This window comes from Mucilaginibacter sp. NFX135, from assembly GCF_048565145.1.
Classification (GTDB): domain Bacteria; phylum Bacteroidota; class Bacteroidia; order Sphingobacteriales; family Sphingobacteriaceae; genus Mucilaginibacter.
The window spans coordinates 2,651,094-2,708,764 of record NZ_CP183412.1; the positions used below are offsets into that span (position 1 = coordinate 2,651,094).

At 41.5% G+C, this 57,671-nt stretch carries 54 protein-coding genes (2 of these 54 cut by a window edge); 28 read left to right on the plus strand and 26 right to left on the minus strand.

The window, feature by feature from the left end; all coding sequences use genetic code 11:
* Both ACNURT_RS11410 and ACNURT_RS11415 read left to right on the plus strand, forming a co-directional pair.
* Positions 1-242, plus strand: the 3' portion of a protein-coding gene (locus tag ACNURT_RS11410; protein WP_419701847.1) for an ABC transporter ATP-binding protein. The gene continues 1,597 nt to the left of window position 1, outside the view; 242 of the gene's 1,839 nt are visible here — the last part of the coding sequence; the start codon falls outside the window, past its left edge; the stop codon is at positions 240-242.
* A 265-nt stretch (positions 243-507) separates the two neighbouring features.
* Entirely contained in the window at positions 508-831 is a 324-nt protein-coding gene (locus ACNURT_RS11415; protein ID WP_419701848.1) for a hypothetical protein, read from the plus strand.
* Between the two features lie 134 nt (positions 832-965).
* Here the strand turns inward: ACNURT_RS11415 and ACNURT_RS11420 are convergent, their stop codons facing one another.
* The 3 genes from ACNURT_RS11420 to ACNURT_RS11430 form a co-directional block, all read right to left on the minus strand.
* Entirely contained in the window at positions 966-1,121 is a 156-nt protein-coding gene (locus ACNURT_RS11420; protein ID WP_419701849.1) for a hypothetical protein, read from the minus strand.
* 133 nt (positions 1,122-1,254) lie between these two features.
* A complete protein-coding gene (locus ACNURT_RS11425; RefSeq protein WP_419701850.1) occupies positions 1,255-1,662 on the minus strand; it encodes a DUF983 domain-containing protein in 408 nt (135 codons plus the stop codon).
* A complete protein-coding gene (locus tag ACNURT_RS11430; protein ID WP_419701851.1) occupies positions 1,652-2,536 on the minus strand; it encodes an AraC family transcriptional regulator in 885 nt (294 codons plus the stop codon). The genes ACNURT_RS11425 and ACNURT_RS11430 overlap by 11 nt, the downstream gene beginning before the upstream one ends.
* 319 nt (positions 2,537-2,855) lie before the next feature.
* Here ACNURT_RS11430 and ACNURT_RS11435 point away from each other — a divergent pair, with 319 nt between their 5' ends.
* From ACNURT_RS11435 to ACNURT_RS11465, 7 genes are all read left to right on the plus strand, one after another.
* Positions 2,856-3,332 carry a hypothetical protein gene (locus ACNURT_RS11435; protein ID WP_419701852.1) on the plus strand — a complete coding sequence of 159 codons (477 nt, stop codon included), beginning with the start codon at positions 2,856-2,858 and terminating at the stop codon, positions 3,330-3,332.
* Between the two features lie 215 nt (positions 3,333-3,547).
* Positions 3,548-6,442, plus strand: coding sequence for a ligand-binding sensor domain-containing protein (locus tag ACNURT_RS11440; RefSeq protein WP_419701853.1), 2,895 nt, complete (start codon positions 3,548-3,550; stop codon positions 6,440-6,442).
* 12 nt (positions 6,443-6,454) lie between these two features.
* Positions 6,455-7,081, plus strand: a complete 627-nt coding sequence (locus ACNURT_RS11445; RefSeq protein WP_419701854.1) for a response regulator — start codon at positions 6,455-6,457, stop codon at positions 7,079-7,081.
* A gap of 249 nt (positions 7,082-7,330) precedes the next feature.
* Positions 7,331-7,687 carry a VOC family protein gene (locus ACNURT_RS11450; protein WP_419701855.1) on the plus strand — a complete coding sequence of 119 codons (357 nt, stop codon included), beginning with the start codon at positions 7,331-7,333 and terminating at the stop codon, positions 7,685-7,687.
* Between the two features lie 8 nt (positions 7,688-7,695).
* A complete protein-coding gene (locus tag ACNURT_RS11455; RefSeq protein ID WP_419701856.1) occupies positions 7,696-8,565 on the plus strand; it encodes a helix-turn-helix domain-containing protein in 870 nt (289 codons plus the stop codon).
* 613 nt (positions 8,566-9,178) lie between these two features.
* On the plus strand, positions 9,179-12,301 hold the full coding sequence (locus ACNURT_RS11460) for a SusC/RagA family TonB-linked outer membrane protein (RefSeq protein WP_419701857.1): 3,123 nt from the start codon (positions 9,179-9,181) through the stop codon (positions 12,299-12,301).
* Between the two features lie 18 nt (positions 12,302-12,319).
* Complete coding sequence (locus tag ACNURT_RS11465; RefSeq protein ID WP_419701858.1) at positions 12,320-13,777, plus strand: SusD/RagB family nutrient-binding outer membrane lipoprotein; 1,458 nt, start codon at positions 12,320-12,322, stop codon at positions 13,775-13,777.
* Between the two features lie 654 nt (positions 13,778-14,431).
* Here ACNURT_RS11465 and ACNURT_RS11470 read toward each other — a convergent pair.
* Positions 14,432-16,579, minus strand: coding sequence for an FUSC family membrane protein (locus ACNURT_RS11470; protein WP_419701859.1), 2,148 nt, complete (start codon positions 16,577-16,579; stop codon positions 14,432-14,434).
* 293 nt (positions 16,580-16,872) lie between these two features.
* On the opposite strand from ACNURT_RS11470, the gene ACNURT_RS11475 reads away from it, so the two are divergent.
* On the plus strand, positions 16,873-19,446 hold the full coding sequence (locus tag ACNURT_RS11475; RefSeq protein ID WP_419701860.1) for a phosphoenolpyruvate carboxylase: 2,574 nt from the start codon (positions 16,873-16,875) through the stop codon (positions 19,444-19,446).
* A 283-nt stretch (positions 19,447-19,729) separates the two neighbouring features.
* Here ACNURT_RS11475 and ACNURT_RS11480 read toward each other — a convergent pair whose 3' ends face one another.
* The 3 genes from ACNURT_RS11480 to ACNURT_RS11490 all read right to left on the minus strand — a co-directional run bounded on the left by ACNURT_RS11480 (position 19,730) and on the right by ACNURT_RS11490 (position 22,371).
* The gene (locus ACNURT_RS11480) at positions 19,730-20,389 is read right to left on the minus strand and encodes a YdeI/OmpD-associated family protein (RefSeq protein ID WP_419701861.1); all 660 of its coding nucleotides are present in this window, start codon (positions 20,387-20,389) and stop codon (positions 19,730-19,732) included.
* A gap of 115 nt (positions 20,390-20,504) precedes the next feature.
* Positions 20,505-21,035 carry an RNA methyltransferase gene (locus ACNURT_RS11485; protein WP_419701862.1) on the minus strand — a complete coding sequence of 177 codons (531 nt, stop codon included), beginning with the start codon at positions 21,033-21,035 and terminating at the stop codon, positions 20,505-20,507.
* A gap of 169 nt (positions 21,036-21,204) precedes the next feature.
* Entirely contained in the window at positions 21,205-22,371 is a 1,167-nt protein-coding gene (locus ACNURT_RS11490; RefSeq protein ID WP_419701863.1) for a galactokinase, read from the minus strand.
* A 246-nt stretch (positions 22,372-22,617) separates the two neighbouring features.
* On the opposite strand from ACNURT_RS11490, the gene ACNURT_RS11495 reads away from it, so the two are divergent.
* Positions 22,618-22,908 (plus strand): YciI family protein, encoded by a 291-nt coding sequence (locus ACNURT_RS11495; RefSeq protein WP_370994275.1) that lies wholly within the window; start codon positions 22,618-22,620, stop codon positions 22,906-22,908.
* Positions 22,909-22,943: 35 nt separating this feature from the next.
* Here the strand turns inward: ACNURT_RS11495 and ACNURT_RS11500 are convergent, their stop codons facing one another.
* Both ACNURT_RS11500 and ACNURT_RS11505 read right to left on the minus strand, forming a co-directional pair.
* Positions 22,944-23,357, minus strand: a complete 414-nt coding sequence (locus tag ACNURT_RS11500) for a hypothetical protein (protein ID WP_419701864.1) — start codon at positions 23,355-23,357, stop codon at positions 22,944-22,946.
* A 77-nt stretch (positions 23,358-23,434) separates the two neighbouring features.
* Positions 23,435-24,292, minus strand: coding sequence for an aldo/keto reductase (locus ACNURT_RS11505; RefSeq protein WP_419701865.1), 858 nt, complete (start codon positions 24,290-24,292; stop codon positions 23,435-23,437).
* 150 nt (positions 24,293-24,442) lie between these two features.
* On the opposite strand from ACNURT_RS11505, the gene ACNURT_RS11510 reads away from it, so the two are divergent.
* Positions 24,443-24,874, plus strand: a complete 432-nt coding sequence (locus ACNURT_RS11510; protein ID WP_419701866.1) for a DUF6526 family protein — start codon at positions 24,443-24,445, stop codon at positions 24,872-24,874.
* A gap of 44 nt (positions 24,875-24,918) precedes the next feature.
* Here ACNURT_RS11510 and ACNURT_RS11515 read toward each other — a convergent pair whose 3' ends face one another.
* From ACNURT_RS11515 to ACNURT_RS11525, 3 genes are all read right to left on the minus strand, one after another.
* Positions 24,919-25,323 carry a DUF1761 domain-containing protein gene (locus ACNURT_RS11515; RefSeq protein ID WP_419701867.1) on the minus strand — a complete coding sequence of 135 codons (405 nt, stop codon included), beginning with the start codon at positions 25,321-25,323 and terminating at the stop codon, positions 24,919-24,921.
* Between the two features lie 204 nt (positions 25,324-25,527).
* On the minus strand, positions 25,528-28,248 hold the full coding sequence (locus ACNURT_RS11520; protein ID WP_419701868.1) for a carboxypeptidase regulatory-like domain-containing protein: 2,721 nt from the start codon (positions 28,246-28,248) through the stop codon (positions 25,528-25,530).
* Positions 28,249-28,642: 394 nt separating this feature from the next.
* Positions 28,643-29,227 (minus strand): outer membrane beta-barrel protein, encoded by a 585-nt coding sequence (locus ACNURT_RS11525; protein WP_419701869.1) that lies wholly within the window; start codon positions 29,225-29,227, stop codon positions 28,643-28,645.
* Positions 29,228-29,462: 235 nt separating this feature from the next.
* Here ACNURT_RS11525 and ACNURT_RS11530 point away from each other — a divergent pair, with 235 nt between their 5' ends.
* The 5 genes from ACNURT_RS11530 to ACNURT_RS11550 all read left to right on the plus strand — a co-directional run bounded on the left by ACNURT_RS11530 (position 29,463) and on the right by ACNURT_RS11550 (position 32,985).
* Positions 29,463-30,260 (plus strand): DUF6597 domain-containing transcriptional factor, encoded by a 798-nt coding sequence (locus tag ACNURT_RS11530; protein ID WP_419701870.1) that lies wholly within the window; start codon positions 29,463-29,465, stop codon positions 30,258-30,260.
* A gap of 76 nt (positions 30,261-30,336) precedes the next feature.
* A complete protein-coding gene (locus ACNURT_RS11535) occupies positions 30,337-31,278 on the plus strand; it encodes a nitrilase family protein (protein WP_419701871.1) in 942 nt (313 codons plus the stop codon).
* Between the two features lie 74 nt (positions 31,279-31,352).
* Positions 31,353-31,760 (plus strand): hypothetical protein, encoded by a 408-nt coding sequence (locus ACNURT_RS11540; protein ID WP_419701872.1) that lies wholly within the window; start codon positions 31,353-31,355, stop codon positions 31,758-31,760.
* 110 nt (positions 31,761-31,870) lie between these two features.
* The gene (locus ACNURT_RS11545; RefSeq protein WP_419701873.1) at positions 31,871-32,455 is read left to right on the plus strand and encodes an O-methyltransferase; all 585 of its coding nucleotides are present in this window, start codon (positions 31,871-31,873) and stop codon (positions 32,453-32,455) included.
* 56 nt (positions 32,456-32,511) lie between these two features.
* On the plus strand, positions 32,512-32,985 hold the full coding sequence (locus ACNURT_RS11550; protein WP_419701874.1) for a CYTH domain-containing protein: 474 nt from the start codon (positions 32,512-32,514) through the stop codon (positions 32,983-32,985).
* Between the two features lie 15 nt (positions 32,986-33,000).
* On the opposite strand, the gene ACNURT_RS11555 is transcribed toward ACNURT_RS11550, so the two are convergent.
* The 5 genes from ACNURT_RS11555 to ACNURT_RS11575 all read right to left on the minus strand — a co-directional run bounded on the left by ACNURT_RS11555 (position 33,001) and on the right by ACNURT_RS11575 (position 37,149).
* Positions 33,001-33,294 carry a hypothetical protein gene (locus ACNURT_RS11555; protein WP_370994262.1) on the minus strand — a complete coding sequence of 98 codons (294 nt, stop codon included), beginning with the start codon at positions 33,292-33,294 and terminating at the stop codon, positions 33,001-33,003.
* 273 nt (positions 33,295-33,567) lie between these two features.
* Positions 33,568-33,783 (minus strand): hypothetical protein, encoded by a 216-nt coding sequence (locus ACNURT_RS11560; RefSeq protein ID WP_370994261.1) that lies wholly within the window; start codon positions 33,781-33,783, stop codon positions 33,568-33,570.
* Positions 33,784-33,926: 143 nt separating this feature from the next.
* Complete coding sequence (locus ACNURT_RS11565; RefSeq protein WP_419701875.1) at positions 33,927-34,478, minus strand: GNAT family N-acetyltransferase; 552 nt, start codon at positions 34,476-34,478, stop codon at positions 33,927-33,929.
* Positions 34,479-34,581: 103 nt separating this feature from the next.
* Positions 34,582-35,754 carry a M28 family metallopeptidase gene (locus ACNURT_RS11570; protein WP_419701876.1) on the minus strand — a complete coding sequence of 391 codons (1,173 nt, stop codon included), beginning with the start codon at positions 35,752-35,754 and terminating at the stop codon, positions 34,582-34,584.
* A 468-nt stretch (positions 35,755-36,222) separates the two neighbouring features.
* Complete coding sequence (locus ACNURT_RS11575; RefSeq protein WP_419701877.1) at positions 36,223-37,149, minus strand: hydroxypyruvate isomerase family protein; 927 nt, start codon at positions 37,147-37,149, stop codon at positions 36,223-36,225.
* A gap of 356 nt (positions 37,150-37,505) precedes the next feature.
* On the opposite strand from ACNURT_RS11575, the gene ACNURT_RS11580 reads away from it, so the two are divergent.
* The 4 genes from ACNURT_RS11580 (at position 37,506) to ACNURT_RS11595 (ending at position 39,992) form a co-directional block, all read left to right on the plus strand.
* Entirely contained in the window at positions 37,506-37,694 is a 189-nt protein-coding gene (locus tag ACNURT_RS11580) for a hypothetical protein (protein ID WP_419701878.1), read from the plus strand.
* Between the two features lie 222 nt (positions 37,695-37,916).
* Positions 37,917-38,411, plus strand: a complete 495-nt coding sequence (locus tag ACNURT_RS11585; protein WP_419701879.1) for a hypothetical protein — start codon at positions 37,917-37,919, stop codon at positions 38,409-38,411.
* Between the two features lie 30 nt (positions 38,412-38,441).
* Positions 38,442-38,639: a hypothetical protein gene (locus ACNURT_RS11590; protein WP_370994255.1), complete on the plus strand. Its 198-nt coding sequence runs from the start codon at positions 38,442-38,444 to the stop codon at positions 38,637-38,639.
* Between the two features lie 330 nt (positions 38,640-38,969).
* Positions 38,970-39,992 carry a hypothetical protein gene (locus ACNURT_RS11595; protein WP_419701880.1) on the plus strand — a complete coding sequence of 341 codons (1,023 nt, stop codon included), beginning with the start codon at positions 38,970-38,972 and terminating at the stop codon, positions 39,990-39,992.
* An 84-nt stretch (positions 39,993-40,076) separates the two neighbouring features.
* On the opposite strand, the gene ACNURT_RS11600 is transcribed toward ACNURT_RS11595, so the two are convergent.
* Both ACNURT_RS11600 and ACNURT_RS11605 read right to left on the minus strand, forming a co-directional pair.
* Positions 40,077-40,406: a YbjQ family protein gene (locus ACNURT_RS11600; protein WP_172336782.1), complete on the minus strand. Its 330-nt coding sequence runs from the start codon at positions 40,404-40,406 to the stop codon at positions 40,077-40,079.
* A 146-nt stretch (positions 40,407-40,552) separates the two neighbouring features.
* A complete protein-coding gene (locus ACNURT_RS11605; protein WP_419701881.1) occupies positions 40,553-40,834 on the minus strand; it encodes a pyrimidine/purine nucleoside phosphorylase in 282 nt (93 codons plus the stop codon).
* 165 nt (positions 40,835-40,999) lie between these two features.
* On the opposite strand from ACNURT_RS11605, the gene ACNURT_RS11610 reads away from it, so the two are divergent.
* Positions 41,000-41,551, plus strand: coding sequence for a hypothetical protein (locus ACNURT_RS11610; RefSeq protein WP_370994252.1), 552 nt, complete (start codon positions 41,000-41,002; stop codon positions 41,549-41,551).
* Positions 41,552-41,700: 149 nt separating this feature from the next.
* Here the strand turns inward: ACNURT_RS11610 and ACNURT_RS11615 are convergent, their stop codons facing one another.
* Positions 41,701-42,105, minus strand: coding sequence for a hypothetical protein (locus ACNURT_RS11615; protein WP_419701882.1), 405 nt, complete (start codon positions 42,103-42,105; stop codon positions 41,701-41,703).
* Between the two features lie 199 nt (positions 42,106-42,304).
* Between ACNURT_RS11615 and ACNURT_RS11620 the strand changes: the two genes are divergently transcribed.
* From ACNURT_RS11620 to ACNURT_RS11635, 4 genes are all read left to right on the plus strand, one after another.
* Positions 42,305-43,240: a cation diffusion facilitator family transporter gene (locus ACNURT_RS11620; RefSeq protein ID WP_419701883.1), complete on the plus strand. Its 936-nt coding sequence runs from the start codon at positions 42,305-42,307 to the stop codon at positions 43,238-43,240.
* A gap of 71 nt (positions 43,241-43,311) precedes the next feature.
* Entirely contained in the window at positions 43,312-43,800 is a 489-nt protein-coding gene (locus tag ACNURT_RS11625; protein WP_419701884.1) for a hypothetical protein, read from the plus strand.
* Positions 43,801-43,951: 151 nt separating this feature from the next.
* On the plus strand, positions 43,952-45,748 hold the full coding sequence (locus ACNURT_RS11630) for an alpha-L-fucosidase (protein WP_419701885.1): 1,797 nt from the start codon (positions 43,952-43,954) through the stop codon (positions 45,746-45,748).
* Between the two features lie 667 nt (positions 45,749-46,415).
* Positions 46,416-48,350 (plus strand): LTA synthase family protein, encoded by a 1,935-nt coding sequence (locus ACNURT_RS11635; protein ID WP_419701886.1) that lies wholly within the window; start codon positions 46,416-46,418, stop codon positions 48,348-48,350.
* A gap of 10 nt (positions 48,351-48,360) precedes the next feature.
* On the opposite strand, the gene ACNURT_RS11640 is transcribed toward ACNURT_RS11635, so the two are convergent.
* The 4 genes from ACNURT_RS11640 to ACNURT_RS11655 all read right to left on the minus strand — a co-directional run bounded on the left by ACNURT_RS11640 (position 48,361) and on the right by ACNURT_RS11655 (position 50,970).
* Positions 48,361-48,606: a hypothetical protein gene (locus tag ACNURT_RS11640; RefSeq protein WP_419701887.1), complete on the minus strand. Its 246-nt coding sequence runs from the start codon at positions 48,604-48,606 to the stop codon at positions 48,361-48,363.
* Between the two features lie 296 nt (positions 48,607-48,902).
* Positions 48,903-49,766 (minus strand): DUF817 domain-containing protein, encoded by an 864-nt coding sequence (locus ACNURT_RS11645; protein ID WP_419701888.1) that lies wholly within the window; start codon positions 49,764-49,766, stop codon positions 48,903-48,905.
* Positions 49,767-49,807: 41 nt separating this feature from the next.
* Positions 49,808-50,563, minus strand: coding sequence for an oxygenase MpaB family protein (locus ACNURT_RS11650; protein WP_419701889.1), 756 nt, complete (start codon positions 50,561-50,563; stop codon positions 49,808-49,810).
* Positions 50,564-50,565: 2 nt separating this feature from the next.
* Entirely contained in the window at positions 50,566-50,970 is a 405-nt protein-coding gene (locus tag ACNURT_RS11655) for a DUF2809 domain-containing protein (protein WP_419701890.1), read from the minus strand.
* 718 nt (positions 50,971-51,688) lie between these two features.
* On the opposite strand from ACNURT_RS11655, the gene ACNURT_RS11660 reads away from it, so the two are divergent.
* Together ACNURT_RS11660 and mutS are read left to right on the plus strand one after the other, a co-directional pair.
* Positions 51,689-52,168, plus strand: coding sequence for a hypothetical protein (locus ACNURT_RS11660; protein WP_419701891.1), 480 nt, complete (start codon positions 51,689-51,691; stop codon positions 52,166-52,168).
* Positions 52,169-52,349: 181 nt separating this feature from the next.
* Positions 52,350-54,959 carry a DNA mismatch repair protein MutS gene (gene mutS, locus ACNURT_RS11665; protein ID WP_419701892.1) on the plus strand — a complete coding sequence of 870 codons (2,610 nt, stop codon included), beginning with the start codon at positions 52,350-52,352 and terminating at the stop codon, positions 54,957-54,959.
* 162 nt (positions 54,960-55,121) lie between these two features.
* On the opposite strand, the gene ACNURT_RS11670 is transcribed toward mutS, so the two are convergent.
* Both ACNURT_RS11670 and yidC read right to left on the minus strand, forming a co-directional pair.
* Positions 55,122-56,486 (minus strand): exonuclease domain-containing protein, encoded by a 1,365-nt coding sequence (locus ACNURT_RS11670; RefSeq protein ID WP_419701893.1) that lies wholly within the window; start codon positions 56,484-56,486, stop codon positions 55,122-55,124.
* A gap of 182 nt (positions 56,487-56,668) precedes the next feature.
* On the minus strand, positions 56,669-57,671 hold the 3' portion of the coding sequence (gene yidC / locus ACNURT_RS11675) for a membrane protein insertase YidC (protein ID WP_419701894.1). 824 nt of this gene lie beyond the right edge of the window; 1,003 of the gene's 1,827 nt are visible here — the last part of the coding sequence; its start codon lies beyond the right edge, outside the window; the stop codon is at positions 56,669-56,671.

Consider the following 57,671-nt stretch of genomic DNA (forward strand, 5'->3'; position numbering starts at 1 on the left):
ATGAGCCTACATCAGCCCTTGATGCGCGGGCCGAATACAATGTTTTTGAGCGCTTTGCCGAATTAACTAAAGGGAAATCGGCGGTATTGATCTCGCACCGTTTTAGTACCGTTCGTATGGCCGACCGTATTCTGGTATTGGAAAAAGGCGAACTGGTAGAAATAGGCAGCCACGCCGAGTTATTGCTTAAAGGAGGCCGTTATGCAGAGTTGTTTGATTTGCAGGCTGCAGGATACCGGTAAATTTAATCAGTAGTTAATGCCATATCGATATCTTCCGATATTTAAGTGATAATCGTATATCTTCGTTGTTGTTTATTTATAATAGGTTAATTGTTGTAATTATAGTGAATTATCAATAAATCAATAGTTTATTTAAGGATATTCAAAAATGCGTAGAAATACGTAGGCTATACCGTATTATCACCCTGTTATTTGTGGTATGGTAAGATTAATTTTGAATTAATGTTTAACGGTAATTGATCAAACATTAACCAACCTATTTACTATGAAACTTTTTTACCATTTTTTAATTTTCGTTTTTGTTTCCCTTGCACTCGTGGCTTGCGCCAAAATATTTACTTCAGATAGTGAAATAAAAACATTCAATAACCTGCCATCTGAAATAAAGTATCAGGATAACAATCAGCCTGATAGCGTAGCGCAAACAGATCTTAAAAAGAATTTTTCTATGATCTCAAGCTTTAGTTATAAAAGCCTTTTAAAAACAAAAAGGTGGGCAGATAATCAATATAATTATAACAGTGTTTTTTATATTAAAAATGTACAAATGGTTATTAACCGTTTAGGCCAATACACACAACAATATTAATGATCGTTTAGTTTAGTTAGTTTAATTAGGGAAACAGTTGACAAACAGTCGTTACAGCAATATAACGGCTGTTTTGTTTTTAACCTGGCTGCAGGTATACCATCTGCAACCAGGTTAGATAATACAAATTTGCCTCACTTATAACTTGGGAAGTGTCCAAAGGTAAAAAGTAAAGCAAAAAAGGGAATGGCGAGTAAAATATAGATCCTTGCTAATTGCTGTTCATCGGCATTGCCCATTATAAATACATTATATAAGTCTTTTTTTATGATGTTTAATTTCGCTTTCATGGTTCAAAAAATATGGATGTGATACAATTTTGACCCAAAGCCAATCACATAGTTTAATAGTAGCGAAATTATTTGATCATAAAAAAGCGCCGGCAAGTAAAACCAGCCGACGCTTATCATCATCATCAAAAGATCAGTTTATTTTGTCGCGGCTCATTTCAGGGTGATAGTGCAGGCCTGGTGTAAGCCAGTACAATAGCATAACCCTTGAATACCTGAAGTTAAAAGGCGAAAGTATAACCGCAATAGCCAATATAATAGTAACATATAACCATGGATTGTGGCTTCCGGTTAATACGCTTATGGCCACTGCCGCTGTTACCATTTCGGCAACATTAAAAGCGTAACTTACAAACATAGCCACATAAAAATAGCCGGGCTCTCTTTCATAAGTTAAACCACAGTGTGGGCAGGTTTTGTGCATTTGCTGACCCTGAAAGCCATACATGGGGGTAGCAAACATATCGCCACGTCTGCAACGCGGGCATTTGGCATGTACAAAAGCTGGCCATACCGGTAATTTATAATTGTTATTTTCCATGGTCGTTTAATAGTTTTTTTCTGAATTCTTCGGGTGTAATATTTTCCAGTTTTTTAAAAAATTTGGTAAAATAGGAGTTATCACTAAAGTTTAATTTCAATGATATTTCGTTAATGCTAAGCTGTGGATTAGTCAGCATACGCTTAGCTTCCAGCATGATCCGGTTACGGATCATCTCGCCGGCCGATATACCCATCATGTCTTTGCAAACGGCGTTAAGGTGGTTGGGGGTTATATACAGCATAGCGGCGTAATCCTTGGGAAGCTTGATGTCGGTATAATGATGTTCAATTAAATTTTTAAAATTTTTGAGCAGGGTTTGGTTGTAAGATGAATTATTGTTTACTGTAGGCGTTGTGGTAACCCTGTTAACCCTGATAAATATTTGAAGCATCAGCAGCCTGATCATATCCGCAGCTGATGCACCCGGATTTGCGGCTTCGGCTAATATAGTTTCAAAAAGTGGCCTGATAACTTCATAAGTTTCAAGAGGTAAATTAATCACTGCGTCGGCCAGGTTACCGCTGAAAAACGAAAAATTATCCAGGTAGCCATGTTGCAACACGAATGATTGGATGAACGATGCCGAGAAATTGATAATATAACCGTCTGTAAAGCCCTCAAAACCCCAGGAATGAACCTGTCCGGGTATCATAAAATAAATTTGTCTGGGTTTAACCTCAAAGTTTTCAAAATCTATGGAGTGTGTACCAGATCCTTCTGTAAATAATACCAGGTGATAAAAGGAGTGACGATGGGTAGTAAACAGGTTTTTATGGGTATCCAGGTATGGCGCAAAACGGCTTATCAGTATATCGTCCTGATTGATATCGGATAGCGAACAGATGTCATATAATGGTATGTTTTGTAACATGAACAAAATTACACATCAAATTGCCATTTATAATGGTACTATTTTTATTTTAAATGGTACTATTCAACGATAATTGAAAAATACCACTAATCAAAAATCTTATTTTGAACATCGATAATGAGCCTCCGATATTAAATAACGAAGGAAGAAATCGATGCTAGGCATTAAAAATTCATTATTCGATATTATTTCTTCTCTTTTAATTAATGCCATCGGTGTTATACGCATATTTTTTGGGTGCTCTACGCATATTTTTATGGTGTTCTGCACACATTTTTATTTTGCGGTCGTAGTGAAATTTGATAAAAAAAACATCACAATGAAAATCAAATTTTTAGTGGCTTGCTTAATAAGTCTATTATCAGTCACATCAATCTATGCTTACACAGGTCCAAAAACTGAGGACGCCGGTTATGCTTCAGTGATCCGCGACTTTATCGATAGCCATATGAATGGAAATTATAAAGAGCTTAATAAGATACTGGATGAAAATTATACCCTAAAGATCCCTCGCGGCAATAAAGTAATTCAGCAAAATAAATCGAGTTTAGTTGATGCTATGAAAAAAGAAGCAGGCACCCAGCAAAACTGTCAGTCAAATTATGAGGTGCTGGCCAAAAGTGATGCGTTGGTAATAGCCAGGGTTGATTTTAGTTACCATGACAGTATACAACATAATTATCTCATACTTGAAAAGGATGATGCTCAGAAATGGAAAATTACCCAGGTTTGTAAAATGTTTGAGGACCTGGAAACCCCGGCAGGTAATAATGGAGCTGTAACCGCCAAAAATTGAGTTTTTTAACTGATCTTAATAAAGCATTATAGGGGATTTTGACCAATTTGCCCTGTAGAAAGTGAATCACCCCAAAAGGGTGATTTTTTTTGTTTTATTTAGCTTTATTTTGAGTTTAATTACAGTAATACTGTAAACTATTAATTTGTGTGTAAGTGAACAGGTATTTTTTATATGCGGTGCGGGTGTTTTGGTGTGTTGTATTTATTTGTTTAATGCAGATATTTCCGGCTTTGGGGCAAAAATATACGTTCGCGCATTATGATATTGATGATGGGCTGATCCAATCGCAGGTAAACAAGTTTACTATGGATAACGATCACCGTTTGTGGGTAGCCACGTTTGGCGGAGCATGCCGTTTTGATGGAAAGGAATTTTTAGGATACTCCAGGCAAAACGGATTACCCAACAACTATGTAAGCACCATTTTTTCTGACCGTGCCGGCCATGTATGGTTTGGAACCCTCGACGGACTGGCTATGCTTTCTAACGGTAAGATCAGGAATTACAAACCCGCGACCTCTCAAAAACACAATATTGTAACTGATATAATTCAGGATGGAAATGGCACCATTTGGGCCGTAATGAGCTATGGTTTATTTAAAATTGCCGGTAATAAGATGGAGCCGGTATCATTTGATGACAACAGTAAGGTAACCACTATAACCGTTGATAAAAATGGCAAACTTTATGCCGCCGTTTACGGAAAAGGTATATATGCCTTAACCCGTAGCGGATGGGAGTATTCGACCCGCTTTAACGATAAATATGAACAACTGGCCGTAAGAAAAATATTGTTCGACAAGTTTGATACGCAAAAGGCTTACCTGCTAACCTGGAAAGGCTTGTTTTATATCAATGATAATCAGGTAATGCCCTATGCTCCGGCCCAAATGGCTAACGTAAAAGGCCAACTGCTATGTATTGAACAGGATGAGTATAAGAATATTTGGTTAGGTACCGATAATGGAGCCTATTGTTTAATAGATGGCGAGGTTATTCATTACGATTCATCAAACGGGCTTACTGATATTTCCATAGCAGATATATATGTAGATAAGGATAATAATTTATGGCTCGGGTGCCTGGGCAATGGTTTATATCGTTGCGAAGGCAGCAAGTATGTAACTTTTGATGGCACACAAGGCTTGCCTGAGTCGAAAATAATTATGGCTATTACTAAAGATTGGAATGATCATATTGTGTTAGGCGCTGATGGTGGTGGATTAATAAGATTTAATGGTAAAAAACTCAGTAACATAACAACACCGCCTAATTCTAAATATTTAGCCGGTATACAATGCCTGTATACCGATAAAAATAAAACTATTTGGATAGGTACAAGCCAGGCAGGATTGTGGCAATATGATCAAAAAGGTTTCAGACAGATAAAAGGAAGTGACGAAATAGCCTACCATGCCATTACGGCCGATGGCAGCGGGGTTATCTGGCTGGCAACATCACTGGGATGCTATTATTACGAAAATGGCTTGCTTAAGCAATTGGATGGTGTGCCTGAATACTCATCATCATTAGTCGCGGCCGGCCGCGATTCTGTGTTTATAGGCACACAAAATGGTATCGTTTTACTGGTTAATAAAAAAGTAGTTCAAACTTATAATCAAGACCATCTCAAAAACTCCGCTATCCTTACCATGATCAAGTATCATAATCTGATTTTAATAGGTACGGACGACCGGGGTTTATTTGCTTGGAACCTGGAAAATGATCGTTTCCAAAGTTACACTGTAAATGATGGTCTTAAAGCAAATGCCATATATAGTCTGATAACCGATGATGCAGACCATGTTTGGATAGGTACGGGTAAGGGAGTTAACCAAATGAAGTTTGACCCCGCTGCCGGTAGGTTTGTGGTTATTGACAATTCCGGTTCAAAAGAACCCGTTTTTGAAACCAATCAAAACGCCATATTGTATAAAGATCATCAGATTTGGGTAGGAACCACAAAATCTGTAATGGTATATAACACCCGTGCGCAAGTACGATCTTCGCCGCCACCACATATCATTATAGAAAATGTAAAGTTAATGCCGCAGATAAGCAGGAGTAAGGATACCGCTTTTTCTTATTTAACAAACGGGGCCACTTTAACTTATGATCAAAATCATCTTGCTATTTCTTTTTTAGGTATCTATTTAAAAAACCCTTCCGGTGTATCATATCGGTATAAATTAGTTGGTTTAGACAGCACCTTCTGTTCGCCTGTAAAAAACAATGTTGTAGAATACCCTATGTTGCCCCCGGGTAAATACACTTTCAGGGTAAAAGCGATTAGTCCGGATGGAAAAGTTTCGCCAGATACGGCTAACTTTAGTTTTGAAATTGTACCACCTTTTTATAAAACACTTACTTTTCAGATATCGGCGGTACTGTTTTTTGTATTAATAGGTTTTGGTTTGCAAAATATCTGGCATCATAGTAAAATACAGCGGCAGCAGGCCATTGAGGCTATTAAGCAGGAAGAAAAAATAAAGATCAGGCAACAAACAGCTGAAGATTTTCATGATGACCTGGGTAATAAACTTACCCGTATTTCCATATTGTCAGAAATTTTAAATGCCAAAATTGATCAAACCAAGACCGATCAACATGGGCTCGTTGATCAGATCAAACAAAACGCGGCAGCTCTTTATAATGGCACCAAAGATATTTTATGGGCCCTTGACCCTAAAAGTGATAATTTATATGAAACTTTGGTGCACATTAAAGAAATCGGCATAGAGCTTTTTCAGGATGTACCGGTTGATTTTGAGTTTAACAAAATTGATGACTACCTGAAACAGATTAAGCTGCCCATGGAGTATGGCCGCAATATTACCATGATATACAAAGAATTGCTAAATAACGCGCTTAAACACGCCGAAGCCGAAAAGGTTATAATGCACTGGACCTATGCAGATAAAGATGAGATCAGTTTGCGGCTTACCGACAATGGCAAAGGCTTTAGCAATACCATCATATCAAAGGGGCATGGCATGCATAACATAAAGGCACGGGCTAAACGTATTAATGCTGAACTGATTATTGTTTCGGAAGAAGGCAAAGGAACTTCGGTGGAATTAAAGTTCAGGAAAAATGTTGTCGCTTAATTTTTAAAAGAGATGAACCGTACTATAAAAATAACAATTATTGAAGATGATGAGACCATTAGAAATGGTTATGCTTACTTAATTGGCGCTACCGAAGGATATGAAGTGGTGAGCTCTTATAGTTCCTATGACGAGGCAGCCAAGAAAATAATCATTGATCGCCCTGATGTTGTACTGTTGGATATTGAATTGCCCGGCACCAATGGGGTAGACGCCATCCCTAAGTTAAAAAAGCTGTTACCCCAATGTTATGTTTTGATATTAACGGTTTACGAATCAGAAAAATTAATATTCAACGCGCTGGCCAATGGAGCATCAGGATATCTTACTAAAAACACGCCGTCGGCTAAAATAATTGAATCCATTAAGGAGGTTAAGGATGGTGGCGGCCCAATGAGTATTAATATTGCCAAGCTGGTTATACGCTCATTTCAAAAAAATCAGGAGTCACCACTCTCCAGGCGCGAAACTCAAATCCTGGAATTGATAGGCGATGGAAAAAGCCGCAGTCAAATTGCCAAAGAACTTTTTATCGACCTTGAAACCGTGCGCAGCCACATCAAAAACATATACGTGAAATTGGATGTCAACTCCCGCGCCGACGCTATAAAAATGGCTAAACAAAACAAGCTTATCTGATCTGGATGATGCTTTTTTCCGTAACATGGTAATCTTCAATACATTATTTATTGTATTTATTATTATTTGATAATAAATAAATCCCCCTATTTGGGGGATACGTTGCCTCAGCCACCGGCTTATCTTTGGTATGTGCAGTAGTTTTAACTGATCGGCTATTGTAACCCACACCAAAATCATCACCCTTAACTACTTGTTATTGATATTGGGTTGATTTCCATTGAAGTCTTTTATAAGAGTTATTGCAACATGAAATTGAAATATATCCCGGTTTTTGCAGAGGATGCCGACGTGCAGATAAATTTTTATACGCAAAAGTTAGGCTTTAACCCGATCAGTAATATGTCATTTGCCGAAGGCGAAGAATATACCGTATTGCAGGCCGACAACCTGGATGTGGCACTTGTTGTTGGCGGCAGCGCATTCAAAAGCTGTGTTATTTTAAATACGGACGACTGCCTGAAAGATTATCATTTATACAAAACCGCGGGTGTGTTTTTTTCTGCAGTTCCGCGTTACCTGCCCACCGGCCTTGCGGCCGAATTCCTGGACCCTTCAGGTAACCGGTTTATTTTATTGGAAGAAAGAAATTATACAGAAATATAAATTTTTATATGATGGATTACTCAAAAACCTTACGCAACAATAATAAAATATATAGCCGTACCAATGGTCAGAAGCAAAATCAGCAATACAGCTCAGATTTTAGCCTGAGGTTTGTTTTTGCAGGCAACGAACGCTATGATATAGGTAATCGGCATTTATCCATTTATCCCGACTCTTTTTTAATATTGAACAGGGGTACACAATATTCTACCGATACCGATTCGGATATCCCGGTACAATCCTTCAGTATAACCTTTGATCAGCAATTTTTACAGGATTTTAAAGAATGCTGGGTATTGGGTGAGAACCGTTTGTTAGGAAAAAATGGGTATAAAGGAAAACAATTCCTGGAGTTTGATGAAACCATTTATCCGTTTACAGGAGATATTATGCATAATGTATATCATCTTAAACGATACCTTGATAATGGCCAGCATGATGAATTGCTGATCAATGAATATCTGCACCATTGTCTTATCAATTATTTCAGCATTTATAATGAGGAGATATTTAAAAAGGCGGATAAACTTCACTTTTTAAACGCGAGTACCAAAATAGAGATCTTACGCAGGCTTAACCGCGCTAAAGAATATTTATATAGTAACTATAACCAGAATATAAGCCTGGAAGACCTGGCCGAGCATTCATGCCTTTCAGTAAATCATTTATTACGGACTTTTAAACAGGCTTTTAACTTAACACCGCACCAGTTTTTAATACAGCTGCGTTTAAAAAGAGCGCAATTGCTGTTAAAAAGTACAGCTTACCCGATCAACGAGGTAGTAAACCTTATTGGCTTTGAATGCCCCAGCTCGTTTATCAGGTTATTTAAAACACATTATAAGATTACACCGTTAAAATACAGGCAAACCGCCTGATAGTTTTGCATTTAGATTAAATAATAATATAATAATAAGTTTACGCTTAGATGATAAACTTATATGCGAGAATGACCAAAATGGTGATTATCGCACATCCAATAATGTTTTCATATAGTATTATTGTGTTTGTATTAGCTGTATAAGCTTTAATAGGCTTATGTATAATTAACTATTAAACACATGTCTTTATGATAATAGCACCTACTTAAATAATTACTGTTTTATTTACTGTTATACCAGGGGTATCACCAAAATCCCCCATAAACCAGTCACAGGTTCCAATTGATTGTCTCAGCTGGTACCATTCATAAATCGTAAAAGGGCTCTTTAGTTTTTGTTATGTTGATTTGGCTTGATCAAATTAACTCGTTGTAAGATAAATTAAGTTGCCTTTTTGTTCTTTATAATCAAAGTGGTATTTCTTTCGAAATACTAAACTTTCTATGTATTCAGAATTATAAGTTACTCAAATTCCTGTAATCAAATCTATAAGTATGAAAAAGTAAACAAGTACAACCCGATACGTAATCCGTTCGGTCATTAAACTTTAATTAAAGTTAAAACGTGGAAAAATTAAAAAAGTACATTCTAATAATTAATAAAAAAAAGCATGAAGCACAAATTACTTAAAATTTTCATGGTTTGTTTTTTTTGCACAGCGTCAATGGCCTTTGCACAAAATAAAACCGTAACCGGTATTGTTACCTCCAAGGATGATGGCCTGCCTATTCCGGGGGTAACAGTAAAAATAAAAGGAACCACAACAGGTGCCCAAACCAACGCAAATGGTAAATACAGCCTGAGCGCACCAACTGGCGCAACACTTGTTTTTTCTTTTATCGGGTATACCAGTATCGAAAAGCCTGTTGCAGATGTAGTTAACGTTGTTTTGGTGCCCGCAAACAATCAGCTTACCGAGGTGGTTGTAACGGCATTAAACATTTCAAGAGAAGCAAAAACCATTGGTTATAGTTCATCTACCCTTAAATCAGCAGATCTAACTAAGGCAAGGGATGCGAATGTTCTTAACTCTATGGCCGGTAAAATTGCCGGTGTGCGTATCAATGCACAATCGGGAACTTTAGGCGGATCAACAAAGATCGTTATACGCGGTGTAAATTCATTTAACGGCAACTCTCCATTATTTGTTATCGACGGGTTAACTGTAAGTGATAACACTTCGGCTGGTGGAACAATAGCTAACAACGTTGACTTTGGTAACCGTGTTGGTGATTTGAGTCCTGACGATATCGAATCAATGACTGTGTTAAAAGGAGCTGCTGCAACCGCTTTATACGGTTCACGTGCCCTTGATGGAGCAGTTATTATCACCACTAAAAAAGGAAAAAAAGGAACCTTCTCAGTTGATATCAATTCATCGGTACGTTTTGATAACCCGCTTATACTTCCTAAGTTCCAAAATGATTATGCACAGGGTAACCAAGGGGTATTTGCCAATACGCAGTTAAATGGCTGGGGACCAAAAATAACAGGGCAATTAGTGAATCAGTTTCCTAATTTTACTACCGGATCACCTCAATCTGCCTTAAAGGCATATCCAGATAACGTGAAAGATTTCTTTCAGACAGGCGTTTCAGCTATCAACAACATTTCATTTGGTGGCGGCGACGATAAATCTGATTACAGAGTGAGTTTTTCAAGCGCAAATGAAAAAGGTATCATTCCTGAATCATCTTTGGACAGGTATACCTTAGCGGTAAATACAGGTCGCAATTTCAGTGATAAATTGTCATCACGATTTTCGGGTTCTTATACCAATATCGCTGCTGATGGTCGCCCGTCACAAAGTTCCAATAACCAAAGCGCTATCATAAGTTCAATTTATGGCTTGCCAAGAACAGTTGATATCAACGCGTTAAAAAATAATGTTGTTGATCCGATTACAGGTGCTCAGCAATTTTTAGCGCCAGGTCGCTTGGGTAATAACCCTTACTGGATCATGAATTACAATAAAAACAGCAACACTGTTGACCGTTTTACAGGTACCTATAACTTAACTTATAAACCAGTTACCTGGCTTAATTTAAGCAATACATTTGGTGCGGATATCTACACCGAAAAAAGATCCTTGATCTTAAGAAAAGGAACAGCCGGATTTTTACCAGGTCAGTTTACCAAGTTTGATCTGTTGAGCAAACAGGTCAATGATGATTTCATTGCCACAATTACCCAGGATAACTTAGTTAAGGACTTTAAATTTAAATTAGTATTAGGTGGTAACATCAACCAGCGTTTTAACCAAACCAATCAGGTTGATGCGAATAATTTAACTATTGACCAATTGTACACATACAGTAATGCTGCAAGTACAACAGCTACATTAGGTTATCAAAAAAGAAGGCTTCTAGGTGTATATGGTGATCTAAGTATCGGCTACAAAGATTTCCTTTATTTAGATGTAACAGGAAGAAATGACTGGACATCAACTTTGCCGGTAGAAAGCAGATCTTATTTCTACCCGTCAGTTAGCGGTTCATTCGTATTTTCTGAAGTGTTAAAGGATAAAGGATTGGATTGGCTGTCTTTTGGTAAATTAAGAGCCAGCTGGGCTTCGGTAGGTAGCGACTTAGCACCTTACCAGCTTGATTACCAGTATACGCCAACTTCAACCGTGTTCTTGCAATATGTAAATGCCAACGCTATCGTTTTCCCTGCCGGACCAATAGCTACTGCATTCACTTCGCCAAGGGCATTGCCAAACACCAACCTGAAACCGCAAAAAGAAAACTCATATGAGTTTGGTGCAGAGTTGAAATTCCTGAATAACCGTATCGGGTTAGACTTCACTTACTACCATTCAAATATTAAAAACCAATTAATATCTATCACTGTGCCCCCATCTACCGGCTATTTTGCCAAAGTGGTAAATGCTGGTGTTATTCAAAACTCAGGTATCGAGGCTACATTGAATTTAGTGCCTCTTAAATATAAAGATTTTGAATGGAACATTGATGTGAACTTTGCCAAAAACAGCCAAAAGGTAAAAGAACTGCTGCCAGGTTTAAATTTATATAACGTTGCAAGTGGCTACAGTGGGTTACAAATACAGGCTGCTGTTGGGCAAAGTTTAGGACTTTATGGTGGACAATTCTCCAAATCTCCTGATGGTCAGTATATTATAGATCCAACAAGCGGTTTAAGAATAGTTACACAGGGTAAAAGATTGGGAAATATCTATGCCGATTGGACAGGAGGTTTAAATAACACTTTCCGGTATAAAGGATTTACCCTGAGCTCATTGATTGATATTCGTAAAGGTGGTGTGTTTTTCTCAGGAACAGTATCAAACTTGAGAACATCAGGTTTAGCAGCTGAAACCGGTGGCGACAGATCTCAAATGATTGTTGATAAAGGTGTTAACCTGGTGAACGGTGCATATGTACCCAATACCAAAGCTATAAACGCGCAAAACTATTGGAGCTGGATAGCAAGTACCACCAATACCGAAGGAAACGTTTTTGATGCCGGTTTTATTAAATTAAGAGAGGTTCAGTTTGCTTACCAACTTCCATCTAAATTGTTTAAGTCTTCGTTTGTAAAAGGTATACAAATAGGTGTAGAAGGTAGGAACCTGTGGCTGATCAAGAGTCATGTGCCACATGTTGATCCAGAGCTTAACTTCTTTGGTTCTGGCAGTATTGGTGAGGGTGTTGAGTTTAACAGCATCCCATCTACCAGAACCTTTGGTATGAATTTACGTGTGTCGTTGTAAAAACTAAAAAATATTGTTATGAAATTTAAAAACAAAATACTGTCCTCTGTATTCCTGCTTGTAGCGATTTCAGGTGTGTCATGTAAAAAATATCTGGATATCAATACCAATCCCTTAGCCTCAACAAAGGTTGACCCTAAATTACTTTTTGGGTATGCAGTTACCGCCTGGGATGTGAGTAAAAATAGTGGTGACGAGTATATGGCTGTGGGTTTTATGTCACAGGCACTTTCAACAGGTGGTGATTTCTCACAAAATTGGGGGGCATCAAACTTATATAACCTGAGTCCTAACTTTTTGGGTAATACCTGGAAAACCTATTTTAGCAACGGTGGCAACAACTTGCAACAAGCTATAGCTATTGCCCAGGCCTCCAATCCTGTTAATAATAATGCTGCTGCCCAATGTAAAATTGTATTGGCTCAGTTAATATATGAAGCAACCACGCTTTACGGAGATGTTCCGTATTCACAAGCCTGGCAGCCAGACAAATTTCCTTACCCTAAATATGATTCTCAAAAAGATGTATTAGAAAGCCTATTGAAATTGCTGGACGAGGCTATTGCCCAGATAGACCCAACCAGTGCACTTAAAATAGCCGATTATGATATTTACTATGCTGGTGATATGGCTAAATGGAAAAGGCTGGCAAACTCTATCAAATTTAAGATATTAATGGTAATGGTTGATAAGGATCCTACCAAAGCTGCGGCTATCGGTACGCTGTTAAGCTCCGATGGAACTATGCTGGCCTCAACTGCTGAAACCTGGTTAACCAAATACTCTGGTGCTTCTAACAACGAGAACCCTAAATACCGGTTGTTTTTAGGTGAGAATCCGTTTACTTATGGTGCGAAAGTAACTGTTGATCTGATGAATGCGACAAATGATCCAAGGCTACCTCAATATTTTGATCTACCAGACGGACAAACTACCTATATAGGTGTTCCTGCCAACGTGGATGCTGATGAGAAAACCGCTATAATCAGTAATTATTTGTATAGAAAAGATGCTCCTTCGGTTATCATATCATATCAGGAGCTGGAGTTGTTACGTGCAGAGGCTTATGCCAGAGGCTTAGGTGTTCCTGTAAACATGGCAAAAGCAGAAGAACTGTTTAAGCAAGGTGTTAAAGATGCGATGACTTTTTATCAGGCCGATGCTACCGCTGTTGCAACTTATGTAAGCGACCCGACTAAATTGCCTGATTTGACTAAGATTTCGGCAACCGAAGCTGTAAGGCAAATTCATCTTCAGCAATGGATAGATCTGATGGACAGGCCATTGGAAGCATTTGTTCAATGGAGAAGATCTGGACCTGACGGAAGCGAAGTTCCAACATTAACATTACCAAAAGATGCTACTCCTGGCCCGCTGATCAGACGATATACTTTATCGCCTGATGAAACAGCTGCTAACCCGAACATTCCAAATCCGCAACCACGTTATTTCGATAAAGTTTGGTTTGATTTGTAAGTGATCAAATATTTATAAAAAGAAAAGCGACGATCCTTGAAAGATAGTCGCTTTTCTTTTATGCTTATACCGGTATAGCTTTTTTTAAATCTATACGTATAACAATAGAACAAATTGTAGAGTGCTCATTTTTAACGATATATCAAGTTTTTAACAATCTGCAATTTATGCACATACCCTATTATGGGTGATTTTCACATATCTTATTTTTGATTTACGTACTATGTTTGTAACAGCCAAGTAGTTTTCGTTAAGATATTTGGTCAGTTAATAGTTAATTAAAAAAGTCAGTAACGCGAGGTCACTGACTTTTTTTGTATATAGCTTTCAGGAGGTAAACAACTATTATATAATATATTAATTGTTTATGGGTGCGCTAAAATCACTTTTTTTTAAATTTATTGTAACGTTTTGATATTTACTTTCGTCATATAAGCATCCAAACTCCTAAACATGAAAACTTTAATCTTATTAGCAATTACCGGCGGCTTGTTTTTTACTTCCCCCGGTTTAGATTCCAAGCATACAAAAAGCAACAAAACGTGCGCAAAAAACTATGTAAAGCACTGTGTGAAAAAAAATTGCAATCATACCAAAAAAGCTAAGTAGCCCGGTTAACTACACAAATCATTAAGAGGCATCTTTAGCGTCATTCTACTGCAGGATATTGTCGGTTATTTTGGCAATATCGTAGCTGATCTTGTTGATAAAACCTAACTGTTCTTTCAGCAAAGTATCTTCTGCCGATAGCTCGGCCTTTTCGGCTTCATTAACGGTTGTTGTTTTTCCGATGTTAAATTCAATAGGCTCCCCCTGAAGTTTTTTGTTGCTTTCATTTAGTACCGATATACTTTTCTTAACCAGTTTAAGCGCTTCGGCATGTGGTAGCTGTGATTCCTTTTTTACCAGCCCAGATGCTATATTGGCGATGTACGATGACAGGATGTGGTTTAAAACCACAAATTTATGCACATCTTTTACTTTACGTTGTTTGCTTTTGGGTTCCGACGTCATGCGCTCAAAGGCTGCCGATAAGTTGGCCGATTTTACGTACACATCCTTACGGGCCAGTTTGTACATGGTGGTGCCGGTTATTTTACCCGATAAACTTTCGGCAATGGTTATCAGATAGTTAATATTAGCTACCACTACATCGCGCAGGGTTTCCTGTATCTGGTCAAACTCCCAGGTGGGGAATATCAGGTAACTGGCTATAAATGCTATAGACGAACCGATGAAGGTATCTAATATCCGTTCCTGAGCCACGTTCAATAAGCCTACGCCCAAAAACTTGAACAGGATAAGTACAAAGGGCGTCATAAAAATTACTGATACTACATAGTTTAATCTTGAAAAACTATAGGTGCCGATCATAAACACTATTAAAAAAATAAATTGTACAGTGTTATCAGGTATAAAGCTTAATATGAGTATGCCGATAGCTCCACCGCAGATAGTACCGATGAGCCGCTGATAATTACGCTGTTTGGATAGGCTAAAACCTGGTTTCAGGATCACGATGATAGTGAGCAGTACCCAATAGCTATGATGCCCCTGGGCCACTGTTTTGGCCGTAATAAAGCCTGCCAGGCAAACCAGCGACACCCGCAGCGCATGTTTAAAAGCACCCGAATCAAGCGTGAAGTTGTCAAAGAAAATATGCGGGGCATAGTCCTGGTGAGTAACAAACTGGGAGTACTCCACATCGCCGCGTACCTCGGTTGATTTGGGTGCGACTTTAGAATTGTAATAATTATATACATTATTAATGCTTTCGCTCAGATCGCGCAGGTTGATGAGGATCTTTTTAAGCACCAGGTTACTGGTTTCCTGGTTGTTTTTACCGATGTTGTCTATCTTTAATTTTAGTTTTTCCAGCTCGATGTTAAAATCAGTAATATGACGGTTCCTGGCGTTGGATAGCACCATATAGGCTATTTCATCCAATTCATCGGCCATGTGCTGCAGTATACGGGAAATTTCATTCAGGATACCGGTATCTTTAAAGCGTTCGCGTATCTCGTTGTAATCATAATGGGTAGCCATGATCTGCTCAAACATATCCACCAGATCAACAAAGGTCAGTACCAATACTCTGCTGGCCCCGGTTGATTCCTTAACCAATACTCTGCTTTTAAACAGCAATTCGCGCACGGCGTCCTGGTGTTGGCTAACCTGTATCTGCTGCGATACCAGTTTGCGGTAATTATCGTCAATATCTTTTTCAGGTAAGTAGAAGTCGGCTTTGATCCTTAAAAATTTAGCGATATCGGCTACATTTTCGCCCAAAGCCTGCTGTGCCGCACGGTAGGGCCTGATGCCAAAGAATATCAAACTGAAAGCCATATACCATAAACCACCCACCAGGATAGTGGCGCTGTACCACAATACATTGCCTGGCGGTTGTGCCTTATCCATCATAAATATCATGATGAGCAGCGAACAAGTGCCCACGGATGCTGCCCGGTTACCGTAAACCGTAAACATAGAAAACAGGAACGAGAATAAAGTGATCTCCAACCCCAGCGTATATAAATTCAACCGGGCAAAACCAGTAATGGCTGCTACCAGAAAAAGACATAAATTGCCAATAGCCATGGAGTTGCGTTTGTGCGTTACCGGGCCTGGATTATCAATAACACAAATACAAAGAGCGCCCAGACTAAGGGTGAGTCCCAAATCAAACTGGTTAAACTCCAGCAATACCAGTGAGGGCAGCAGTATGCCTGCTGTTATACGTAAACCATCAGAAAAATACTGGCTGTAAAAAAAGCTTTTTATTTCCCTGGTATTAATATTCATCAAAGTAGTGTTTATTTTTGGCGGTGGCCGGGCTATACACAGGCAAGTTATAAAAATCTTTGTTTACAGCTAAACGGCATAATTTCTTTAATATCATTTTAATTTAAAATCTGGTTGTAAATTTACAATAATTAAATTTTTTTACCTTGTTTTAGTAAATTTGATATCAAATTCATAATAATATTATTAAATTTATTACTTTTAGCTGAAATTTAATTTTAGATAATTAAATTCACCCCCGGTTTTGCGCTATAGCCTGTACCAATCAATTTTTACCAATTATATTTTGAGCTATGTCATTAACTTTAAAACTCAGTCAACGGGAAGCAGCTTTTAACAACGAGGTGGTTACCAGGTTTGAGTTGTATAACAGCTTATTTCAAACATTACCGTTTTATCAGGTAAAGGATACCGGTATTTTACTGCCGTTTTTTAGTTCACATTGCGAAAAAGGCGCCGGTAAGCAAGCGTCACCAACAGATATTATTGAGTCGTTCTTTAAAAAATATGTGCCGGATATCGATCATCGCGAGCAGATCAATCGCATGTTTCGCTTTATTCAGTACATTGAGCGCCAGGTGGTTTTGTTTGATGCCATTGAAGATTCGTCCTTTAATAAGCTGGGTAAGTTTGATGATTCGGGTAACCTGCAAAGCTTGCTGGCACAAGCCACCAACAGCGAGGAAACACGCGCTAAGATTAGCGAGAAACTAAAAGATTTTTCATTACGCCTGGTATTAACCGCGCATCCGACCCAATTTTACCCGGGTACGGTACTGGGTATCATGACCGACCTGATCGAGGCCGTAAAAAACAACGATATCAATAATATCGATGTGCTGCTGCAGCAATTGGGCAAAACGCCTTTCTTTAATAAAACATCACCAACCCCGGTTGACGAGGCCATCAGCCTGTCATGGTTTTTGGAGAATATATTTTATCATGCCGTATCGGGCATACAATCCAAACTCGAAGAGGAGTTTGATATTGACGCAGCCAGCAGCCGTGTACTGGAACTGGGCTTTTGGCCTGGCGGCGACAGGGATGGCAATCCCAACGTAACCACACAAACTACCAAGGAGGTGGCCAGCTTTTTAAGGCAGCGCCTGTTCCGTTGTTACTACCGCGATTTTAGGGTACTTAAACGCCGCATTACTTTCCGCGGGGTTGAAAAGGCTATGGCCAAGTTGGAAAAACTGCTGTATAAAAACGCCAATGAACACCCCGATTCCAAAAATCTGCAGGGCGAATTGCTGAGCCTGCTGCAATCTATCAAACAAACTATTATTACCGATCACGACAGTTTGTTTGTGGATATTGTAGAGAACATGATCCAGAAGGTACGTCTGTTTGGCTGCTACTTTGCCACACTGGATATCCGCCAGGATAGCCGCGTTTTACGCAGCGTGTTTGATTATGGCGTAAAAAATATCAAAACAGGTATTGTTAAAGGCTACGCTGACCTGGATGAGGAAGAAAAACTAAAACAGATCAGCTTTAACGAGGCCGATTTTCATTGCCCTTCTGATGCTGATGCCATGACGCAGGATACGCTGAACACTATTCGCCTGATGCAGGAAATCCAGCAAACCAACGGCGAAAAAGCCTGTCAGCGTTTTATTATCAGCAACTGCCAGCGGGCATCTGATATTTTACAGCTTATCGACCTATTTTTATGGAGCGGTTGGGAGAAAGACCGCCTGAGCGTGGACTTTATGCCATTGTTCGAGACCGTAAACGACTTGTCGCGTGCGGCCGAGATCATGGAGCAATTATATACGCATCCGTATTATGCCGAGCATCTGAAAAAGCGCGGTAACAGGCAAACCATTATGCTTGGTTTTTCTGACAGTACGAAGGATGGCGGCTACCTGATGGCTAACTGGTCCATATATAAGGCTAAGGTGGAACTGACCGCTATGGCCCGCAAATATGATATCAGCCTGGCATTTTTTGATGGCAGGGGAGGCCCACCGGCTCGTGGCGGCGGTAAAACGCATCGTTTTTACGCATCTATGGGTAACGAGATCGCTAACGATCATATCCAACTGACCATTCAGGGACAAACCGTGAGCTCGCAATACGGTTCGGTAGAGACTGCCCGTTTCAATATGGAGCAGTTGATCAACGCGGGCATCATATCGGCGCTGCATCCTAACCATAATGATCTGCTGGATGAAAGACACAAAGCCCTGATATCGGATATGGCCGGCGAAAGCTATGAGTTGTTCATGGCCCTGCGCGCGCATCCTTTATTTGTGGAGTACCTGGAGAAATTTAGTCCGCTTAAATTATTGTCGCGCATTAATATCAGCAGCCGTCCAACCAAACGTAATGCCGGGGCGCCATTAAAACTGGAAGATCTGCGCGCCATCAGCTTTGTAACTTCCTGGAGCCAGCTAAAGCAAAGTATTCCTGGTTTTTACGGTGTTGGTACCGCGCTGAAAAAAATGAAAGACGATGGTAACTGGCTCGAAATAAAAGAACTGTACCGGACCTCGGGTTTCTTTAAAACCATGCTGGATAACTGTGCCATGTCCATGTCTAAATCTGATTTCAGGGTGACCGCTTATCTGGAAAAAGACAAAAAATTCGGCGCTTTCTGGAAGATGCTGAAGAACGAGTTTGAACTGACCCGCGAAATGTTGCTGGATTTAACCGGCAGCACCGTGCTGATGGAAGAATACCCGGTGGAGCGCCGCTCTATCGCTATCCGCGAGAAGATCGTGTTGCCGCTCGTGATCATCCAACATTATGCCTTACAAAAGCTCAATAGCAGCGACGACAGTGAACTGATCGATATATATGATAAGCTCGTGATCCGTACCGTTTACGGCATTGTGAACGCCGGTAGGAATTTGGCGTAAGCGGTCTCCGGCTTATCTCAGTTTGTCATCTCGAACGATAGTGAGAGATCTTTTACGTGCGATAAATCCGATGCAAAAGATCTCTCCTCGTACCTCGTTCGAGATGACATTTGTTTATTACTTGTCATCCTGAACGGAGCAAAGGATCTATCCGCGTTCCTGTCGAAGAAGATGCTTTACTCCGTTCACTATGACAGTATTTTTTTGAATTTGTATTTTGAATCTTTATTTGCGCTCGTTTATAACGAGTGCTTAAATGGTTTTGGCGATTGCATCGCTCCAGTTACTTATCCGAAGGGTTCTTCTTTTTATTGATCAACATCTCTATCATTTTGGCCATGCGGTCCTGACGGGTTTTTTCCTGTTTGGCGGTGAGGATCCACAATACGTATTCCTTTTTATGGCTATAGGCCAGCTGCTGAAACCAGTTTAGTATATCCGGATGTTGCTCCAGCGATGCCTTGATATCATCGGGCAGGGTTACGGTTTTATTGTCCACATCAATATAAGCGCTGTATTCGTTATTCCGCACTGCATCATTTCGGCCCGCCGAAACTTTTACTTTGTCAACCGGACGAAAACGCAGGGCTGTCCATACCTCGTTAACCGCTGCCGAAGCCACCGGACGGATGCCATATTGGGCCGGAGCATCCCAGCTGCTCATCATCTCGAGGTCGGTTGTTATGCCCGAGTTCTTTTTTGGATAGATGATCCAGAATATGGTATCATCTTTCAGTAATGGAACGATCACTTTTAGTTCATCTGCCAGTTCTGTACTGTTGGTTACAAACAGTTGTATACCGTTAAAGCTCCCCGTGGTATTATGTACTATTTCTACATCGTCGGGCAGGGGTTCCAGGCTTTCCAGATAATTGGCCGGTGCATTATGTAGCAACCAACAGGTATTGGGTTTCATCTGTAGTTTTTTGGCAAGGACGTTCATGGGTTTGGTTTATAGTTGATGGTTCATAGAGCATGGTTCATAGTTACTTACTATGAATTATACAATACCAATAACTAATTTAATAACAAATTTTGGCTAAAATGGGTGGAGAAATTTACATTGCCATTTTAGCAAAAAAATCCCAGAGTACTATGCCTGCAGATACCACGATATTAAAAGAATGCTTGGTTCCGAATTGGGGTATTTCGATGCAGGCATCGATGTTTTGCATTACCTCATCACTTACGCCATTTACTTCGTTACCGAAGATGAGGGCGTATTTTTCATTATCGAGCGGGGTAAACTCGTTAAGCATGGTGCTGTTTTCGGCCTGTTCTACAGCTATAATGCGGTAACCATCCCTGCGTAACTGCTCTACAGCCTGCAGCGGGGTTTCGTAATAGGTCCAGTTAACGGATTGTGTAGCGCCAAGAGCGGTCTTTTCAATTTCGCGATGTGGGGGCTGGGCGGTAATTCCGCAAAGACAGATCTGCTCCACCGCGAAGCCATCCGAAGTACGAAAAATAGAGCCAATGTTGTGCATGCTGCGCACATTATCCAGTACAACGGCTACAGGTAGTTTATCCTGTGCCTTAAATTCATCAACCGAAGCCCGGTTCAGCTCATCTAATTTTAGTTTGCGCATAGTAAGTTCATTGGTTCATTGGTTCAGTAGTTCATTAGTTTATCAATATCCTGATAAGCATTCGAATAAGTACCAATAAGAGGGCAAATCCCGTTAATCGACAAAAATAAGAATAATACTCAGTGTAAATGCCATTTGATAAGTACCAATGAACTACTGAACCAGTGAACTATTGAACCAACAGATTCAGCAATCCTACGCCATTACCGATCAGCGAGCTGTAAACGGATGGGGCATAGCCAATTTTTTTGGTGTAGTATTCGGTTATTTCGGCACTGTAGTTATCAAAAGCATCGGCTTTAACCAACGCTATGGCGCAGCCGCCAAAACCCGCGCCGGTCATGCGGGCGCCTGCCACGTTGGGGTTGGTTTTGCTGTATTCGGCCACAGCATCTAGTTCGGCGCCGCTTACTTCGTATAAATCGCGCAGTGAATCGTGCGAAGCATACATTAACCGGCCAAATTCCTGTAAATTATTAGCGGCCAGGGCAGCTGCGGCCAGTTTAACACGGTCATTCTCTTCAATCACGTGTTTGGCGCGGTTCAACACTACCGGGTTAGTGATCAGGTGCCGGTATTTTTGGAATGTTTCAGCATCAATATCGCACAGGTAATTGATATCCAGTTCCTGTTGCAGTGCTTTCAACGCTTCCTGGCATTCCTGTACACGTTCGTTATATTTTGATTCGGCCAGTTTGCGGGGTTTGTTGGTATTGATGATGGCCAGCACATGATCACCGAGGTTACTGTCAACCGCCTGATAATCCAGGGTGTCGCAGTTCAGCATCAGGGCCTTGTTCTTTTCGCCAAAGGCAACGGCAAACTGATCCATAATGCCGCTGTTTACGCCGATAAAATTATTCTCTACAGATTTCGACAGTTTCACCAGATCGAGCTTGCTGTAACCACAGTTAAACAGATCATTCAAGGCATAGGCCGTAACCACTTCGATGGAGGCAGATGACGACAAACCCGAACCGATAGGGATATCGCCATAAAAAAGCATATCCAGGCCTTTTAGCTGATGGCCATCCTTACCGAAATGATCTATAACACCAATAGGGAAGTAGTACCATTCGTCGCTCGTTTTTTCATAGCGTTGCTGAACGGGGATGTCATCCTGATCGGTAAAGTTTAAACTCCTGAAACGAAAAACGCCATCTTCATTGGGCGATATTAACAGGTAAGTGCCAAAAGTAATGGTGCATGGCATCACCAGGCCGCCGTTGTAGTCAATATGTTCGCCTATAAGATTTACGCGACCGGGAGAAAAATAGGTGGCGTCGGCCTCTTTATTATAAATTTTAGCAAATTCCTGCTGCAAAGTATTCTTCATTATTTCAGGTTAGTTATTTGGAATAACAAATATTGTAAAAATTGTCAAATATACATTTATAAAATAAATTTAAAATACAAATTTTAATTTTTTCGGGACGAAAATCTGATCAGACGGGAACTTTAAATGTATAGGTTTGCTGTATTCTTGGGCAAACAGAACGGATGGTTCCCTGTTGAATAATTATAGCAGAAACGTGTGCAAATAAAAAAATCACTAATTCACCAACTCAATAATTCACTAATTATGAAGCAATACCTGGTTACGGGATATGATTATACAGATGACGGCGCATTGCAACGCAGGATGGATGTGCGGCCTCATCATTTAGATGGTGCCAGAGTGCTGAAAGCAAACGGTAACTACATAGAAGGAGGAGCTATACTGAATGATGAAGGTAATATGATAGGCTCCGTAATGATCATGCAATTTGAAACCGACGAAGCTTTGGAAGCCTGGAAACAGAACGAGCCCTACATTACTCAAAAAGTATGGGAATCGGTTGATGTGAAGCCGTTTAAGGTAGCGGTTGTTTGATAGTCGACTCAGCTACCGTTTGGTCTGTCTGGATATTAAACGGCGGCAGCCCAGGTATCCAATTGCCAGTAACCATCGGCATCCTTCTTATAAAAGGCAATGTAAGACTTTCCCTGCATGGTAAGGTTGAATGAGAATTCCTGAGCCGAGCGATCGTGCGGTATAAAATGCGGTAGTACGCTGTTGGCGGCCAGGATAATGGCTTCGGTAAATTCATCGCGATTTTGCTGCTGTTGCTGAGTCTCCTGTTGCAAGTGCACAGCATAATCACCATAGGTGGTAAATTCGTTTACATCACCTTTTATTTGCCTGGCAGCATTAAAAGCGGCTTCGGCGTATTGTTCTTTATAGGCTTCCATGGCTTTCAATAGGTCGGGTGCTGATATCTCAGGGAGGCCATCGTTGCCGGTGGTATTAAAACTGTTTAGGATCTCTTCTTTACTCTTCATATAATTAATGGTGATACAAATTAAAAGGATGCCTGTATTTGATAGCATCCCTTTAATTTATCCCGTTTGCGGATGGTTTATTTTGCGTTTTTTAACCCTTCCAGGATCAGTATATCAGCATCATCCAGTTTGATATCGGCTGCTTTCATGTTCTCTTCCAGGTGCTCTACGCTTGATGTACCCGGAATAAGCAGGATATTTGGCGAGTGGTGCAGTAACCAGCTTAAGGCTACCTGGTGTATGGTAACACCATATTTATCGGCCACCCCCTGTAATATTTGCTCGCCTTTTACATTGCCGCCGCCCAGTGGGTACCAGGGTATAAAGGCGATGTTTTGCTCACGGGTGTATTGCAGTTCGGCTTCCCATTTGCGGTTATCTACACTGTACATGTTTTGTACCGATACTACCTCAAAAAACTGCTGCGCGTGTTTGATCTCATCTACGCTAACTTCCGACAGGCCAATGTGTTTGATCTTGCCCTGCTGCTGAGCCTTTTGTAAAAACTCAAAGGTTTTTTCGGCCGGCACGTTTTGGTCTATGCGGTGCAGTTGATACAGGTCGATACGTTCCTGTTTCAGGCGTTTTAAGCTGCCTTCCAGGGCTTCCTGCAAGTGAGCGGGGGATGAGTCGATATTCCACTGGTTAGGGCCTGTACGCAGGAAGCCGCCCTTGGTGCCAATGATGAGCCCCGCAGGGTAAGGTGCAAGCGCTTCGGCTATCAGTTCTTCTGAAATATTAGGACCATAACTGTCGGCGGTATCAATAAAGTTTACGCCCAGTTCTACAGCCCGTTTAAGTACACGGATGCATTCATCCTTATCTTTTGGTGGCCCCCAAATGCCCTGGCCGGTAATGCGCATGGCACCGTAGCCCAGGCGGTTTATGGTATAGTCGCCACCTAATGTGAACGTTTTTTCAAATGTGTTTGCCATAGTATATTTGTTGTTATTAAAATCAACTCAAATATGCCCGCATTGTTTAAAAATATTATAACCCGATTGTAATAATGGATTTTGGGCAAGGATTTTTGAACAAGGAAATAAGGATAATAAATTAGCGCTATCTTTCGCCAAAAACAAACCATGACCGCGCAAAACTTAGCTAATCACAAACGTTCAGTTACAGGCTTCCATTATTTGCTGGGAGGCATGCTCATTGTAGGATTGATAGTTTCTATAGTGAATGTGGTGCTTCAATGGCAGACGACAGGTTTTTTGAGCGCCCTGCTCATTATGCTGCTTTTTGGCTGTAGTTTGTTAATGGGCTTGTTTGTACGTATGTTTCCGCTAAAGGCGCAGGACAGGGCCATACGCGCCGAAGAGGGCCTGCGTTATTTTATATTAACCCGCCAACCGCTGGACAGCCGGCTTACTATAGCCCAGATAGCTGCCCTGCGTTTTGCACCCGATGATGAACTGGTTCCTTTAATAGAACGGGTGTTAGCCGAAAACCTATCGGCAACTGAAATTAAAAAAGCCATCAAAAACTGGCGCGCCGACCATCACCGGGTGTAGGTTATAAGTTAGCGTTTATGATTTAAATTTTAGCATCTCTCAACCTACCTCCACCAGCCTATAATGGTGCCCATCAGCGTTAACGATACCAGGCTGTAGCCGCCGTTTATAAGTATCAGTCGCCAGCTTTTTAGCTCAAACAGGCCTTGTATGGCAATAGCACTAAACGTCCATACACCGGCCAGGGAACCAGCTGTAGCGCCCCAGGATACATCGGTTTTGGCATCGGCCAGGAACATACCCAGGTTAACCGCCATGATGATAGAAAAGAAAAATGAAAAGCCAAAAATCCGACCTTTATTGGAGGTCTTTAATTCGTCGGGATTAAGCTTATTATCAGCCATCCAGGGATTGGCGAATAGCAGAGGGGAGTACCAGATACCGCCAACTAAAAATGCCGACACGCCAGCCGCAACCACGGCCAGCCAGTTGATGTGTGAAAAATCCATAATGATAAGTTTATGTGTATCATAAAGTTATCAATTATTGGAGTAAAGAACAAGGATTTTTGGAGCAAGGATTATTGGAACAAAGATTTTGGGACTTTTGGAGCAAGGATTATTGGAGCAAGGAACAAAGAAACGGAAAGCAGCCTGTCGATCTTTACTCCTTAAATCCTTGCTCTTTGTTCCAATAATCCTTGTTCCAAATCCCTATTTAACCTGAATGTGCATTACCTGCCTGCCCAGGTCGCCTTCGGCATCCAGGCCTTCGATAATTACACGGTATGATCCTCTGGCATCGCTGTTAAAAAAGCTGAATGAAGCAACGCCGTTCTTATCAGTGATCACTTTCGGGTTCCAGTAAATGGTATTGCGGAGATCGGCACCGAGCGAACTTTGTTTGGTAACATCATATTTAGGCATGTAAAACTCTTTGGCCTTACTATAACCCTGTACGGCAAAAGTTACCACATTTTGTTTAGGGATAAGCGCCTGTAACTGGGCTAAGGTTATTTTCTCCTTTTTGATAACTTTTTTATTAATGATCAAAACGCCGTTTGTTTGATTCATGCGATTAATGCCGCTTACGCCATCTTTTAAAAAGATCTCTACGGATGCCACCTCGGCACCTGTAATGGTCGATAAGAAATTTACATCAACCGGCATGCTGCCTATATATATCTGCACCGGTATTTTTTTACCGGCATTATAATCGCGGGTGATATAAAAGTTATTGTCTACATAAGTTAAGCCAAAAGCCATGGTGCTCAAGCAGTTGATCAGCAGCGGACAATCCTTCAGCTGATCGCCCGATATTTCATGGTCGGCCTGCCCGGGTAACCCGGCAAATGTGCCAAAGTCACTATGGCTTGGTTTTTTCTCGAACTTGGTTGATTTTACTACTACCTCTTTCAACACGCGGGAGTTTTGGTACTGCCTGCGGCTGTTATCCAGGTAAGGGCGCATCGCGCTGTCGATATTTACAATTTCGTCGGACTGATTTGGGTTCTTGTTTAATTTCTGATACAATTCACCGTTTACACTGATCACCATGTTTTTGCCGTTCGGATTGTTACGGGCGCTCAGGGTTATTTTAGAAGTATCCATGACCACCACATTACTGAACTTGAAATTACCCGACAGATCTGTTATTGTTTCGGCCGAAAAGTTACGGTCGGGTATCAGCAAACGGATACTGCCTTTACCTACCGGCAAGCCGGTAGTAGTTCTTAATATACCCGATACTTCAATTCCTTGTTCCGGAGCGATAAAGATAGGCGGGTTTTTATCTGCCAGGATATCCTCATACGAGAAACGGCGATACCCCTGCGTAAGCATCAGGATATCCAGATTATCCAGCTTTTCCTGATCGGGTTTGTTAAAATAGTAATTAGGTTTTTCTATGTATCCTTTCAAATCAGATGTAAGCAGCAGATTGCTTAATATGGTCGATTCAGAATCTTCATTGGTAGGTATGCTCGTATCATCAAGCACCGCTACAGAAAAATTGCCTTCAACAGGAGCGGTACTATTTTTTGCAGATAACGCTATTCGAACATTTTGCCGGGTGGTGTAAGATGGTTTATCGGGTTTTAAAGTCAGGTTTAATAAGTCGTTATGCTGTATAAAAGCAATACGCTCGCATAACGCATAACCCCCGGATGAAAACAGGGTGAATTGCACAATACCGGTTGGAAATTTACTTTTAGCGATATTGGCCGTATAGGCAGCGTTTTGTAAAACGGTTTGCGCAGCATAGTATATAACCCCGCCGCTTTGCGCTACCAAATAAAAGCTTTTGTTTTGTTTGCGCTGTAAAAACAGTTCGTTGGCTGATATTTTAACGGTAATATTATCAGCATCGGTATTAAATACCGACAAATTAATGCCCATTGCCTGTACCCGTGGAAGCTTATAAGTGCCTGTAGAGCCATTGGGGAAAGTGACGTTGGCGGTATATACTTTTCCGCTTTCGGGGGTTATAACAAATACTCCCATACCCAGGTGAGCAGATGTGAAAGTTGCCATAACGGTACCCTGATCATCGGTAACAGTTCCTTTTACATCAGTTCCTAATCCTTTAGAATTGATGGCTTTAAAGGCGACCTTTGAGCGTATACCGTTAGTAAGTTGTCCGCTTTCGGGAAAAAACTGTACATCATAAGCGGTTACCGCGCCTTTTAACGAAAATGAATTGGTAACCGATTTACGTTCGCCCATATCAATAGCGGTTACCAATGAGCTGGATGTGATGGTAGCAGCCTCGTTTTCGGGTATATCTACCAGTAAGTGGCCCTTATCGTCCGTACGGCCGCTGCCTTTGGTTATCGCGTCGCCATTGCGCACCAGTTGCCAGCTTACTTTTCTGTTGGCATACGGTGTATTGGCAGGATCCTTATACAAGATATCAGCATCAACTTTTACGGTACCTTTTTTTGCCGAGCTTTTGTAGCTGACAAAGGTATTTACCTGATTGTCGATAGCATTACCTACGTTAATGGTATGGTCGTAAAAATAATCGGGATCAAAATTGCGCATCCAGTTGGTATAGGCCCTGATACGGTAAGGGCCCTGTTTATAAGTATCGCCGGTAAGTGTAATATTACCATTAGCAAAACCATTTTTAACCGGTATACGCAGGTTGTCCATTACGGAGTCCTGGTTGTTGATTATATCAACATAAACAATACCGCTTAAGCCCGATGGCTGGTGTTTTTCGACCGTTACATAGGCCTTAAACCAAATGGTATCGCCAACGGCATAATAGGGCTTATCTAAATGCAGGTAAACTTTTTCAATGGGGTAACTGCTTTGAAACTTAGCAGTTTTTTGAATAAGCGTATTTAAGGGAATACTATCCTGTTGCGCCAAAGCGGAAAAACCAAAGGAGAATAACAGGGAAATGACGAGTAAAAATTTTCTTGATATCATTAATATAATATAAAGCGGCTAACAGGGGCTAATATAAACATTTAGGGTTGCAGCGTGCCGAACGCACCTGTCATTTAACATTTTTTTACAATCACGGTAAATTTGGATGATGTTATGACTATCCGTTTTTGGGCTTGTGCAACAGGCAAAACTATAGCTTTTTCCAATATCAACGGAAAGTTATAATCAATATGTTGCACAGCGGCGCATCATAACATCATTGTTACTTATTGATGCCGTTTCGACTCACCCGGTCTACGCTACGCTGGACCACCCTCTCTACGGCTTTGCCGCAAAGAGGGTAAAGAAAAAAGAAAGAAAAACCCCTATGCGCGAAGCGTAGAGAGGGGTGACGAGCGCAGCGACGTCGATGGTGAGTCGATGGTGCGACATTTTAAAAATTATACCCCACACCAAATTTTACACCAGCGTTTTCAATACTGTTGGTTCGGCCATTACTGTTAAAACCAATCAGGCGATGTTCCAGTAAAAACGGGTTAATGAAAACAGTTACCGGGCCAAAATCATATTTACCGCCAACACCAATCTCGGCGCCGATGCCTTTTTGGTCATTTATCCCGGTATCATTATCGGCGCCAAAATCAAAGTCGACCAGAAGACCTGCATTAACATACAGGTATTTTAAAAAAGTGTATTTACCGTAAATTGGCACCGTGATCAGTTTAGCTCTGCCAGGACTCAGGATCTCGCCCCTGTCGGGCACAATAAAGCTTTGTATTAGTTTATTGCTGGAGTATTGCAGTCCGGTTTCCAGCGCAAAGGAACTGTTTAAATTGCGGGTGTAACCAAAACCTGTAATCGTTCCGCTTTTTGACCTGTATCCATAATCGCCAATGTCGCCATGGATGTTTACATGATTGGCTGCCACTCCGTAATATAAGGATATGCTGTTTTTTGACTGGGAATGCGCCTGTATGCTTATTAAAACAAGCGTTGCAAGGATAAGATTAATTTTCATTGTAGTAAATGTTTAAGCGGTAATGAAGCTATCATGAGCTGGTTTACTCATTCCGATTTGCGAGCGGTAGCTCATGATGGTTTCATAAGATGTAGAATTGCAGGGTTTAACATTTTTATGATGCCTAAGATATTTAATTAGGGCGAATTTTGAATATTATATAATTGTTACTGGTATTATTTGTGCCGCCCAATTATATCAAAAGTGGTAACTTTACTATGTTATCAGGTTTGTTATGCAAATACCTCCATCGCCGCATCTATCCCACATTATTAAACATTATTTGATACTGGAAAACAATTGCACTAAGCAGGTCAACTATCGTTTGTTTTCTGACGGCAATCCGGGGATGGTTTTTTACTTCAAAACACCGTTAATACAACAAACAGCAGCTCAAATATCCATCCATCCCAACAGTTTCGTTTACGGACAGTTAACCCAATACAAAGACCTGTTATCCACCGGGGAATTAAATATCCTGGTGGTTGTATTTCAATCATACGGCTTGTATGCCTTGTCTGGTATTGCTGCTGTTGACTTAAATGACGGCCTGATCAAATTAAACGAGCTTTTTAAGCGTGAAGGGAGCGATCTGGAAGATCAGGTTTTGAATGAGACGGGTATCCGAAACAAGATTGAACATATCGAAAGCTTTGTATCAAAAAAGCTGGCGGGTGTTCAGTGTCCAGACAAAATTATTACTGGCGCTTTAAAATTAATTGATAGCCATAAAGGAAATATATCCGTATCTCAATTGCTGAATATTTTGCCCATAACCGAAAAGCAGCTTGAACGCCGGTTTAACCACTATATAGGGATAAGCCCAAAGCGGTTCACTGCCATTATGAAGCTGCAGTATTTTTTAAAGAATTTACAGCGGCAATCGTCAGATACAAAAATTGCCGATGTAGCTTATGAGAACGGCTATTATGACCAGGCTCACCTTAATAACTATTTTAAAAAGAACATAGGCATAACCCCATCCGCCTATAAAGCAAACAACCTGCTGGCTATTAATTTTATGCAGGTTTAGCTTAATAATTGTCGGTTTTTTACAAGGCAACATTTACAAGCATCTATAGCTTTGGTGTATATTAAATACCATGCATATGAAAAATTTAAAAATAGCTACCGCCCAATTCGAAAACAAAAGTGGCGATAAAGCCTATAATTTATCGGTTATCAAACAGCTTTCGCAAAAGGCGGCTCAACAAGGTGCCGATGTGATCGCCTTTCATGAGTGTTCTGTTACCGGCTATACTTTTGCCCGGCATCTGGATAAACAACAGATGCTTGATCTGGCCGAAGTAGTTCCGGGGGGCGAGAGCATCGAGGCTCTTACCGCCTATGCCCGTGAATTTGATATTATTATACTGGCCGGGTTGTTTGAAAACGATGAAGAGGATAATCTGTTCAAGCCCTATGTATGTGTTGATAAAAATGGCTTGGTTGCCAAACATCGCAAACTGCATCCGTTCATCAATCCGCATTTGCAGCCGGGCGACAGTTATACCGTTTTTGAAATTTTGGGCTGGAAATGCGGCATTCTTATCTGCTACGATAATAACATTATTGAAAATGTAAGGGCAACCAAATTGCTGGGCGCCGATATTATTTTTATGCCGCACGTAACCATGTGTACGCCATCTACCCGTCCCGGTGCCGGTTTTGTTGATGCTGCACTTTGGAAGGATAAAGCCGGCAACGCCAAACAATTACGCGAAGAATTTGATAGCCTTAAAGGCAGGGCCTGGTTGATGAAATGGTTACCTGCCCGGGCTTATGACAATGCGGTATACGCCATTTTCGCCAACCCGATAGGTATGGACGATGATCAGCTTAAAAACGGTTGCTCCATGGTTATTGATCCTTATGGCGATGTGATAGCAGAATGCAGATCGTTGGATAATGAATTTGTTATTGCCGATATCCATGCCGACAAACTAACCCTGGCTGGTGGCTACCGGTACATTAAAGCCCGAAGGCCCGAATTATACCGTGATATTATTGGAAAAGCCCACCAAAGCGAGCAAAAGGTGGTTTGGCTTTAAGGTTAAATATGGCTAATATTAAAACCTATCCTTAGTGTTCAGGTTAATTATAAAGAAATCAAAAAGAAATTGCCATGTTGGATACATATTACAGGATATGGGTTGATGCCATTACGGTAGAAAGATCCAAAAAAGGAGAGCAGGGGAATTGGAAAGCATTTACCATTATTCCGATGTCGATTTTGCAGGGTACCAATTTATTGACCTTTATTTTTCTGATCAGGATAATTACGCATGGCGGCGTGCCGGTAGTTTTAAGTTTTAATATTTTCCGCGAACGGGCATTGAATACTTTTCTGGCCGGAGCGCTTACTTTTTTTGTGCCCTTTGTAATACTTAATTATTTACTGATCTTCTATAATCAACGCTATAACGATTTGATACGGATATACCGGGACAGTAACGGGAGGCTCTATCGTAAGTATTTTTTGATAACCATTGGTGTTATTGTGATTCCATTGGTACTCAGATTGGTTTTTTAGTTCAAATACTAATTTGGTTTTTGGTATAAAATATATACTTAATTGTTTTAAATGATAATTTTGTTAGCTATACTTGTAAACAAAACAATCATAACCTAAAACAATATCCCATGAACCAGGAAATCAAACAACCTTATCCGCCAGCTTACGCTAATATTGATAAGGCCACCATCGAATCGGGTTTTACCATGGCCTCAGATACCTTAACCTGTAGCTTATTAAAAACACTGGCTGCTACCAAGCCCGGCGGCAAATTTCTGGAACTGGGCACTGGAACAGGCTTGTCAACCGCCTGGATACTGGATGGGATGGATGCTTCATCTACCCTTATTTCTATTGATAATGACGCCCGTTTTTTGGCCATAGCCGATCAGTTTTTGGGTGATGATAAACGGTTGGAACTGGTTTGTATAGATGGCGCCGATTGGTTCGAGCAAAATAAGCACCTAAAGTTCGATTATATTTTTGCCGATACCTGGCATGGCAAGTACCTGTTACTTGACGAAGCCATAGCCATGCTTAAGCCCGGTGGTTTATATATTATTGATGATATGCTTCCCCAGCCTAACTGGCCCGACGGTCACCATGAGAAAGCTATCCGCTTGATAGAGGTACTGGAACAACGGACAGACCTGGTGCTCACCAAACAATGCTGGGCTACAGGTATAGTAATAGCGGCTAAAAAAGCAGTGTAATAACACCAGAATTTTGTGGTTTTCATTCCTATATTTACCGCTCAGGTATATAAATTATGGCTATTGAAATTGAACGGAAGTTTTTGGTTGATCACGAACAGTGGCGGCTTCTTACCAAACCCGGGGGCAAGCATTATCGCCAGGGCTATATTTTAAGTGACGATATCAAAACTATCCGGGTACGTGTTACCGATGAACTGGGGTATATAACTATCAAAGGAAAAACAAAAGGCATTAGCCGCCTGGAATATGAATATACCATCCCGGTTAATGATGGAATAGAATTGCTAAACAATTTTGCCGTATCGGAGCTCGAAAAGATCCGCTATTGTATTAACTACGAAGGTAAAGTTTGGGAGGTAGATGAATTTTTAGGTGATAATCAAGGCTTGCTGGTGGCGGAGATTGAACTGGAAAGCGAAACAGAAACGTTTAAGTTACCCCCATGGGTCACTGTTGAGGTTACCGGCGACAAAAAGTATTACAATTCGGCTTTATCGGTAAATCCGTTTAACAGGTGGAATGCGTAACTGATACAACAAAACCTAAGCGCTTTGAGGCAAGGCTAATAAATAATCCGGCTTTGACTCGTCATAAACGGTTTTAACATATTTATTACCATCCGGACAAAGAGCGGGTATCAGCGTGGTTTTGTTACCATACTCATCAATGATGTAGGCTTCTCCTGCAGCATCCTTTATCCAATCATAAAGTTTAGCTCTTTCGGTAACCCCTTTTACATTGATGCGTTCATTTACCCATTCTAATGAATCAATAGCTACATAAGGGTTTTTGTGCAATTTGGCATCAGTTTTTATGCAAAGAATACGTACAGACATCGGCTCATTCGTTTTTTAATTAACAGGTGTTACAAAGCTAAAACAAATAGGAGTGAAGGAAAATAGGTGTTTTCACCCATTTTTTTTGCGTAAAACTACCCAAACAGTATAAAAATGATACAGTTAGCTGGTATTCCGGTAAAAATAATAAGAAGACTATCTGATAATAATACTGACCGGGATCTGGTCAAACCAGAGAAATGAGGGCGGGAAAGAACAAGGATAAAATAAAACCCCTGGTACCAATTGATAACAGGGGTTTTATTGTGCTATTTACCAGCCAGTGCCTTTTTTGGCGTTACCGTTTTTGATATGCTCTTCGGCAGTTGTTTTGCCCATGATTGCAGCCATTTTGTTGCCTGCGCTATCTTTTCCTGTTGCAATATACCTTCCTGATTTTACGTCGATAACAGGATCGATCATAGGTACATTTTTAGTTTTGGTTTTTACTGAATACGCGGTAATACCGCTTCCTTTTTCTGTTGCCATGATAAGTTCTTTTGTTTTTAATAATTGTTAACCCCATTTAATCCGAATTGTTTCGGCATTAGCTATAATTGGTTTTTATGCTGTAAACATGCATTAAAAATTTTTAATTCAAAATACCTGAAGTGAATATTTTGTTAACACATTTAATTTTTTGTTAATAACGTGTAAACAATGGTGTCCCTAAATGCCCCATTATAAAAGCAATTCTCCTTAAAATAGGCTTCCTGTGTAAAGTTATTTTTTTGAAGCAATTTTATCGAGGCCGCATTACCAGGGCTCACGTTAGCCTGGATGGAATGCAGGTTCATCGGCCCAAAACCGTAATTAATAATGGTTTCTACGGCTTCCTGCATAATACCCATGCCCTGATAGGCCGGATTTAACAGATAACCTATCTCGGCCCGGTAATTCTCTTTTTCTATCCTCCAAAAACCTATACTGCCAATAAACTCCTGCTCGTTTTTAAGCGTAATGCACCAGGTAATGCCATTATTACCGCTTAATAAATCGTTAATAACTTTTATCAGATCTATAGCGTCATCAAGTGTTTTTGCGAGCGGCCGACCTATATATTGCATAATAACCGGGTCTTTTCGCAACTCAAAAAGCCTGGGGGCATCGGCAAAAGTAAAGCGCCGCAATATCAAACGTTCGGTTGTCAGTATCGGGAAAGGATCAAAATTGGGGTTGAGCATGATAAAGAATCAAGAGTTAAGAATCAGGAATCAAGATAAGACAAAAGCCGCAGTTCTGCATAATGAGGGAAACAGAAACCGGGCGCCACGAACCATGAACCTACTAATTGGCTGATAAAATGGGCCGTTGTTTAGTCATCAGGCTGCTGTTAAACTTCAGAATCAGTTTAAACAGATCGGCATACTCAGTTAAAGGCAATGTTTTACTGATATCAAAAACATCGTGATAGGCTTTAATGCCGCCCAGTGTGTATATGAAAAAAGCGGGAACTCCTTTTTCTGTAAAATAATAGTGATCGCTGTTGGCGGCTTTCCCCCGCGGATTTACCTTTACCAGGTAATTACCCAGGCTGTTAATTTGCTTTAAGGCGGCAAATTCATTGGGGTAAACGGTGGCATTTACCACCGTTATGCCTTCGATACCGGTGCCGTCAAGATCTAAATTGATCAAAAAGCGAATGTTTTTCAACGGTATCAAAGGGTTATCGGTAAAATATTTAGAACCCAATAACCCGGCTTCTTCGCCCGAAAAACAAATAAAGGCCATGCTGTAGCGCTGCGGATGCGCGCCATAATATCTGGCTAAACTTAATAGTTGAGTAACGCCGCTGGCATTGTCATTAGCCCCAGGGAAGTAGGTGTTGCTACCCATGCCGCCCAAATGATCATAATGCGCGGTAATAACCAATACCGAATCGGGCTTTGAAGTACCTTTAACCATACCGCAAATGTTTGCTGTTTTAAAATCGGGGATCAGTTGGTTTTCCATATCGATCTGGATAGCGGACGGCGTTTGTTTTACCGATTTTTTATCCATTTGTATCAGGGTGTAATCAAGGGCCTTACCCTCAACAGACCAAGTAAGCTTATCTTCGAGCGATAAAACCACGCGATTTTCCTTATCAACAAAGTGTGTACTGTCAACCTGTTCCAGCTTGCCTGTACCAGTTACGCCTTTACTGTCGGGACTTACAATGTAATCTATACCGGGCTTAAGCTCGGCGCCATTGATCACCACTTTCATTTTACCCGGAAAGGTATTAACCGGGTAGCTAAATTCCTGTTGATAATTTTTGCCATCCATGGGCTTTACACCATACAACTTGAATTGCGCGGCCAAAAAAACGGCTGCATGATGTACGCCATCTTTGGTATAACCACGTCCCCAAAAGTAAGGCGAAGTTAAAGTATCGACCATTTTACGGGCAAACAGGCTATCCTGGGCAAGTGTGCAGTTGGCGGTTAGTAATAACAGAAGTATAAGTTTATATTTCATCTGTACCTATTCTGATCATATTTATTATGCATTGAATACTGTTTTAAGTATAATGACTATTATTCTTGAACGGCAGGATATTCATTAGTTCAGGAACAACACACCCCTCCACCTCTCTCCAAAGAGCAATAGCCCATGAAAAAGCATAAAGCGAAAATTAAGCATCTATCAACTCACCCCGACGTCGCTGCGCTCGTCACCCCTCTCTCCGCTTCGCGCATAGAGGGGATTTTTAATTCTTTTTTTCTTTACCCTCTTTGCGGCAAAGCCGCGGAGAGGGTGGTCCAGCGAAGCGTAGACCGGGTGAGCCGGCTATGCCACTTGTTTTAACCTTGTAAGTTTAAACTCCGCCTTTTCATAGGCTATTACTCTTTCAAGAGGGGAGTCGCACATGCCCTTTCTTAAAAATCGCACTTAAATAAATCACAAACATCCGTCAGGATAATTACTTTCATCATTTATAGCCGCTTATATAAAACTATCGGCTTCGCGGTATGCTTTGATCAGGGCAAGCTCACCTTCTTTACCAGGGCCTGCTGTACCGTGTTCCATCCCCAGCACGCCTTTGTATCCTTTATCATAAATATGTTTGAATATGTTTTTGTAGTTAACCTCGCCCGTGCCAGGTTCTTTACGGCCGGGATTGTCACCAATCTGATAGTAGCCTATCTCGTCATAAACCCAATCAAGGGTAGGGATGATATTGCCCTGGTTGCGCTGTACATGGTACATATCATACAAAATTTTGCATGAAGGGCTGCCCACCGCTTTGCAAATGGCATAAGCCTGATCGGGGGTGCGTAAAAACAGGTCGGGGTTGTCACTTAATGGCTCCAGCACCATCACCAGACCATGCGGCTCAATAATGGCGGTGCCCTTTTTTATCGCTTCAATTACGTTGCCGGTTTGTATACCTATGGGCAGGTTGCGCACAAAATCGCCGGGAACCACGGTAACCAGTTTGCCATTGATCCGTTTGGCTACTTCAACAGCTTCCTTGCAGCTGGCTATAAATTTATCCAGGTGCTCTGCTTTACCCGATGCCAACAGATTGGTATCATTACCTAAACCTGGCTGTACAAAAACACCCATGGCCATACCCAATTTGGCCAGCGTATCGCCAATTTTTTTCTGCTGATCAACCGGCCGGCGGGCCATTCCATTATCTTCAATACTACGAAAGCCCTGATCATAAGCAAACTTGATCTGATCAATAAAATCGTCGCCGGCATGATTTTTAAACATGCCATCATGAATGCCGTAGTTTAAATGAAAAGGCTTGCCTGTATCGGGAGCGGTAGCCTCCGCTGCCGCGGTATCCGCTTTTAAAAGCCCTGTTGTAAGTAATGATGCACCTGCCAATACAGAGTTTTGCACAAAGTTTCTGCGTTTCATAATAGGTAATTGGGATTTGAGGCAGCAATATAAAAAAAAGTTGTGAGTTTGGCTTTGAAGATACCATAGCCGAGGACCTCTTCAAACCATCGGGCCGGTACATTCGTAGTTTTTGCTAAAAAAGCGTATATTTGTACCACAAACGGAAAATTATCGCTATTTCCCATATAGCCACCGCTAATCAATCCTTGTTGACCAGGGTTCATTTTTATCCCCGCTGATACCGTTGCTGCCCGGAAATTAAATTGATGATCCTCTTCTTCATGTATGTTCAGTTCAGAACTTTTTGTTCAGTTGAAAGGGTTTTACAGGTTTTAATTGGGAGTAGCGCATTGTTTAACTAAATTTTAATAAATATGGCTAAATCGCAAGCAACCTTCATGAAAAAACAGCTCGAAAAGAACAGGCAAAAAAAGAAAGAAGAAAAAGAACTGCGTAAACAGGAGCGCCAGCAAAACAGTGGTGGCGGCGACCTGGAAAGCATGATGGCTTATGTTAATGAATTTGGTGAGATCGTATCAACCCCGCCCGAAAAGAAAGCATAAAATCAGTATTACAATGTATGCAGTGTAACAAATGTTGTTTACACTGCATAATAATTGTAATACATTTCTATTAATCCCTCTAATTGCGCAATCGCGGTAGTCCATGTTTCTGTATATGGCATTGATTTGCAGTAACTCCTTATAAGTCAGACTATAATTATCATATCCATATATTGAACTTTTTAACATTTAATTTGTCATAGCTTATATCGATATTTATAAATGGCTATAAAAATACAAATGTGCCTGCTTGTAGCAGGGATGATGGCTGCCTCCTGCTCTGGCACCCATAATAATACTGCCGATACTGTAAGTACTGGCGGTAAAAAAGATACGATAATGGCCAACGCGGCCGATGCGCCTATGGTAAATATGCAATATTGCTTTTATCATACCGATGGTCAACAGGCCCTGGATACAACCATTGTCAATATGCTCATCAACGGTGATAAGGTAAGCGGAAAAATGAGCTGGCTCCCAAAAGAGAAAGATGCACGTAAAGGAACTATTACAGGCAAGCTTAATGGCAACGCCATCAAAGCTGTGTGGACCTTTACGCAGGAAGGCTCAAAAGACACTATGAATGTAGAGTTTCAGTTAAGAGGGAATGCTCTTGCCCAAAAGCCCTATAGCTATGACGCTAAAACCGGCAGACAGCAAACCAACACAAGTGCCGATTACAGCCTGATTTACAATATGAAAAATTGTACTGATTAACCCAAATGATTATATTAGCTTAAAATAATAATGAAGAAAAGAGAAACCAGTATATTATACCTTTTATTAGGCTTGTACACGCTGATGATCAGCTGGCATTATAACCACTCGTTCATATTGCTGTTGATCCACTATTTGTTTTGGCCGGTTTACCTGATTTATGAATTATTGATCGGTCACCTGGCTAATGGTATGTGGAAAACCATCCCGCTTTCGTATTTTAATTAAATTAAACAGGTATTTTTGATATTGTTTTATAAAAACCGGCTTATTGCCGGTTTTTTTTGTATTTATAATTTATATAAAATATTGATTATCAAATAGATGATTTCGTTTTTTACGCGATTTATCTGAGTAATTGCCGTAAGCTGCCGCGTTAAAGTACGTGTGCAAGTTTCAGTAAATATGCGTTTAAAACAGCGTACATACCCTTCGCTGCCTTGTATGACCGATGATCAACTTTGATTCACAGTTCAGCGCCCTGTTATCATCAAAAAAAATGAAACGGCGCTTGCTGTATAAAACAAATTATCATCAACAATTATCAATTATTTTTCCATGAAAAGATTAAAGTACTTAACAGTAATGTTAGCTGCATTGATGCTATGCCTCGCATCATGCAAAAAAGGCGATGATGGCGCAACGGGCCCTGCAGGGGCTAATGGCGCCGCTGGTGCCGCAGGCGCTCAGGGTCCGGTTGGGCCTGCTGGTCCAAAAGGTGCCAATGGTAAAGACGGAAGCGTTATTTACAGTGGTAACACCGTTCCCCCCGCAGCTACAGGTGTAGTAGGCGATTTTTATCTTAATGTGACTACCGGCCTTTTATATGGCCCAAAAACGGCTGAGGGTTGGGGCACAGGGTTCTCCTTAAAAGGCCCTGCCGGCGCTACAGGAGCAACCGGCGCCACAGGTGCTACCGGAGCTACCGGTGCTACAGGCGCTACCGGTGCAACTGGCGCTACGGGTGCCACAGGTGCAGCCGGTGCAAATGGTAACACCACATTAAGCGGTTCCGGAGCTCCATCTGCCAGCCTGGGTCATGTGGGCGATTTTTACCTGGATAAAACCAGCTACTTCCTTTATGGTCCTAAAACAGTTTCAGGGTGGGGACCTGCCGTTAATTTACAAGGTCCTGCCGGTCCGGCTGGCCCTGCTGGTCCAACAGGCCCTGCCGGTACGGCTAATGTGATCTACTCCGGCTGGAATTACGCTACCAATTTCAGGGATACCACGATTGATAACAGCGCCTTAAAAATAGCCGATCTGGCAGCACCATCATTAACCACCAGTATATTAAATGGCGGCAGCATGGTGATATATTTTACTTACGGCGGTGGGGTTTTGGCCTTGCCTTATACCAGTAATGCCGGCGGTAAAGATAATACGATGAGCTATTTACCGCGTTTAGGACACTTTATTATCACTCGCTTTACGGCTGATAATTCCGGTTCGATACCACTGTCGAGCGTGTTGCAATACCGCTATGTGATCATCCCTGGTGGTATCAGTGTAGCAGTGGCCAAGCACGTGAATATTAATGATTACGAGTCGGTACGCAAGTTTTATATGCTGGGTAACTAATCAATGCACGTAATACCCCAAAAACAATAACAGGAAAGGGAGCGGTTTACCGCTCCCTTTTTGTTAGCAGAACATATATCAGTTTTACACCTTTTCAACCACAACGGCTGTTCCGTAGGCCAGTACTTCGGTAATGCCCTGCATTACTTCATTGGCATCGTAACGCATATTGATAATGCCATTGGCGCCCAAAGCCTGCGCGTGTTGTACCAAAAGCTGAAAAGCTTCTTCGCGGGCATTTTCGCACAGCTCTACATAAATGGAAAGCCTGCCGCCAAAAAGCGATTGAAAGCCGCCGGCAATGTTGCCCAGGGCGCTGCGGCTGCGTACGGTAATACCACGAACAACGCCTAAATGTTTGGTAACGCGATAACCCTCTAAAGAGGTACTGGTAGTAATAAGTGAAGTGTCCATTGTTTTTGATTATTGGTATAGATGCTTAGGTTAACCCTTTAATGGTTGGTATGTTTTATGGTTAGATAAAACAGGACACCTATAATTACAAATAATGTCTTTTTTATTTTTACCTGATGTCTTTGCAGGTTTTAAGGAGGCTGCTTTTACCGGTAAGTGCACAGGTATGAGCTCTGTACCCCGGTTTTAACTTTGAATACCGTGTTGGCACCTACTTCAAACTTTTGCCCGGCGGTGAAGGATTGCCAGTTAGTTTCGCCCGGCAGTAAAGCATCCAGCCGGCCCTCAATAACGGTCATGGTTTCATGGCTCGATGTGCCAAATTCATATTCGCCTTTTTCAATAACACCAATAGTGCTGCGGCCTTGTTCGGTTGTATAAGCGAGTGATTTAACCGCGCCTTCAAAATATTCGTTAACGTTGATCATACTAAAAAAATTTGAGCCTAATATGCTTAATTAAAATCAATTGTTTTATAATTTGCAAACTTCAATTACATAACGCATCGGTACAGAATGTTAAAATATGTGAAAAAAGCAACTTCGGTTGTAATTATTACTTCGTAAAAAGCGTTATTTGCATAAAATTTATATATGAAGAAAACTCAACTTATACTGCTGTTACTTTTATCAGCTATATGTATTCAAAGCTGTAAAAAGGACGTAATTACTTCTGCCTCTACAACTTCCGATAAAATACTATCTGCCAATATTAACGGTACCGCCTGGAATCCGGATACCGTTAGCGCTGCCATAACCTATAATGCTGCTACCAAAACCAAGACTTTTTCTGTTGTTGGCATCGCTTTACAGAAACAAGTAAGCCTCAGCGTAGCGGTACCGAACAGTACAAATACCACCGGTTTTCCGTTTGCTACCTTTAAAGTTGATTCTACTAAGAATAATGTTAAAATGGTTTATTCTACCCAGGCATTAATAGGAGGGAGTTTTACACCGGCACCAGGTAAAGTTGAAGGATCGGTTATTACTACGGCTATTGATTCTGTTAAAAAGGTGATAACGGGTACTTACTCGTTCAGCGTTAGGCAACTCTCTACAGATATCAATGGTAATGAGTCTATCACTACACAACAAATACAATCCGGCTCATTCACCAATTTGCCTTATACTTTTGTGAGTAACTAAGAAGCGTTTTTTTGTCTCATATTTAAGTTAAATCAAAAATATATTCCGGATCATCAACAATTGGTTGATCGCATCTAAACATATTTAAAAAGCCCGCTGTGAACTTTCGCAGCGGGCTTTTTATTTTATTGATATGTGCCGAAACCAAATTATTGACCAGGACGCGTTGGCGTTGGTGATGAAGGGCTTGGGCTTGGTGACGGACTTGGTGTATTAGGTGTTGGACTTGGATTTGGGCTTGGGTTAGGATTTGGAGTTGGTGTAGGGCTTGGATTAGGGTTAGGCGTTGGTGTAGGAGTTGGCATAGGTGTAGGACTTGGATTAGTTGGATCCGTAGGTGTAGGTGTAGGGGTTGGATTTGGTGCCGGAGTTGGAGCTTTTGGCTCTTTTTTCTTTTTCTTTTTATCCGGAACGGTATCTGTAACCGTATTGATTGCCTTTATACTCAATCCCTTAGCTTTTTGCAGGTTATCAGCCTTGTGATTACCAGCAAGTACCACAGAAGCCGCAAATGTAAGCGCGATGGCTACTGCTGTTATTCTTGAATTCTTCATAATTAATTTCTTTAAATGTTTTAAAAATTAACTAATATGATAACATGGGCCATTGAAAATGGTTTTGATAAATTGAAAATTTTGGATTCATCGTGCTGATCATATGATTATTAAAGTTTAATAGCTGCTGTGATATATCGTCTTACGAGGGCATTACCTTTTAATCCAAACAAATATTTGATATAAGTATTAGTTTGATATGGCATCGTCAAAAAAATCGATTTACAGCGCGCTCGCCGCTAATTTATTGATAGCGGTTACCAAGTTTGCAGCAGGTGCAATAAGTAACAGCGCTGCTATGGTTTCCGAAGGAGTGCATTCAGTTGTTGATACAACAAACCAATTGCTGCTTTTGCTGGGCCTGCACCAGAGTAAAAAGAAACCCGATGCAAGGCACCCGTTTGGCTATGGAAAAGAACTGTATTTTTATTCGTTCATTGTATCTATACTTATTTTTGGCCTGGGCGGTGGTGTTTCTATTTATCAGGGTATTAACCACATCATTAGTCCCGATGTGCCGGGCAACCCAACCTGGAGTTATGTTGTACTCTGTTCTTCTGTTTTGTTTGAAGGTACTTCGTTCATCATATCGGCAAAGGAGTTTAACAAATTGCGAGGCGACCAAACCTGGTGGCAGGCCATCACTAACAGTAAAGACCCATCCACCTTCCTGGTGCTTTTTGAAGACGGTGCCGCGGTTATCGGACTATTTATGGTGATGATCTGTTTATTCATAGGTCACCATTATCACCTCGATTACCTGGATGGCGTAGCCTCTTTATTGGTAGGTCTGCTGCTTGTTGGGGTATCTGTTATACTGGCGCGGGAAAGCCGTAGTTTGCTCATGGGCGAGGGGATAAGCCAGCAAACCAAAGCCCGGATCACTGAAATTGTAGAACATGACGCGGATGTGTTAAAACTAATTCACATCCTGTCAACCTATCAATCGCCAAGCGAAATATTGCTCATGCTCATCATCGCGTTTAAACCCGGTCTGGATACAGGGCAGCTCAATGAAGCTATTTCGCGGATCCGTAACCGGGTAAAGGACGAGTATGGCCTCATCCATTTTGTGATCATTCAGCCCGATATTTACCTGGATAAAATAAGCCCCGATGTGCAAACGTATATTTAAACCGATGCGGAAATAAACGATAGGATTCTCGTAAAATAGCTGTATAATGCAGTAATAAACCAGTCGAAAAAATGAACAACTACGCACCTGTACAGCAAAGCCCCGCCGCCGCTGTTAGAACCATGAAAATTATACACGGCGCCTTACTTGCAGGGCAGGTATTGTTTGCCAGCGTTGCCATTGCCACAGGTACCAAAACCTTATATTTTAATGGCAGAGACACCAAAGATGTTTTTTTCTTTGTAGGTCCGGCCCTGGCCTTCGGCTGCATTATCGCGGGCTTTTTTTTATTTAAAAAACTAATCGATCGCCTGTCTCAAAAAACTGATCTGCAAAGTAAAGTGACCGGTTACCAGGCTGCATTTATCACAAGAGCAGCCTTGCTGGAAGGGCCTTCACTTTTTAATATCGTTGCTTTTATGTTAAGCGGTAATTTATTTTACCTGTTCATATCGGTTCTGCTGATGCTTATTCTTTTCCGGAGCAGGCCCACTGCTAACCGGATAGCAGAGGATCTGCAACTGGGCTATGATGACAAAGCGGAATTGGGGGCGGTTTAAATTCGATAAAGCATGCTGAAAACCCACCTTTTGTGCCAATTTCGCTCAGTCAAATGATAAGTTCGCGAAGTTTTAAGCTGTAAACGATCTGTACTTTTATAAACCAATTTATAAATGTGATTGATTGTTAAACAAATATTCCCTCCGTAAAATGATGAAACGTATCCTGCTTTCTTTGTTATTGCTCGCCACCGTAGGTGCCGTTAAAGCTCAGCCCGTATCAACTAATAGCGAAAAAGTTAAATGGTTTACCGATGCCCGTTTCGGTATGTTTATTCATTGGGGATTGTACAGTGCCGCCGAAGGGATCTGGGAAGGCGAACGCCTCAGAAATGGAAATAACTATGCCGAATGGATCCGCTATCGCAACCGCATACCCCAAGCAGAGTATGTTCAATTAGCCAAACGGTTCGATTGGAATAAGATCGACCCTGAGCAATGGGTAGTACTGGCCAAAAAAGCAGGAATGAAATATATCCTCATCACCGCCAAACATCATGATGGGATAGCTATCTGGAACTCCAAAGTAAGTGATAACAATTTAAGCAAACTCAGCGGCACTAATCGCGACGTATTGAAGGAGTTAGCTGCTGCCTGTAAAAAACACGGTATGAAACTGGGTTTTTACTATTCGCACTGGTTGGATTGGGAGCATCCGGATGGCTGGGATCATAACCAGGAAATAACAGGCCGTATTACCGATGAGCAATACAATAAATACTGGCAGGGAAAGGTTCTGCCGCAACTGCGCGAACTGTTAACCAATTATGGCGATGTTGCCATGATCTGGTTTGATATGTGGGTTGATTATAAAACAACCATTGTAAAAAAAGAGCAGCTGGAGCAGGTTATTAAATTGATACACGAGCTGCAACCGGCTTGTTTAATCAATTCCAGGTTGGGCCTGCCTGCAAATACTCCGGGTATTGATTTTGAAACTATGGGTGATAATCAGTTAGGCGCAGCTTATACCAGTCATCCCTGGGAAACATCAGGCACAATAGCCAACTCGTGGGGATACAACGCGCTGGAGAATGAGTATAAATCAACCAGTCAGTTACTACAATCGTTAATTGGTAATGTTAGCCTCAACGGCGGATTTACTTTAAACATCGGTCCCCGGGCAGATGGTGCCGTACCCTACGAGGATCAAACCAGGTTGAACGACATAGGTACCTGGCTATTCAAAAACGGGGAATCAGTATACGGATGCACCGGTCTTCAATTACGACCAGATCAGCATGATTGGGGAAGGATAACCACCAAGAAACTGGATAACAAGCAGATGGTTTACCTGCAAGTGTATAACTGGCCGTTGGATAAGCTGTTACGTTTAACCGGCATCCTGTCGAAACCCGAAAAAGCGGAGCTGATCACCGATGCAGGCAGGGTTGCCCTAAACTTTACACAAACAGGCCCGTATACCCATATTCAATTGCCAGATGCTGCGGGCGATCATTTTGTATCTGTAATTGCGCTGCAATATGCAGAACCAGTAACGCTTGACGAAAAAGCAGTAGCAGAATCTACATTTGGCGGGTTGGCCCTAACCGGCAATAATGCTTCGGAAAAAACAGCAGCCTATAAAAAAGTACCGTTTGATGGCTTACGTCCTTCACACATGATCATCAACAGTGATGGTTTATTGACCTGGCAGGTTTATGTACCGGCTGCTGGAGCTTATAACGCGGATATATCATACCACAATAATTCAAAAAGCGCCACGCTCATAAAAATTACAGCCGGTGATCAAACCCTGTCTGTATCGTTAAAACCAACGGGTAAGATGGTTGTAGAGCCCCATGACAGTTATACCGATGAATTTGTAAACGATAAGGTAGGTGCGTTCAATTTCCCTAAAGAAGGCTTTTACAAGGTCACTTTAAAGTCTGATGCAAAAGAGCAGGCAGAATTATTACTGAACAGGATCTGGCTAAGTAAAAAGTAAAAACACTAAAGATTTTTTGGCAAGCCAAAAGAGTGAGCCAAAAAAACGGCGGGTTGTGCTATTCCCTCTTGAGAGGGTAATAGCCATGAAAAGGCGGAGTTTAAACCGACAAGGCTAAAACCAAGCCGCAGAGCAGACTCACCCGGCCCACGCTACGCTGGACCACCCTCTCTGCGGCTTTGCCGCAAAGAGGGTAAAGAAAAAAAGAATTAAAAATCCCCTCTATGCGCGAAGCGGAGAGAGGGGTGACGAGCGCAGCGACGTCGGGGTGAGTCGATAGATGCTTAATTTTCGCTTTATGCCTTTTCATGGGCTATTCCCCTTTCAAGAGAGTAATAGCCTATGGTTAGGCATAACGGACAAATAACATTAAAAAAGGGGCTGTCACCCTGAGCACCGTCGAAGGGTCGAGCAGAGGCCTGCCCGCCATGCTTCGACAGGCTATCCATGACACCCTTTTTTGAACAAATGTTTAATCATGGGCTATTTTCCCTTCCTGGCCTATATTATTGCCAATCTAATGTCATTAAATTGGCGTTAGTTTAATATTAAGTAATTGTTATTCTGATTTTTTTTATTTTCCGCCTTTTAATAATCCCGGTACCGACATGGTTTGAAATAACCCCGCCAAACCAATTCTGGGAAAACTAAAGGCGAGTTGTTTTTCATGGAAAATAAGTTAAGGTTGGCCGAATATAAAGTGCTTTTATACAGGCTTTTTTTAGGGTATTTGTTTTATTTTATAGCAAGGGTATTATTTTTTGCTTTTAATACCCACCTGTTTGCGGTTGATAGTTTTTGGGCGCTGCTTAAATTGTGTTACTACGGTATGGCCTTTGATACCACCGCGTTGCTTTATACCAATAGCTTATTTATTCTGCTTAGTGTTTTGCCGCTCACTATAAATACGCAGCCTAAGTTTCAAAAAGGCATGGCTATACTGTACTTTGTTACCAATTTGCTGGCCTATGCTACTAACTTTGTTGATGTTATTTACTATCGCTTTAGCCAGGTACGCTCAACCAAGGCAACGTTGGATGTATTGGCCGATGAAAACAACAAGAAATTGCTGTTCACCCATTTTTCTGAAGCTTACTGGTACGTGATCCTTTTATTTATACTGTGTTCGTTTTGCTGGATCTGGTTGTATAAACAAGTGAAGGTAAAGCCAGCAAAAGTAACCGACAAAAAAGTATACTTCTTATCATCTGTAGTATCATTCCTGCTTATCCTCGCGCTGGTTATCGGTGGTATCCGGGGCGATTTTGCGCACAGTACCCGGCCTATTAATATGGTTGATGCGTATAAACATGTCACCGTACCTAACCAGGGCGATATTGTACTCAATACCCCTTTCGCTATTTTCAGAACCTTACATAGCAATAACTTCAAATTACAGCACTGGACAGACGAGGAATACATCAGCACAAACATTAAGCCCATAAAGCAGTACAGCACCCAACCTGCCAGTAAACCCAATGTGGTGATCATTATACTGGAGAGCATGGCCCGCGAGTATTGGGGCAGTATGAACCGCGATGTAAGCATACCCGGCTTTAAATCATATACACCGTTCCTGGATTCCCTATCCAACAGCAGTCTGATATTTACCAATGCCTATGCTACAGGCCGGCAGTCTATCCATGCCATGTCGTCGGTATTGGCGGGTATACCATCGTTTCAGAATGCCTTTACCTCATCACCTTATGCCAAGCAAAAGATCCAGTCGGTGGTATCTATTTGCGATAGTATGGGGTACCAAACCTCGTTTTTCCACGGAGCTGCAAACGGCTCCATGGGTTTTCAGGGTTTTGGCAGTATTTTGGGATATAAGCATTATTACGGTCGTACAGAATATAATAATGATAAAGATTTTGATGGCATCTGGGGTATTTGGGACGAGCATTTTTTTCAGTTTATGGGCCGTACGCTTACCCGGCAAAAACAACCTTTTATGGCTACATTGTTCACCTTGTCGTCGCATGATCCTTATCAGCTGCCCGAAAAATATAAAGAAAGGTTTAAGGGAGGTCCGCTGGCTATTGATAAATGCGTTCAGTATACAGATAATTCCTTGCGCATCTTTTTTAATTATGCCAAAACGCAGCCCTGGTTCCAAAACACCATTTTTGTGATCACTGCCGATCATACCAGCCAAACCTACTACCCAGAATATAGTAAACAGGTAAACCGCTTTGCAGTACCCATACTATTTTACAGCGCTAATAGCGCCTATAAGCTGAAAGGTGTTCGAACAGACCTGGCTTCGCAAATGGATATCTATCCAACGGTAGTCGATCTGATAGGTTATAACAAACCATTCAGGTCATGGGGTAGGAGTTTGATTAGTAACCTGCCAACCGAAACGCCGCGGATCATCAATTCCATAGGCAATATCTATCAGTTGATGGAGGGCAATTATACTTACCTGTTCGATGGGAAAAATATCACCGGCATATTCGCGGTTACCGATAAAGGTTTGGATAAAAACCTGGCTACCGGCCAGCTTAACCCCGAAATGCAAAGAGGAGAGATGGACTGCAAAGCCTTTATCCAGGATTATGCCGACAGGATAGTAAATCGTAAACTGGCGGCGAACTAAGCATATCCGGTTAAACCTTAGCTGTTATCAGGGCGGCGCCTGCCGTATCAATCTGCACATGGCAATCGTTTACCGATATGTGATGTTTAAATTTGCCGATGGCGTCGATCCAATCCCGGGAAGTACAAACCGGCGCATTGATCTGTACCGATTCTACCAATACTTCATGGCCATCGAGAATAAGGCGCCAGCACCGATCCTGACCATTGCTATCAGTATTGTAACGTATTTTAACCTGGCTGAATTGTTTGTTCATGTTATTAGCGAAAGGGGTTCTGGATAGGAACGGTGGGCTATATGGGCTTATTATGGCAAATGAAAAAGCATCGGAAATGTTACAGATGGGTGTATAGTTGATGGTTCATGATAGATTTGACAGAAGCCGCAAATGAAAAACGGACTGTCAGTCTGAGCTGTCGAAGACTCGTGCGCAGAGGCTGCCCACCATGACACTGCGCTGTTCGAGGTCTCTGACTTCGAACGATTATGCCCGTAGTCTTTAGACTACGGGAGGAAAGAAGTAATTAAGGTAGTTGCAAACTACTTGCATAATTATCCGAAGTCTGAGACTTCGGACAGCTCGAGATCAGCAATTAAGTGAACCGGTTTTTTAACACCATCTTTCAGCATCTTCAATTCTGCCACTATAATAAAGCTCACGATCACCAGGAAACCCCAGGAACTTATTTTTTGATAGTTCACCATGGCCCAGCCCTGGTGTTGGTATGCATATTTCCAGGCGCCAAGCAGGGTAGCCAGGTTTTCGGCCAGCCAGATAAAAAAGCCGATAAACAGGAACGAAAGGATGGTGGGCATACGGTACAGCTTGCCATTCAGATTAAATATGACTACCGATCGCCAGAAAAAGTAGAGGATCAGTAAACCGATGAGGTAACGCACATCATAGAAAAACTTATTAGTGAAAAAGTTCAGATAAATAAGTACGCCTATGATGCGTGCGGTACGATGATGTGGCCAGTTGATGATCCGGAGCTTTAACCGTCGCCAGGCCTGGCACATATAGCTGGCCACGCTGGCATACATAAAGCCACTGTACAAAGGCACACCAAAAACTTTGGTATAAGCAAATTCCGGATAGGCCCAGGAACCGTAATGCACTTTGAACAACTCCATCCCAAGGCCCAGAAGATGAAATAAGCAGATCACCAGTACCTCATCTTTGGTTTCGATTTTGGTGCAGTACATGATGATTTGTATGGATATACAGGATATCAGCATAAAATCATACCGGGGGATAATCACCTTAAATAAATGCGAAACAGCCAGCATCATAAAAACCAATGCCGGGAACAGGCAGGATAAGGCTTCCTGCTTAACAAATGTAAAAAAGTGACCGGCTTTAAGTCCGAAGTCTGGAGTCCGAAGCCTTAAGTTAAGTTTAGGTTGAAAGTCCATGATGAAGATTGTTTTTCGGTGAGCTATTTAAAAAATCCGACTTAAGAATCCAGACTTACGATTTGTGACTTGTAGGCTACAGGCAGCAGCGCGTTACGTAAAAAAGCGTTGAGCCTTAACAGCTTTAAAAACTTGTATCCCCATAACACCGGTCGTAGCCAGGGTATAGTATTTAAGCGGAGGTGATTGCGTATTTCGGGTTGTACCACCAGTAATTGGGCCTGTTTTAATACCTGGTAACGCGCCGCACCCAAATGACGGCGATATTGATGATACAAGTCGACCGTTAATTCACTTTTAATCAGGTTTTGCCGCAGATGCTCGCGGCGCATGTCCAGGTATTCCGAATAGGTTGCAGGTAACCCGGTAAGCTGCATGCGCGTACCTACCCGTTTAAATACGGCAAAGGTCTGCGCTTTCTCTAACAGGGTAAGCGGCCGCTCCAGCAGTTCATAGGAACTGATAGACAGATCGATGAGGAGGAACAATACATCACGATAGGCCCAGTCGGGTATTTGCGTGCCCCTGCTGGTTTCCACACTTCTATGAATGGCGGTGATCCTGTCGATGGCTTGCAGGGCCTCATCGCGTTCCGAAAAAATGATCTGCCGTGAATAAGCTACCGTTGAGAATAGCCGGCCCAATGGATCGGCCGGGAGCTTCCCGGTATAATACAGCCAATCCACCGCCTTGTTCAGGGAAAATTCGGCCGCTGCTCCCGCGAAAATAAACAGGATGGTATCGGCTTTGCCCCATATCTTTCGCACTATAGAGTGCTCATCTACAAAATATTCCATATTTATTTTTTTGGATTGCTTATTCTTTGTATAGCCCCCACCGGACGTATTCTGCATTGCTCTATTATTATAATAAGAACGAAACCACCGGTATAGCACAGTATATCCGTCCACGAAAAAGAATTGCCCAACAGCAGCTTGATGGTTTTTGAATTTTGCAGATCCAATAGCCTGGTTAAATGAAAATATTGCGAAATCTCAATAGCATAAGCTACCAGCAATGCCAGCAAAGCTGCTTTAAGCGTGGGTATATTAAAGAAGCTTTTGATGAGGCAGTAAAGAAATAATACAGCCAGAAAATCGCCGCCATAAGACCGGATGATATTATCGTGAACATAACGGGCAATCAGCATCTCCAGCAAAAAAAGCAGCAGGGCAGGAGTAAAATATCGGTATGATTTTATCATTAAAAGTACTTTGTAATTCAAAGTAACTAATAAAAAATTATAATTCCAAACAGAAAAATGAGTGAGGACTTCCCGGCGAAATTATTTGCTGGATCTAAGCCTTGATTTTTGTAATATTCAGTGAACGGCAGCCCGGTTTTTCTGATCAAAAAGGAAAAGTTGGACTGTTTTGTTAAGAGAAGATGCAGCCCAAAAACCGACCGTTTGATATATATAGTTATTTGATTAATTAAAACTTTTTAAAGTTTTCAAAACCCTTCAGAAATTTGTTAAAAAGTGTTAAAATGGATGGTTTTGAATGAATTTTGAGCAGTTTTAGCTCCGTTTTGGCCCTACTTTTTGATAGAAAAGTGTTAAAATAAAGCTTTAAAAAGTTTTGGAGTAATATATGAAGGTGGTTAAATATTAATGCTCCTGGTTTTTTGCGGTGGATCTTGTTTATCGTTAAAAGTAGTATAAAATATAGAGGAGGGTAAAACAATCTCGGGATACCGGTCATAAAAGTATGCCTTTTGCGGTGGCAGCTTGAAGGCATCACAAATGGATAATACAATGTTTTTGATAAAATATTTTGGATCAGCAAACTGATAAGTAACACTTTCCGTATATGTGTTTGTAATCCAGTTAGTAAGAATAGAAAAATATAAACTGTAATATTGACATTAATGTTTTTTTAATTTCAATTTTTTTTTAATTTAGTATTACCATAAAACCTAAAATGAACGTTATTACATATAAATGCAGTAAAGCCTTGTGGCTTGTAGGTATCATTATACCTTTTGCTATAGCGTTTATATGTGTTGTTGACATGAATGACCATAATTGGCCGGGTGTTTTACCGGTAGTCGCTATCCTGTGTGCTGTCGCTATTTATTATTGCAGGCAATGTTTTACCTACGATCTGCAAGATAAAGCTGCTCTGCAAATTGATCATGAGAAACTGATCTATCATATTGAAAATAAGGTTGTTTACTGGAATGATGTTACCGATATCAGCTGTGGGAAAATGCGTGGGCAAGGTATGTCGATCTTTTTTACTGTAAAGGGCGAGGGTATCCGGAACAGCTGTATTTGTGTATCTACTGATCTGATAGCTGGCAATGATAAGGAAATTTATAATGATATTATAGAACGCTATATCTCGGTTAAAATAAAAACGGCGCCCCCTTTTTCTGATCAGAAAACTTTGGCGGGGTAAGCTTATAATTCCAGGCAGATTACTAATGTGTTTGAATTCTGTTTATCAGGAGTGATCTGATGAACGTTCAGTGCTCATAAACCTTTGTTTGATAATATCCACAACGTTGTAACTTTTCCACAATCCCGTAAATGCGCAGCCAATGCATTAACTTTACCCGATTAACAAAAGGAGTAACCGCTTGGCTAAAGACACTACCAAAGAAACCCCCTTAATGCAGCAATACAACGCCATCAAGGCTAAGTATCCGGGCGCCTTGCTGTTGTTCCGTGTAGGTGATTTTTATGAAACCTTTGGCGAAGACGCTGTTAAAGCATCGGGCATACTGGGTATTGTGCTTACCCGCAGGGCCAATGGGGCTGCCACGCATATTGAACTGGCCGGCTTCCCGCATCATTCGCTCGAAACTTATTTGCCAAAACTGGTTAGGGCAGGGCAGCGTGTAGCTATCTGCGATCAACTGGAAGATCCCAAGACCACCAAGACCATTGTAAAGCGTGGTGTTACCGAGTTGGTTACCCCGGGTGTGGCTACCAATGATAATATACTGCACCAGAAGACCAATAATTACCTGGCATCGCTTCATTTTGAAAAAAATACCATAGGCATCGCCCTCATTGATATTTCGACGGGTGAGTTTATGACCGCGCAGGGTAACAGCGATTATATTGACAAGCTGCTGCAAAGTTTTTCGCCAAGTGAGGTGATTTATCCCAAGAGCCGTTCACGCGATTTTAAGGATACTTATGGCGATCGTTTTTATACCTATGCGCTCGACGAATGGCCCTACAGCGGCGATTATGCCAACGAAACCCTGTTGAAGCATTTTGGTGTAAAATCGCTCAAAGGTTTTGGTATTGATAAGCTTAACCTGGGTATCATTGCCGCAGGTGTGGCTATCCATTACCTCAACGAAACCGAACATCGTAACCTGCAGCATATATCGTCGATATCACGTATCGAAGAAGACAGGTATTTGTGGCTTGATAGATTTAGCATCCGCAATCTGGAACTGGTTGGCTCGGCTAATGAGAACGCCAAAACCCTGGTTGATGTGCTTGACCAAACCAGCTCACCCATGGGCGCACGTTTGCTGCGCCGCTGGATAGTGATGCCGCTAAAAGAAATAAAACCCATCAACGACCGCCTGGGTGTAGTGGAATACCTGATAGCTCAGGAAGAGCTTCGTGAAGAACTGCAACAATACATCCGCCAGATAGGCGACCTGGAAAGGCTCATCTCCAAAATTGGTTTACAAAAGGCCAATCCCCGCGAGGTATGCCAGCTTAAAAAAGCGTTAATGGCTATCGGCTCTATCAAAAAAATAGCCGAAACATCCGAGAGTCAGCCGCTCCAGGCCATAGGCGAACAGCTTAATCCCTGTGTGCTCATTTGCGAAAAAATAGAAAAAGAACTGCATCCGGAGCCCCCGGTAATGATCGTAAAAGGATCGGTGATGAACGAGGGGATCAACGAGGAACTGGACAGGCTGCGCAAGATCGCTTTCGGCGGTAAGGGCTACCTGCTGGAGATCCAAAAGCGTGAGGCTGAAGCTACCGGTATTCCATCGCTTAAAGTATCATTCAATAATGTGTTTGGTTATTACCTGGAGGTTACGCACAGCCATCGTGATAAAGTACCTTCGGAATGGATCCGCAAGCAGACACTGGTGAATGCCGAACGTTATATCACCCCCGAATTAAAAGAATACGAAGAGCAGATATTAGGCGCCGAAGAAAAGATACTGGCGCTGGAAACACGCCTGTATAACGACTTGCTATATGCCCTTGCCGAATATATTAAGCCCATACAATTGAATGCCCAGCTGATAGCCCGTTTGGATGTGCTGCTTAACTTTGCTACTATATCTATCAAAAACTACTATGTAAAGCCCGAAATAAGTGACAGTAAGCAGTTGGATATTAAGGGTGGGCGTCACCCGGTGATCGAAAAGAACCTGCCCTTGGGCGAGTCATATATCACCAATGATGTGTACCTTGATTCAGAGTCGCAGCAGATCATTATTATCACCGGGCCCAACATGGCAGGTAAATCGGCCTTGTTAAGGCAAACCGGTTTGATTGTATTAATGGCCCAGATGGGTTGCTTTGTGCCTGCTAAATCCGCTTATATTGGTTTGGTGGATAAGATATTTACAAGGGTTGGTGCATCGGACAATCTTTCATCCGGCGAATCAACCTTTATGGTGGAAATGAATGAAACAGCCAGTATATTGAATAACCTGTCTGACCGTAGCCTGATCCTGCTGGATGAGATCGGTCGCGGTACTTCAACTTATGATGGTATTTCCATAGCCTGGTCAATTGCCGAATACCTGCATAACCATCCATCAGCCAAAGCTAAAACGTTGTTTGCCACCCACTATCATGAACTGAACGAGTTAAGCAATAGCTTTAACCGCATCAAAAATTTTAATGTATCGGTAAAAGAGGTTGGTCACCAGATCATCTTCCTGCGTAAGCTGATACCGGGTGGTAGCGAGCATAGTTTTGGTATCCATGTAGCCAAACTGGCTGGTATGCCACCAAAAGTGCTTACCCGTGCTAACGAGATATTAAAAAAACTGGAAAACGAACGTACCGGCGGCGAACATATTAAGGAGAGCATCCGCAAGGTTCAAAAGCAAGCCGTGCAGATGCAGATGTTTTCCATAGACGATCCGGTACTGGTAAAGATCCGTGATACCCTGAATAATTTGGATGTAAATACACTTACGCCAGTGGAAGCCCTGATGAAGTTGGATGAGATACAGCGGGTGATTAAGAGTTAAGGATAAATGTGCAGATGTGCGGATTTCAGATGTGCAGATGATAACATAAGTCATGCCAAATTTATTTCGGCATCCCAGGGGACAAGCTAACAATTATAAAGGTAGTACCTCTGCCAATGGGATGCTGAAATAAATTCAGCATGACAACACACACCTATCCGACTATGCAAACACCATCATCCTGTCCGGGTAACGGGTGGCATAATTAGATACGATATTCTTGATATAATCATTACCCGGATATGGGGTCAGGTAATTTTTGAGTTGCTGGATATTATCGGCGTCAAAATAATGGGAGATATAGCCCATGCCATAAAACTGGCCTTTCTCCACCAAAATACAGCTATGCTCATCGCCGGTACGGCCTTCATCGCGGATGGCATAGGTAGGTAAGGCCTGCTTTAATTGGTCAATAGCGTTATTTACTTTCCGGTTGTAGTCATCAACTGTCTCTATGCCTTCACAGGCACAGGAGCTACCAGCAACGCTGGTGCACAGATTCTGGTTCTTCTGGATAAAGCACAATTTAGGGCAAAGTTCAAAATTTTCAATCAACTTGTTAAGCAGGTTGTAGCCATCAAGCAGCGAGTTACACGTATATATCGGGTCGCTGTATTTGCGGTATTTATCTACCGCGAGGCGCACGTAGCCACGCTGATCTTCAAATGAGTATAAGCAGTAGGCATTCTCAAAACGTTTCAGAGAGCGGTTGTATTTAGGCCACAGGCGTTTGATCTCGATAGCTTCCAAAACAAATGCGATCAATTCAGTACCGCAAACCTGGTAAGTTACCTGGTGTATATTACGTAAAAACTCCTGCCGTTGTAAACCAGGGTTATTACCCGTAAAATGACTGCTCACCCGCTTCTTCAGGCTTTTGGCCTTACCTACATAGATCACTTTACCCTTTTGATCATGAAAGTAATATACGCCCGGCATATAAGGCAACTGATCAAGGTCCTTTTTGGGAAGATTAGGAGGCAGTAGTTGTTCTTTTGACCCTTGCTTAAGCGCCCCTTTGATATGTCCTTCAGTATCGCTATTCAGCAGCAAGGTAAACAGCTCGGCAGTGGCCTCTGCATCGCCACCGGCGCGGTGACGGCTTTCATTATCAATACCCAGGTGTTTGCACAAGCGCCCGAGGCTATAAGAAGGTAGTCCGGGTAATATTTTACGCCCTAAGCGTACGGTACACAGTTTATTACATTGCAGATCGTATCCGGCGGCAGCTAAATGATAACGTACAAATGAATAGTCAAAATTGACATTGTGCGCAACAAATATTTTGCCGTGGATAAGGTGGTAAATATCAGCAGCTACATCTTCAAACGGCGGGGCTTTTTGCACCATTTCATTAGTGATACCTGTTAACGCACTAATATAAACCGGGATGTCCCTAAGCGGGTTTACCAGCGACTGGAAACGTTTAACCACCTTTTTACCGTCATGTATACATATGGCAATTTCGGTAATACCATTAGCGCTGGCATGGCCCCCGGTGGTTTCGATATCGACAATTGCATACATGTTTCAAATGTAATATATTTTGCTAATTATTTTAGTGTTTTTTGGATTAAAGATTTTTGGAATAAGGAGCAAGGATTTTTCTGTGATAGTGTGATTCAAAAAAACGGCTCGGAAAGATGATCTTCCCGAGCCGTTTTTCAATAGTCCTTGTTCTTTGATCCAAAGATCCTTATTCTAAAAAACTATTTCTTCTTAGGTTGAATCTGTTGTTGCTGGCGCATCATTTCTTCCATGCGAGCTCCAAAGCCCGATTTCTTTTTCTTTTCTTCGGGCTTCTTTTTGTTTTCCTGGATCTGGGCATGGATCTTTTTATCATCAACCATAAATTTGATCAGGTATTGCTGTAAAAAGGTAAGCATGTTGGCCAGGAAGTAATAGTAGTTCAATCCTGATGGATAGCTGTTCAGGGTAGCCAGGAATATGATAGGTGTAATGTAACCTATATATTTCATCTGACCGGTTGCGCCTGAGATCTGGTTGTTGAAATAAGTATATATCAATGTCGATATCGTCATCAATAAACACATTAAACTGATGTGATCACCAATTAGTGGGATATTAGGAAAGGTAACTACCGCATCATAAGTTGAAAGGTCATGCATCCATAAAAAGCTTTCGCCACGCAGCTCAAATAAGCTTGGGAAAAAGCGGAAGAACGCGATCACTATTGGCATTTGTATGAGCAATGGTAAGCAACCACCCAATGGGTTTACACCGGCTTTTTTATAGAGCTTTAAATATTCCTGTTGTAAAAGGGTAGGGTTGTCTTCACCAACTTTAGCTTTGATTTCATCCATCTCTGGTTTCAATACACGCATTTTGGCCATCGACAGGTATGATTTGTAAGTAAGCGGTGATAAAACCAGCTTCAATACAATGGTCAGGGCTAAAATGATAAGGCCATAGCTCCAGTTAAATTGGTTCAGGAAGTTAAATACCGGTAATACAGCAAAACGGTTAATGTATTTTAAAGGGCCCCAGCCCAGGTCTACCAGTTTTTGTAAATCGTTACCCTGGGCTTTAAGGGTTGAGTAGCGGTTGGGGCCAAAATAAAATTCCAATGGAACTGTGCCGTCGCTTGCGCGGGCAATAGTAAGGCCGGCCTTCATTTGTTTAACATCAGCAGTATCAGTTACATCTGTTGCTACGGCTAAGTTTGACTTGCTGATACCACCTTTAGCGATT

What these genes read in the sequence shown, in the direction of transcription:
- ACNURT_RS11660 (WP_419701891.1), top strand. Translation starts at nt 51,689, where the DNA reads ATGAACGTTATTACATATAAATGCAGTAAAGCCTTGTGGCTTGTAGGT.
- ACNURT_RS11670 (WP_419701893.1), bottom strand. Translation starts at nt 56,486, where the DNA reads ATGTATGCAATTGTCGATATCGAAACCACCGGGGGCCATGCCAGCGCT.
- ACNURT_RS11550 (WP_419701874.1), top strand. Translation starts at nt 32,512, where the DNA reads ATGGCTATTGAAATTGAACGGAAGTTTTTGGTTGATCACGAACAGTGG.
- ACNURT_RS11455 (WP_419701856.1), top strand. Translation starts at nt 7,696, where the DNA reads ATGATGGATTACTCAAAAACCTTACGCAACAATAATAAAATATATAGC.
- ACNURT_RS11525 (WP_419701869.1), bottom strand. Translation starts at nt 29,227, where the DNA reads ATGAAAATTAATCTTATCCTTGCAACGCTTGTTTTAATAAGCATACAG.
- ACNURT_RS11520 (WP_419701868.1), bottom strand. Translation starts at nt 28,248, where the DNA reads ATGATATCAAGAAAATTTTTACTCGTCATTTCCCTGTTATTCTCCTTT.
- ACNURT_RS11470 (WP_419701859.1), bottom strand. Translation starts at nt 16,579, where the DNA reads ATGAATATTAATACCAGGGAAATAAAAAGCTTTTTTTACAGCCAGTAT.
- ACNURT_RS11435 (WP_419701852.1), top strand. Translation starts at nt 2,856, where the DNA reads ATGAAAATCAAATTTTTAGTGGCTTGCTTAATAAGTCTATTATCAGTC.
- ACNURT_RS11645 (WP_419701888.1), bottom strand. Translation starts at nt 49,766, where the DNA reads ATGGACTTTCAACCTAAACTTAACTTAAGGCTTCGGACTCCAGACTTC.
- ACNURT_RS11595 (WP_419701880.1), top strand. Translation starts at nt 38,970, where the DNA reads ATGAAAAGATTAAAGTACTTAACAGTAATGTTAGCTGCATTGATGCTA.
- ACNURT_RS11545 (WP_419701873.1), top strand. Translation starts at nt 31,871, where the DNA reads ATGAACCAGGAAATCAAACAACCTTATCCGCCAGCTTACGCTAATATT.
- ACNURT_RS11540 (WP_419701872.1), top strand. Translation starts at nt 31,353, where the DNA reads ATGTTGGATACATATTACAGGATATGGGTTGATGCCATTACGGTAGAA.
- ACNURT_RS11510 (WP_419701866.1), top strand. Translation starts at nt 24,443, where the DNA reads ATGACCGCGCAAAACTTAGCTAATCACAAACGTTCAGTTACAGGCTTC.
- ACNURT_RS11570 (WP_419701876.1), bottom strand. Translation starts at nt 35,754, where the DNA reads ATGAAATATAAACTTATACTTCTGTTATTACTAACCGCCAACTGCACA.
- ACNURT_RS11650 (WP_419701889.1), bottom strand. Translation starts at nt 50,563, where the DNA reads ATGGAATATTTTGTAGATGAGCACTCTATAGTGCGAAAGATATGGGGC.
- ACNURT_RS11600 (WP_172336782.1), bottom strand. Translation starts at nt 40,406, where the DNA reads ATGGACACTTCACTTATTACTACCAGTACCTCTTTAGAGGGTTATCGC.
- ACNURT_RS11590 (WP_370994255.1), top strand. Translation starts at nt 38,442, where the DNA reads ATGAAGAAAAGAGAAACCAGTATATTATACCTTTTATTAGGCTTGTAC.
- ACNURT_RS11555 (WP_370994262.1), bottom strand. Translation starts at nt 33,294, where the DNA reads ATGTCTGTACGTATTCTTTGCATAAAAACTGATGCCAAATTGCACAAA.
- ACNURT_RS11560 (WP_370994261.1), bottom strand. Translation starts at nt 33,783, where the DNA reads ATGGCAACAGAAAAAGGAAGCGGTATTACCGCGTATTCAGTAAAAACC.
- ACNURT_RS11575 (WP_419701877.1), bottom strand. Translation starts at nt 37,149, where the DNA reads ATGAAACGCAGAAACTTTGTGCAAAACTCTGTATTGGCAGGTGCATCA.
- ACNURT_RS11535 (WP_419701871.1), top strand. Translation starts at nt 30,337, where the DNA reads ATGAAAAATTTAAAAATAGCTACCGCCCAATTCGAAAACAAAAGTGGC.
- ACNURT_RS11475 (WP_419701860.1), top strand. Translation starts at nt 16,873, where the DNA reads ATGTCATTAACTTTAAAACTCAGTCAACGGGAAGCAGCTTTTAACAAC.
- ACNURT_RS11655 (WP_419701890.1), bottom strand. Translation starts at nt 50,970, where the DNA reads ATGATAAAATCATACCGATATTTTACTCCTGCCCTGCTGCTTTTTTTG.
- ACNURT_RS11440 (WP_419701853.1), top strand. Translation starts at nt 3,548, where the DNA reads ATGCAGATATTTCCGGCTTTGGGGCAAAAATATACGTTCGCGCATTAT.
- ACNURT_RS11515 (WP_419701867.1), bottom strand. Translation starts at nt 25,323, where the DNA reads ATGGATTTTTCACACATCAACTGGCTGGCCGTGGTTGCGGCTGGCGTG.
- ACNURT_RS11530 (WP_419701870.1), top strand. Translation starts at nt 29,463, where the DNA reads ATGCAAATACCTCCATCGCCGCATCTATCCCACATTATTAAACATTAT.
- ACNURT_RS11585 (WP_419701879.1), top strand. Translation starts at nt 37,917, where the DNA reads ATGGCTATAAAAATACAAATGTGCCTGCTTGTAGCAGGGATGATGGCT.
- ACNURT_RS11480 (WP_419701861.1), bottom strand. Translation starts at nt 20,389, where the DNA reads ATGAACGTCCTTGCCAAAAAACTACAGATGAAACCCAATACCTGTTGG.
- ACNURT_RS11640 (WP_419701887.1), bottom strand. Translation starts at nt 48,606, where the DNA reads ATGAACAAACAATTCAGCCAGGTTAAAATACGTTACAATACTGATAGC.
- ACNURT_RS11485 (WP_419701862.1), bottom strand. Translation starts at nt 21,035, where the DNA reads ATGCGCAAACTAAAATTAGATGAGCTGAACCGGGCTTCGGTTGATGAA.
- ACNURT_RS11620 (WP_419701883.1), top strand. Translation starts at nt 42,305, where the DNA reads ATGGCATCGTCAAAAAAATCGATTTACAGCGCGCTCGCCGCTAATTTA.
- ACNURT_RS11605 (WP_419701881.1), bottom strand. Translation starts at nt 40,834, where the DNA reads ATGATCAACGTTAACGAATATTTTGAAGGCGCGGTTAAATCACTCGCT.
- ACNURT_RS11430 (WP_419701851.1), bottom strand. Translation starts at nt 2,536, where the DNA reads ATGTTACAAAACATACCATTATATGACATCTGTTCGCTATCCGATATC.
- ACNURT_RS11625 (WP_419701884.1), top strand. Translation starts at nt 43,312, where the DNA reads ATGAACAACTACGCACCTGTACAGCAAAGCCCCGCCGCCGCTGTTAGA.
- ACNURT_RS11580 (WP_419701878.1), top strand. Translation starts at nt 37,506, where the DNA reads ATGGCTAAATCGCAAGCAACCTTCATGAAAAAACAGCTCGAAAAGAAC.
- ACNURT_RS11615 (WP_419701882.1), bottom strand. Translation starts at nt 42,105, where the DNA reads ATGAAGAATTCAAGAATAACAGCAGTAGCCATCGCGCTTACATTTGCG.
- ACNURT_RS11495 (WP_370994275.1), top strand. Translation starts at nt 22,618, where the DNA reads ATGAAGCAATACCTGGTTACGGGATATGATTATACAGATGACGGCGCA.
- ACNURT_RS11445 (WP_419701854.1), top strand. Translation starts at nt 6,455, where the DNA reads ATGAACCGTACTATAAAAATAACAATTATTGAAGATGATGAGACCATT.
- ACNURT_RS11465 (WP_419701858.1), top strand. Translation starts at nt 12,320, where the DNA reads ATGAAATTTAAAAACAAAATACTGTCCTCTGTATTCCTGCTTGTAGCG.
- ACNURT_RS11500 (WP_419701864.1), bottom strand. Translation starts at nt 23,357, where the DNA reads ATGAAGAGTAAAGAAGAGATCCTAAACAGTTTTAATACCACCGGCAAC.
- ACNURT_RS11425 (WP_419701850.1), bottom strand. Translation starts at nt 1,662, where the DNA reads ATGGAAAATAACAATTATAAATTACCGGTATGGCCAGCTTTTGTACAT.
- ACNURT_RS11490 (WP_419701863.1), bottom strand. Translation starts at nt 22,371, where the DNA reads ATGAAGAATACTTTGCAGCAGGAATTTGCTAAAATTTATAATAAAGAG.
- ACNURT_RS11635 (WP_419701886.1), top strand. Translation starts at nt 46,416, where the DNA reads ATGGAAAATAAGTTAAGGTTGGCCGAATATAAAGTGCTTTTATACAGG.
- ACNURT_RS11460 (WP_419701857.1), top strand. Translation starts at nt 9,179, where the DNA reads ATGAAGCACAAATTACTTAAAATTTTCATGGTTTGTTTTTTTTGCACA.
- ACNURT_RS11415 (WP_419701848.1), top strand. Translation starts at nt 508, where the DNA reads ATGAAACTTTTTTACCATTTTTTAATTTTCGTTTTTGTTTCCCTTGCA.
- ACNURT_RS11610 (WP_370994252.1), top strand. Translation starts at nt 41,000, where the DNA reads ATGAAGAAAACTCAACTTATACTGCTGTTACTTTTATCAGCTATATGT.
- ACNURT_RS11450 (WP_419701855.1), top strand. Translation starts at nt 7,331, where the DNA reads ATGAAATTGAAATATATCCCGGTTTTTGCAGAGGATGCCGACGTGCAG.
- ACNURT_RS11505 (WP_419701865.1), bottom strand. Translation starts at nt 24,292, where the DNA reads ATGGCAAACACATTTGAAAAAACGTTCACATTAGGTGGCGACTATACC.
- ACNURT_RS11565 (WP_419701875.1), bottom strand. Translation starts at nt 34,478, where the DNA reads ATGCTCAACCCCAATTTTGATCCTTTCCCGATACTGACAACCGAACGT.
- ACNURT_RS11420 (WP_419701849.1), bottom strand. Translation starts at nt 1,121, where the DNA reads ATGAAAGCGAAATTAAACATCATAAAAAAAGACTTATATAATGTATTT.
- ACNURT_RS11630 (WP_419701885.1), top strand. Translation starts at nt 43,952, where the DNA reads ATGATGAAACGTATCCTGCTTTCTTTGTTATTGCTCGCCACCGTAGGT.